Source organism: Streptomyces xiamenensis (genome assembly GCF_000993785.3).
In the GTDB taxonomy this organism is placed as follows: domain Bacteria; phylum Actinomycetota; class Actinomycetes; order Streptomycetales; family Streptomycetaceae; genus Streptomyces; species Streptomyces xiamenensis.
Genome location: NZ_CP009922.3, coordinates 2219199 through 2273326, shown reverse-complemented (window position 1 = coordinate 2273326; position 54128 = coordinate 2219199). Strand labels below are relative to the sequence as shown.

The following is a 54128-nucleotide window of genomic DNA, read 5'->3' as shown; positions in this document are numbered from 1 at the left end:
CCGGTGTTCGACGGTGCCCGCGAGGACGAGATGGCCGGGCTCTTCGAGTCCACCATCCCCAACCGCGACGGTGACCGCCTGGTGCTGCCCACCGGCAAGGCCCGGATGTTCGACGGCCGCTCCGGCGAGCCGTTCCCGGACCCGATCTCGGTCGGCTACATGTACATCCTCAAGCTCCACCACCTGGTCGACGACAAGCTGCACGCGCGCTCGACCGGTCCGTACTCCATGATCACCCAGCAGCCGCTCGGCGGTAAGGCCCAGTTCGGTGGCCAGCGCTTCGGTGAGATGGAGGTGTGGGCCCTGGAGGCGTACGGCGCCGCCTACGCCCTGCAGGAGCTGCTGACGATCAAGTCCGACGACGTGACCGGCCGCGTGAAGGTCTACGAGGCCATCGTCAAGGGCGAGAACATCCCCGAGCCCGGCATTCCCGAGTCCTTCAAGGTGCTCATCAAGGAAATGCAGTCGCTCTGCCTCAATGTGGAGGTGCTGTCCTCGGACGGCATGTCCATCGAGATGCGTGACACCGATGAGGACGTCTTCCGCGCGGCGGAGGAGCTTGGCATCGACCTGTCCCGGCGCGAGCCGAGCAGCGTCGAAGAGGTCTGACGGGCCCGACCGGAAGGGTCGCACCACGTGTGCCCCTTCCGGTCCCCCCACCCGGACCCCGACAGACCATTGACTCACGACACTGAGAGGGATTGACGAGAGTGCTCGACGTCAACTTCTTCGACGAACTGCGGATCGGCCTGGCCACCGCTGACGACATCCGTCAGTGGTCACACGGCGAGGTCAAGAAGCCGGAGACCATCAACTACCGCACGCTCAAGCCCGAGAAGGACGGACTCTTCTGCGAGAAGATCTTCGGCCCCACCCGGGACTGGGAGTGCTACTGCGGCAAGTACAAGCGCGTCCGCTTCAAGGGCATCATCTGTGAGCGCTGCGGCGTCGAGGTGACCCGCGCCAAGGTGCGCCGTGAGCGGATGGGCCACATCGAGCTGGCCGCTCCCGTCACCCACATCTGGTACTTCAAGGGCGTGCCCTCGCGGCTCGGCTACCTGCTGGACCTGGCGCCGAAGGACCTGGAGAAGGTCATCTACTTCGCCGCGTACATGATCACGTACGTGGACGAGGAGCGCCGCACCCGCGATCTGTCCTCGCTGGAGGCCCACGTCTCCGTCGAGCGCCAGCAGATCGAGCAGCGGCGTGACGCCGACCTGGAGGCCCGCGCCAAGAAGCAGGAGACGGACCTCGCGGAACTGGAGGCCGAGGGCGCCAAGGCGGATGTCCGCCGCAAGGTGCGCGAAGGCGCCGAGCGCGAGATGAAGCAGCTGCGCGACCGCGCCCAGCGGGAGATCGACCGCCTGGACGAGGTGTGGAACCGCTTCAAGAACCTCAAGGTCCAGGACCTGGAGGGCGACGAGCTCCTCTACCGTGAGCTGCGCGACCGCTTCGGCACCTACTTCGACGGCTCGATGGGCGCCGCGGCGCTGCAGAAGCGCCTGGAGACCTTCGACCTCAACGAGGAGGCCGCCCGGCTGCGGGAGATCATCCGCACCGGCAAGGGCCAGAAGAAGACCCGTGCCCTCAAGCGGCTCAAGGTCGTCTCCGCGTTCCTGCAGACCTCCAACAGCCCCAAGGGCATGGTCCTGGACTGCGTTCCGGTGATCCCGCCGGACCTGCGTCCGATGGTGCAGCTGGACGGTGGCCGCTTCGCGACCTCCGACCTGAACGACCTGTACCGCCGTGTCATCAACCGCAACAACCGCCTCAAGCGCCTTCTCGACCTCGGTGCCCCCGAGATCATCGTGAACAACGAGAAGCGGATGCTGCAGGAGGCCGTCGACGCGCTGTTCGACAACGGCCGCCGCGGCCGGCCGGTCACCGGCCCGGGCAACCGCCCGCTGAAGTCGCTGTCCGACATGCTCAAGGGCAAGCAGGGCCGCTTCCGTCAGAACCTGCTGGGCAAGCGCGTCGACTACTCGGCCCGTTCCGTGATCGTCGTCGGCCCGCAGCTGAAGCTGCACCAGTGCGGTCTGCCCAAGGCGATGGCGCTGGAGCTCTTCAAGCCGTTCGTGATGAAGCGCCTGGTGGACCTGAACCACGCGCAGAACATCAAGTCGGCCAAGCGCATGGTCGAGCGCCAGCGCACCGTGGTGTACGACGTCCTCGAAGAGGTCATCGCCGAGCACCCGGTGCTGCTGAACCGCGCCCCGACCCTGCACCGTCTGGGCATCCAGGCCTTCGAGCCGCAGCTGGTCGAGGGCAAGGCCATCCAGATCCACCCGCTGGTGTGCACCGCGTTCAACGCGGACTTCGACGGTGACCAGATGGCCGTCCATCTGCCGCTGTCGGCCGAGGCGCAGGCCGAGGCCCGCATCCTGATGCTGTCCTCGAACAACATCCTCAAGCCGGCCGACGGCCGGCCGGTGACCATGCCCACCCAGGACATGGTGCTGGGCCTGTTCTTCCTCACCACCGATGAGGAAGAGCGCGAGGTGCGCGGCGAGGGCCGGTCCTTCTCCTCCACCGCCGAAGCGATCATGGCGTTCGACTCCGGGGAGCTCTCGCTCCAGGCGAAGATCGACATCCGCTTCCCGATCGGCTCGGTGCCGCCCCGGGGCTGGACCCCGCCGGTTCCGGCCGAGGGCGAGGGCGAGTGGCAGCAGGGTGACAGCTTCCGGATGCGGACGACCCTGGGTCGTGCGCTCTTCAACGAGCTGCTGCCCGAGGACTACCCGTTCGTCGACGGCTCGGTGGGCAAGAAGCAGCTCTCCCAGATCGTGAACGACCTGGCCGAGCGCTACCCCAAGGTCGTCGTCGCCGCCACCCTGGATAACCTCAAGTCCGCCGGTTACTTCTGGGCCACCCGGTCCGGTGTCACCGTCGCGGTCTCCGACATCGTCGTTCCCGAGGCCAAGAAGCAGATCCTCGAGAACTACGAGGCGCAGGACGAGAAGGTCCAGAAGCAGTACGAGCGCGGTCTGATCACCAAGGACGAGCGCACGCAGGAGCTCATCGCGATCTGGACCAAGGCGACCAACGAGGTCGCCGAGACCATGAACGACAACTTCCCGAAGACCAACCCCATCTTCATGATGGTGGACTCCGGGGCCCGCGGAAACATGATGCAGATGCGTCAGATCGCGGGTATGCGTGGTCTGGTGTCCAACGCGAAGAACGAGACCATCCCGCGTCCGATCAAGGCGTCCTTCCGCGAGGGCCTGACCGTGCTGGAGTACTTCATCTCCACCCACGGTGCCCGTAAGGGTCTGGCCGACACCGCCCTGCGTACCGCCGACTCCGGGTACCTCACCCGTCGTCTGGTGGACGTCTCGCAGGACGTCATCATCCGCGAGGAGGACTGCGGCACCGAGCGCGGCCTCAAGCTGGACATCGCGGCCAAGGGTGCCGACGGTGTGCTGCGCAAGGCGGACAACGTCGAGTCCAGCGTGTACGCGCGCTGCCTCGCCGAGGAGATCGTCGTCGACGGCAAGGTGCTGGCCCCGGCCGGTACCGACCTGGGCGACGTGCTCATCGACGAGCTCGTGCGGCACGGTGTGCAGACGGTCAAGACCCGTTCCGTGCTCACCTGTGAGTCGGCGGTCGGCACCTGCGCCATGTGCTACGGGCGTTCGCTGGCCACCGGCAAGCTGGTGGACATCGGTGAGGCGGTCGGCATCATCGCCGCCCAGTCCATCGGTGAGCCCGGTACCCAGCTGACGATGCGGACCTTCCACACCGGTGGTGTGGCCGGTGAGGACATCACCCAGGGTCTGCCCCGTGTGGTCGAGCTCTTCGAGGCCCGGCAGCCCAAGGGTGTCGCGCCGATCTCCGAGTCGGCCGGCCGGGTGCGGATCGATGAGACCGAGAAGACCAAGAAGGTCATCGTCACCCCGGACGACGGCACCGAGGAGACCTCCTACCCGGTCTCCAAGCGTGCCCGGCTGCTGGTCACCGAGGGCGACCACGTCGTCGTCGGCCAGCCGCTGACCGTGGGTGCCGCCAACCCGCACGAGGTGCTGCGGATCCTGGGCCAGCGCGCTGTCCAGATCTACCTGGTCGGCGAGGTCCAGAAGGTCTACAACTCGCAGGGTGTGGCCATCCACGACAAGCACATCGAGATCATCGTCCGGCAGATGCTGCGCCGGGTGACGATCATCGAGTCGGGCGACGCGGAGCTGCTGCCCGGTGAGCTGGTCGAGCGCTCGAAGTTCGAGGGCGAGAACCGCCGCGTGGTGTCCGAGGGCGGTCAGCCGGCCTCCGGCCGTCCGCAGCTGATGGGTATCACCAAGGCGTCGCTGGCCACCGAGTCGTGGCTGTCGGCGGCGTCCTTCCAGGAGACGACCCGGGTGCTCACCGACGCGGCGATCAACGCCAAGTCGGACTCCCTGATCGGCCTCAAGGAGAACGTGATCATCGGTAAGCTCATCCCGGCCGGTACGGGTCTGGCCCGTTACCGCAACATCCGGGTGGAGCCGACCGAGGAGGCGAAGGCGGCGATGTACTCGGCTGTCGGCTACGACGACATCGACTACTCCCCCTTCGGCACGGGCTCCGGCCAGGCGGTCCCGCTGGAGGACTACGACTACGGTCCGTACCAGGGCTGATCCGGTCGTACGCTGTCCCGCCGGGCGGCTCCCCCTTCACGGGGGAGCCGCCCGGCGGCGTTCGCGGGGTGCTCAGCGCACGGTCTCGCCCAGGGTGTCCGGGGCCCGGTCGGTGGCGAGGAAGGCGGCCATCGTGTCCTCGCGCATCGCCTGCCACAGGGGGGCCGCGGCCTCCTCGTCCAGGAAGACCACGGACTGGCCGCCGGCCGTGCCGGTGCCGGCGACCGGCGCGTTCATGAAGGCGATGTCGGAGGCCCGGACCGAGCGCAGCTCCCAGGCGAGGTCGCGCAGGTCGCCGTTGGAGAGCTGGTCGTCGACGCTGATCACGTCGCCGAGGGTGTCCAGCAGTGCGGTGAGCCGGCCGGGGTCGGTGAGGGTGCCGGCGGACAGGGTCTGGGAGAGCAGGGCGCGCAGGAAGTTCTGCTGACGGCGGGTGCGGTCGAGGTCGCCCTCGGGGAGCGACTTCCGTTCGCGCACGTACTCCAGGGCGGCTTCGCCGTCCAGCCGTTCGCCGTCCAGAGTGACGCCGCCGACGGCGTCGGTAAGGGCCCGGAAGCCGGTCCAGTCGATGACGGCGAGGTGGTCGACGCGGATGCCGGTGAGGTTCTGGACAGTCTCCACCATGAGGGAGGGGCCGCCCCAGGAGTAGGCGGCGTTCAGCTTGGCCTCGCCGTGGCCCGGGACCTCGGTCCAGGTGTCGCGGGGGAGGGAGACCAGCGAGGCGGAGTTCCGGTCGGCGGCGATCTGGAGCAGCATCATGGTGTCGCTGCGGGCGGCACCGGCCTGCCACACGGGGGTGCCGTCGGGGCTCTCACCGGACGCGGGGGTGTCCTTGGCGTCCAGGCCCACCAGCAGATAGACCTGGGCGTCGGCGGCCTCGGGGGCGCGTACCGGCTGTTCCTCCTCGGGCAGGGTGGGCAGGGCGTCCGGGATCCGGTCAATGCCGGACAGCGCCTGGTCGGTGCGGTGGTAGAGCCAGCCGGCGCCGGCGAGGACGGCGAGCAGGAAGGCGGCGAGAACGGCGAGGATGACGCGTGGCCAGCGGCGGCGTTTCCCGGGGACGGGCGCGGTGTCCTCGGGTATCGGTCTGGCCGGCTCCGTACTGGTGTCCATGGAGTAAGTGTGCGGTACCTCACAGCGGTTGCCCGGGGTGGCGGGGGCCGGAGATAGTTGTTTTGACCGTTGGCCGTGGGGTAGGTACGCTCGGTTCTTGTGCCTGGGGTGTTCCCTGCGCTCTTTTTGTGAGGCGTCAGCTGGAACTCCGGGATCTGCGTTCTCTTCCCGATGCTTGTCGGGGGTTCATGCAGTCTTCGACACGCCCGACCGCGTGGGTCGGTCGCCGTGTTCCGGGTTAGCTTCACAGTCGGCACACAGAACTGGAGAAATGGTGCCAACGATCCAGCAGCTGGTCCGAAAGGGCCGGCAGGACAAGGTCGAGAAGAACAAGACGCCCGCGCTGAATGGGTCTCCCCAGCGCCGTGGCGTCTGCACGCGTGTGTTCACCACCACCCCGAAGAAGCCGAACTCGGCGCTGCGCAAGGTGGCCCGTGTGAAGCTCAGCAGTGGGATCGAGGTCACGGCCTACATCCCGGGTGAGAACCACAACCTTCAGGAGCACTCCATCGTGCTGGTGCGCGGTGGCCGTGTGAAGGACCTGCCGGGTGTCCGTTACAAGATCATCCGCGGTTCTCTCGACACGCAGGGCGTGCGGAACCGCAAGCAGGCCCGCAGCCGCTACGGCGCCAAGAAGGAGAAGTAAGCAATGCCTCGTAAGGGCCCTGCCCCGAAGCGCCCGGTCCACGTCGACCCGGTCTACGGTTCTCCTCTGGTGACCTCGCTGATCAACAAGGTGCTGCTGAACGGCAAGCGCTCCACCGCCGAGCGCATCGTCTACGGCGCCATGGAGGGTCTGCGGGAGAAGTCCGGCAACGACCCGGTCATCACCCTGAAGCGCGCTCTGGAGAACGTGAAGCCGACCCTCGAGGTCCGCTCCCGCCGTGTCGGTGGCGCCACCTACCAGGTGCCGGTCGAGGTTCGCCCCGGCCGTTCCTCCACCCTCGCGCTGCGCTGGCTGGTCGGTTACTCGCGGGCTCGCCGTGAGAAGACCATGACCGAGCGCCTGATGAACGAACTGCTCGACGCCTCCAACGGCCTCGGCGCGTCCGTCAAGAAGCGCGAGGACACCCACAAGATGGCCGAGTCCAACAAGGCCTTCGCGCACTACCGCTGGTAGTCGCTACCCCATCGAGACCGAGAGAACTGAAGCCTTATGGCTACCACTTCACTTGACCTGACCACGGTCCGCAACATCGGGATCATGGCTCACATCGACGCGGGCAAGACGACGACCACCGAGCGCATCCTGTACTACACCGGTGTGAGCTACAAGATCGGCGAAGTTCACGACGGTGCCGCCACCATGGACTGGATGGCGCAGGAGCAGGAACGCGGCATCACGATCACGTCTGCCGCGACCACCTGTCACTGGCCGCTCGAAGGCGTCGACCACACCATCAACATCATCGACACCCCGGGTCACGTCGACTTCACGATCGAGGTGGAGCGTTCGCTGCGCGTGCTCGACGGCGCGGTCACGGTCTTCGATGGTGTCGCGGGTGTGGAGCCCCAGTCCGAGACCGTGTGGCGTCAGGCGGACCGCTACGGCGTGCCGCGGATCTGCTTCGTCAACAAGCTCGACCGCACCGGCGCGGACTTCTTCCGCTGCGTCGACATGATCGAGGAGCGGCTCGGCGCCGTTCCGCTGGTCATGCAGCTCCCCATCGGGGCCGAGGCGGGCTTCCAGGGCGTCATCGACCTGGTCCGCAACAAGGCCCTGGTGTGGTCCGAGGAGACCAAGCTGGGCGAGATGTACGACACCGTCGACATCCCGGCCGACCTCGTGGAGCAGGCGGAGGAGTACCGCGCCAAGCTCATCGAGGCCGTCGCGGAGAACGACGAGGAGGTCATGGAGCTGTACCTGGAGGGCACTGAGCCCACCGAGGAGCAGCTGTACGCCGCCATCCGTCGCATCACCCTGGCCTCCACCGGTGGCGAGACGACCACCGTCACCCCGGTGTTCTGCGGTACCGCGTTCAAGAACAAGGGCGTGCAGCCCCTCCTGGACGCCGTGGTGCGTTACCTGCCCACGCCGCTGGACGTCGAGGGCGTCGAGGGTCACTCCCCGAAGGACCCCGAAGAGGTCGTCGTCCGGAAGCCTTCGGAGGACGAGCCGCTGGCCGCCCTGGCGTTCAAGATCGCCAGCGACCCGCACCTCGGGAAGCTCACCTTCATCCGGGTGTACTCCGGTGTCCTCACCGCCGGCACGCAGGTGCTGAACTCGGTGAAGGGCCGCAAGGAGCGCATCGGCAAGATCTACCGCATGCACGCCAACAAGCGTGAGGAGATCGAGCGGGTGGGCGCCGGCGACATCGTCGCGGTGATGGGCCTGAAGCAGACCACCACCGGTGAGACGCTGTCGGACGCCACCCACCAGGTCATCCTGGAGTCGATGGACTTCCCGGCCCCGGTCATCGAGGTCGCGATCGAGCCCAAGACCAAGGGTGACCAGGAGAAGCTGGGTGTCGCCATCCAGCGGCTGGCCGAGGAGGACCCGTCCTTCCAGGTCGCCACCAACGAGGACACCGGGCAGACCATCATCAAGGGGATGGGCGAGCTCCACCTCGATGTGCTGGTCGACCGGATGCGTCGCGAGTTCAAGGTCGAGGCCAACGTCGGCAAGCCGCAGGTCGCCTACCGGGAGACCCTGCGGAAGATCGTCGCGAAGCACGACTACACGCACAAGAAGCAGACCGGTGGCTCCGGCCAGTTCGCCAAGGTCCAGATCTCTCTGGAGCCGCTTGAGGGCGACGGCTACGAGTTCGAGAACAAGGTCACCGGTGGCCGCATCCCCAAGGAGTACATCCCCTCGGTGGACGCGGGCGCCCAGGAAGCGATGCAGTTCGGCGTTCTCGCCGGCTACCCGCTGACGGGTGTCAAGATGATCCTGCTCGACGGTGCGTACCACGACGTGGACTCCTCCGAGATGGCCTTCAAGACCGCCGGTATCCAGGCGTTCAAGGAAGCCGCGCGGATGGCCGGTCCCGTTCTGCTGGAGCCCCTCATGGCCGTCGAGGTCACCACGCCCGAGGACTACATGGGCGATGTGATCGGCGACCTGAACTCCCGCCGTGGCCAGATCCAGGCCATGGAGGACCGTAGTGGTGCCAAGGTCGTCAAGGCCCTGGTCCCGCTGTCGGAGATGTTCGGGTACGTCGGCGACCTGCGGAGCAAGACCTCGGGTCGCGCGAGCTACAGCATGCAGTTCGATTCCTATGGTGAGGTTCCGCGGAACGTCGCCGAGGAGATCATCGCGAAGGCCAAGGGCGAGTAACCCTTAAGCTGGAGCAAAACGGCATAGGGGCGATTTCGCCCCTGTGTCTGCCCTTTAAGCGAACCGGTCCAGGGCATCCCCCTAGGGGTCCCCGCCGGTTCGGTACGACCACCTGGAACCTCCGCAGAATGCGGGGGCGTACAGCATCAGTCCACAGGAGGACCCCGTGGCGAAGGCGAAGTTCGAGCGGACTAAGCCGCACGTCAACATCGGCACCATCGGTCACATCGACCACGGTAAGACCACTCTTACCGCGGCGATCACCAAGGTGCTGCACGACGCGTACCCCGACCTGAACGAGGCCTCGGCCTTCGACCAGATCGACAAGGCTCCCGAGGAGCGTCAGCGCGGTATCACCATCTCCATCGCGCACGTCGAGTACCAGACGGAGAGCCGCCACTACGCTCACGTCGACTGCCCGGGTCACGCCGACTACATCAAGAACATGATCACCGGTGCCGCCCAGATGGACGGCGCGATCCTGGTCGTGGCCGCCACCGACGGCCCGATGCCGCAGACCAAGGAGCACGTGCTCCTGGCCCGCCAGGTTGGTGTGCCCTACATCGTTGTCGCCCTGAACAAGGCCGACATGGTGGACGACGAGGAGATCCTGGAGCTCGTCGAGCTCGAGGTCCGCGAGCTGCTCACCGAGTACGAGTTCCCGGGCGACGACACCCCGGTCGTCAAGGTCTCCGCGCTGAAGGCGCTGGAGGGCGACGCCGAGTGGGGCAAGTCCGTTCTCGAGCTGATGAAGGCCGTCGACGAGGCCATCCCGCAGCCCGAGCGTGACGTGGACAAGCCGTTCCTGATGCCGATCGAGGACGTCTTCACGATCACCGGTCGCGGTACGGTCGTCACCGGCCGTATCGAGCGTGGTGTCCTGAAGGTCAACGAGACCGTCGACATCATCGGCATCAAGGACGAGAAGACCACCACCACGGTCACCGGCATCGAGATGTTCCGGAAGCTGCTGGACGAGGGTCAGGCCGGTGAGAACGTCGGTCTGCTGCTCCGCGGTGTCAAGCGCGAGGACGTCGAGCGCGGCCAGGTCATCATCAAGCCGGGCTCGGTCACCCCGCACACGGAGTTCGAGGCGACGGCGTACATCCTGTCGAAGGACGAGGGTGGCCGCCACACCCCGTTCTTCAACAACTACCGTCCGCAGTTCTACTTCCGTACCACCGACGTGACCGGTGTGGTGACCCTCCCCGAGGGCACCGAGATGGTCATGCCGGGCGACAACACCGAGATGAGCGTTCAGCTGATTCAGCCGATCGCCATGGAGGAGGGCCTGAAGTTCGCCATCCGTGAGGGTGGCCGGACCGTCGGCGCCGGCCAGGTCACCAAGATCAACAAGTGACCTGAGTTCTTTCCCGTACCGGGGCCCGTTTCCACCTGTGGGTGGGGACGGGCCCCGGTCGCGTGTGCGACGGGTGGTGCGGGTAAGCCGTTCGGCGCGTATTTCGACCGTTCGCCGAGTCGCCGGGTCGGGGTCGCTGTGGGGTGAGTGTGACCCTCCTTACATTTGCGGGGCTCTACCCCCGACCGACCCACAGGAGCCCGTCGATGACGACGACGCAACCCGTTCCCGACGCAGGCGAGCCCCCGGGCGATGATCTGGAGACCCGCTCGGCCGCGATGCACGACGACCCCCGGTTCCAGGAGTTGCGCGGGCGGTTGCTGCGCTTTGTGGTCCCGGCGAGCCTGGCGTTCTTCACCTGGTACCTGCTCTATGTCCTGATGACCGGCTACGCGCGTGGCGTGATGTCCACCAAGGTGATCGGCAGCCTCAATGTGGCGCTGGTCTTCGCACTGCTCCAGTTCGTGATGACCTTCACCATCGCCGTTCTCTATTCCCGGTACGCCAATCGCCGGCTCGATCCGCTGGCGGACGAGCTGCGTGCGGAACTGGACGGGGAGGGCCGCTCATGATCACCCTTGCCAATGAGGCGTCGGCCGAGGGCCGGATCATCACCATCATTCTTTTCACCGTGATGACCGCCGCCACTCTCTGGGTCACCGTGTGGGCCCGCAAGTACACGAGATCGGCGGCCGACTTCCACTCAGGTGGACGGTCGTTCACCGGATTGCAGAACGGTCTGGCGATCGGCAGCGACTACATGTCGGCCGCCTCCTTCCTCGGCATCGCCGGCATGATCGCGCTGTTCGGCTACGACGGTTTTCTCTACTCCATCGGCTTCCTGGTGGCGTGGCTGGTGGCCCTGCTGCTGGTGGCCGAACTGCTGCGGAACTCCGGCCGGTTCACGATGGCGGACGTCCTGTCGTACCGGATGCGGCAGCGCCCGGTACGGACCGCCGCCTCGGTCTCCACCCTCACGGTCTCGATCTTCTATCTGCTGGCCCAGATGGTCGGGGCCGGCGCCCTGGTGGCGCTGCTGCTGGGGATCTCGCCGGGCGAGACCTATTTGGGGATGAGCGCGGACACCGCCAAGATCGTCGGCATTGTGACGGTCGGCCTGCTGATGATCTCCTATGTGACCTTCGGCGGGATGAAGGGCACCACCTACGTGCAGATCATCCAGGCCGTCGTGCTGATGTCCGGTGCGGCGCTGCTGTGTCTGCTGGTGCTGGCGATGTACGACTTCAATCCGGGCGCGCTGATGAGTGACGCGGCCAAGGCGAGCGGGGTCGGCGACGCGTTCCTGGAACCCGGGCAGCGGTACGGGGTGGAGGTCGCCGGGGACGCCTGGCAGACCATGGTCAACAAGCTGGACCTGATCAGCCTGGGCCTCGCGCTGGTGCTGGGCACGGCCGGTCTGCCGCACGTACTGATCCGCTTCTACACGGTGCCGGACTCCAAGGCGGCGCGTAAGTCCGTCAACTGGGGCATCGGGCTGATCGGCACCTTCTACCTGTTCACCCTGATCCTGGGGTTCGGCGCGGCCGCCGTGGTGGGCCGCGACGCGATCATCGGGCAGGACGCGGCCGGCAACGCGGCGGCGCCCCAACTCGCGGAGTCGGTCGGCCTCCACTTCGGTGGTGACTTCCTGGGTGCCGTGCTGCTGGCGGTGATCGCGGCGGCGGCCTTCGCCGCCATTCTCTCCACGGTGGCCGGTCTGACCATCGCCTCCTCGTCCTCGCTGGCGCACGACTTCTACAACAGCGTGCTGCGGCGCGGGAAAGCGACCGAGAAGGAGGAGGTGCGGGTCGCGCGGTACGCGGCGGTCGGCGTCGGCGTGATCTCCGTGGTGCTGGCGATCTTCGCGCAGAGCCTGAACGTGGCGTTCCTGGTGGGTCTTGCCTTCGCCATCGCGGCCTCGGCCAATCTGCCGACCATTCTGCTGAGCCTGTTCTGGAAGCGGTTCAACACGACGGGCGCGCTGGCCGGCATCTACGGCGGGTTGATCAGCGCCGTGGGTCTGGTGTTCTTCTCACCGGTGGTGTCGGGGAAGGTCGACGCGAACGGGGAGAGCACCTCGCTGTTGCCGACGGGCGTGGACTTCGCCTGGTTCCCGCTGGAGAACCCGGCTCTGGTGTCGATTCCGCTGGGGCTGCTGTGCGCGATCGTCGGCACGTTGCTCTCCAAGGAGCGGGACGACGCGAAGTTCGCCCGGCTCCAGGTGCGGGCCCTGACCGGGGCCGGCGCGGAGAAGGCGGAGCAGCACTGAGCCGGCCGCCGGCCGTGCGGGCACTCCGCTTCTGCTGACGTGTACCTGACTTTCCGCAGATAGCCGGGCACTTCCCCACAAGCCCGGCACCCTGATGCCCGGGGGCCCGAGTTAATCCTCGGACCCCCGGGCATCTTTCATCCGATCCAGTGAACGAATTGAACTCCCGTTACTCCTGAGGTGCTGATGGCGTCACCTTCCGGGACCACGCTGCCTCGCGTGTCCACTTCCACCACCAAGGACGGCAGATCCGGCGGGGCCCCGCCCCGGGACAGACCGCCGCGCACCCTGCTGCGCGAGCGCCGCAAGGAGACGCTGCTGGCCTGGGGCTTTCTCGCCCCTTCGCTGGTCGTCTTCGCGCTCTTCCTGATCTATCCGCTGGGCCGCACCGTGTATCTGTCGATGCACGGCAACGACATCATCGGCCGGCCCACCCGCTTTGTCGGCTTCGATCACTTCGCCGAGCTCTTCACCGCCGACTTCGGCAAAGTGCTCGTCACCACGCTGCTGTTCACCTTGCTGGTGGTGGTGCCCGGGGTGCTCGGCGCCCTGGCGGTGGTGCTGCTGCTGGAGTCCGGCATCAGGGGGCAGCGGTTCTTCCGCTCCGCCTTCGCGCTGCCGTTCGCCTTCTCGGTGGCCAGCGCCTCGGTCATCTTCGCCGTCTTCTACAACCCGGCGTCCGGGGTGCTCAACGGCATTCTGTACGAGCTGGGCCTGGGCCAGGTGAAGTGGCTCAACTCCACCGAGTGGTCGCTGATCTCGGTCAGCCTCACCACGGTGTGGATGAACCTCGGATACGGCGTACTGGTGCTGGCCGCGGGGGTCGGCTCCATTCCGCGCGAGGTGAACGAGGCCGCGCTGCTGGACGGCGCGACCGGTGGCCGGCGGGCCTGGCACATCACGGTGCCGCTGCTGGGGCCGCAGCTGTTCTTCCTCGCGGTGATCTCCACGATCAACGCGCTGCAGAGCTTCGGCCAGATCCACATCCTCACCCAGGGCGGCCCGGTCGGCTCGACGACCACCCTGGTCTATTCGATCTACCAGTACGCCTTCGCGTACGGCACCAGCGATTTCGGGAGAGCGAGCGCACAGGCGCTGGTGCTGCTGCTGATGGTGCTGTGCTGCACGGCGCTCCAGTTCGGGGTCATCGAGCGGAAGGTGCACTACTCATGAGCGCGCGAGTGGTGGCGGGGCGGATCGCCCTGTACGCGGTGCTGCTGCTGGCCCTGATCCCGGTGCTCTTCCCGGTGTACTACGTGTTCGCCGGAACGTTCATGCAACCCAGGGAACTGGCGACCTTCCCGCCCCAGCTGGTGCCCACCGGGTTCCACCTGGAGAACATCCAGCGGGTGCTGGACGCCGTGCCGCTGACCCGGATGTACGGCAACTCGCTGCTGATGGCCGGGATCATCACGGTGGCGCAGCTGGTCACCTCGGCGCTGGCGGCGTACGCGTTCGTCTTCCTGCGCTTCCGGTTCAGCGCCGTGGTGTTCGCGCTGTTCCTGTCCACGCTGATGGTGCCGTCCGAGTCGACGATCATCCCCAACTATCTGACGCTCTCGGACTGGGGCCTGCACAACACCTTCGCGGGGCTGGTGCTGCCGTTCCTGGCGTACGCCTTCGGCACCTTCCTGCTGCGGCAGAGCTTCCGGCAGTTCCCCACCGAGCTGCGGGACGCGGCCCGGGTGGACGGCATGGGGCATCTGCGCTTCATCTGGACGGTGCTGCTGCCGTTGTCCAAGCCCACCCTCAGCGCGGTGGGCGTCTACGTGTTCATCACCTCCTGGAACATGTACTTCTGGCCGCTGATCATGACGCGCACCACCGAGATGCAGACGCTTCAGATCGGCCTCAACTCCCTGCGCAACGCCGAGTCCGCGAACCCCGGACTCTGGCTGGCCGGCGCCGCCCTGTCGGTGCTCCCCACCCTGGCGCTGGTGCTTTTCGGGCAGCGCTTCATCGTTCGCGGACTCACCGCGGGCGCAGTCAAGTGATGATGGGAACTGGACGGATCATGAGAAGAACCCGTACCCGTACGGCGCTGGTGGCCGGCGCCGCGGCGCTGTGTCTGGGCATCACCTCCTGCGGCAGTGACGACGCGGGGGCCGGCGGCTCCCTGGAGGCGCCCGGGCCCGAGGCGCTGGAGGGCCAGGACGGCCCGGTGCAGGTGGAGTTCTGGCACAGCATGGACAGCACCAACGGTCAGGTGCTGAACGGGCTGATCGACGCGTTCAACGCGGAGCACCAGGGCGAGATCAAGGTCACCGGCTCCTTCCAGGGCGACTACGACACCACGCTGGCGCAGCACCGGGCAGCGATCCAGCAGGGCAACACCGCCAACATCGTGCAGATATTCGACCTGGGCACCCAGTTCATGATCGATTCCGGTCAGACGGTGCCCGCCCAGTCATTCGTCGACAAGGACAGCTACGACACGGGCCCGATCGAGGACGCCCTGCTCAACTACTTCACGGTGGACGGGCAGCTGCGGTCCTTCCCGTTCAACAACTCCACCCCGCTCATGTACATCAACAAGGACGCCTTCGAGGAGGCGGGCCTGGACCCGGAGCAGCCGCCGAAGGACCTCGCCGAGATCCGCGAGTACGCCGAGGCGCTGACCGTCAAGGGCCCCGGCGGCCAGGTGGAGCGGTACGGCTTCGGCGCCGCCGTCTACGGCTGGTTCATCGAGCAGTTCATGGCCCGCGCCGCCGTGCCGTACTGCGACAACGGCAACGGCCGCGAGGGCCGAGCCGAGGAGGTGCTCTTCGACGACCCGAACGTGGTGGAGCTCGTCGAGTGGTGGCAGGGCATGATCGACGACGGCCTCGCCGCGCCGCTGGGGCGCAACCTGGACGACGCGCAGTCCTCCTTCACCTCCGGCCGCGCGGCGATGACCCTGGAGTCCACCGGTGCCATGGGCGGCTTCCTGGAGCAGTCCTCCTTCGAGGTGGGCGCCGGATACTTCCCCCTCATCCACGCCGATGACCCGGCCGGCTCGATCATCGGCGGCGCCTCGCTGTGGATCAACGGCCAGGGCCACTCGGACGCCGAGACCCGCGCCTCCTGGGAGTTCGTGCAGTTCCTGCTGACCGCGCAGTCGCAGTCGGTGTGGCACGCCGGCACCGGCTACCTCTCGGTCAACACCGAGGGCTACGACGGCCCCGAGGCCAGCGAGCGGGCCGCCGAGTTCCCGCAGTTCTCGGTGGCCGCCGACCAGCTGGCCAACTCCGAGACCAACATCAACACCGCCGGCTGCATGATGGGCGTCATGTCCGAGGCCCGGATGACCGCCGAGGAAGCCTGGGAAGAGGCCCTGGTCACCGACACCCCCGCGGCCGACGCCCTGACGGCGGCCACGGAGAAGCTGGCCCGGAAGATCGACGAGTACAACGCTTCGGTCGGCTGACCCCGAGCCCGGCAGTGCTCAGCGGTGGCCCGCCCCGGACGGTACGGGGGCGGGCCGCTCGCCGTGCTCGCGCGGCACCCGGCGCAGGCACGGGGCGTCGGTGAGCGGGCGGTCGGTGAAGAAGCGGGCCGCCAGGTCGGCGGTGTCCCGGGCGCGTTCCAGCACCACCCAGTGATCGGCGTCCGGGATGGTGAGGAAGCGGCGGGCGCCGATCCGCTCGGCGAAGGCCCGCTGCCGCTCCGCCGAGGTGACCGTGTCGTGCTCACCGCTGAAGACCAGCGTCGGGACGCCGGTGGGGCCGCCGGAGAAGTCGGCCGGCTCGGTCAGGGCGCGCCGCAGCGAGTCCCCCAGATGCGGGGAGTGCCGGGCGGTGTGCAGCAGGGACCGCCGTACGTAGCGGTAGGCCAGCGCGCGCCGCGTCACGTGCCGGCTCTCGTCCAGGCACAGCATCACGGCCGCGGTCTGCTCGGCGAACGACTCCGCGTCCCCCCGCGCCAGGGACCACTGGGCCCGCCGCACCGCCCGCACCAGCGCGTCACCGATGTGCGCCGGGACACCGCCCAGCATCATGCGCGCCACCCGGTGCGGAAAGCGCCGCGCGCAGCCGTGGGCCAGGCCCGCCCCGTAGGAGAAGCCGAAGACGTTGACCCGCTCATAGCGCAGATCGTCCAGGATGCCCTCCAGTGCCCGGCACAGCAGGTCGTGGCTGGGCCCGGGCGGCAGCGGTGCCGCGCCGCCCATGCCGGGCAGGTCCGCGGTCACCACGTCTGCCACCGGCCCCAGGACGTTCTCCAACTGCTGCCAGCCGCCCATCCCCTGCAGCGCCCCGCCGATGACCAGGACGGGCTGGGTACGGGGGCCGGAGCCGTGGCCGGAACGCCGCAGCAGCCGGTAGGTGTACGGGACGCCGCTCACCGTCAGGGAGCGGATCACCTCGTCGGGCATGGGTGCTCCCGGTCAGTCACGGGTCAGGACGAGCGCGGCGTTGTGGCCCCCGAAGCCGAGCGAGGTCTTCACCGCGCACCGCAGATGGGCCCGGCGGGCGGAGCCGCGGACCAGGTCGAGGCCGGGCGGGAGGCCGGGGTCGGGCGTCGTGAGATTGACGGTCGGGGGAACCGTCTGCTCCTCCAGGGCCAGGACGGTCAGCGCGGTCTCGATGCCGCCCGCGGCGCCCAGGGTGTGCCCGGTGACGGCCTTGGTGGAGGTCACCAGCGGCCGGTCACCCAGCACCCGGGACAGGGCGTGGCCCTCGATGAGGTCGTTCAGCACCGTCGAGGTGCCGTGCGCGTTCACATGGTCCACGTCGGAGCCCGCCAGGTCCGCGTCCGCCAGCGCGGTGCGCAGGGCCCGCTCGATGCCCGCGCCCTCCGGGTCGGGAGCCACCACCGAGCAGGCGTCGGAGGAGGCGCCGTAGCCCCGTACCACGGCGCGTACGGCGGCCCCGCGCGCCCGCGCGTGCTCCGGGCGCTCCAGCACCAGCAGCCCCGCCCCCTCGCCCACCACGAACCCGTCCCGGTCCGCGTCGAAGGGGCGGCAGGCCGTGGCCGGGTCCGAGCGCCGGGTGGAGACCGCCCTCAGCCGGCAGGCGCTGGCGATCAGCAGCCGGGAGAGCACCGACTCGGCGCCGCCGGCGACGACGATGTCGCAGGCGCCCGAGCGCAGCATCTGGTGCGCGGTGCCCAGCGCCACGGTGCCCGAGGAGCAGGCGGTGGACACGGCCAGGCTGGGGCCCAGCGCCCCCAGGTCCGCGACCACGCCGGAGGCCGCGCCGTTGACCACGGTCAGCGGCGCCAGCTTGGGCGACACCCGCCGGGTTCCCCGGGAGGCCAGGACGGTGTGCTGCTCGTCGTAGAACGGCAGACCGCCGTGCGCGGAGCCGATGACCACGGCCACCCGGGCCCCGTCCCACGCGGCCGGGTCCAGGCCGGCGTCGGCCACCGCCTCGCGGGCGGCGATCACCGCCAGCTGCGTGAAGCGGTCCATCAGCCGCAGCGCCGCCGTCCCGAGCACCGCGGCCGGGTCCAGGCCGGTGTTCAGGTACATGAAGTCGCAGGGCAGCTCGGCCAGCTCGGCAGGCCGGTGAACACCCTCCGGAGGCGCCCCGCCGGCGACCGCGTGCCACGTCGCCTTCGCCCCCGCACCGGCCGCGGTCACCAGGCCGAGCCCCGTGACCGCCGCCTCGAACGGCGGCTGCCGGCCCGGCATCAGGCGACGGCTTCCTGCCCGACGACGGCGACCAGTCTCCCCACGGTGTCGCGCGGCGTCAGCTCCACCGTCTCCAGATCGATGTCCAGCCGGTCCTCGATCAGCAGGCGCAGCTCCTCCAGGGCGAGGGAATCCAGGCCGAGCGCGGCGAGCGGCGTCTCGTCGCCGATTCTGGCCGCGGCGACCCCGAATCGCTGAACCAGCAGCTGGCTCACCACATCTGTTGCGATCAAGAAACTCTCCCGCGTCCGCCGAGGGTGCTGCATACGACCGTTCAACGAGCGGGCCGCGACATGGAAACGGATGAGGGGGGCGCACGAGCCTTCAGCAGGCGTACGGGGCTGGGTTAGCGTGCCAGCCATGGTGCGATGGCGCAGGTGGGGCCGGGGGGTGGCGGGGGGCGATGTGGTGCGGGTGCTGGAGGGCGTACGGGGGGTCGACTCCGGGCTGCGCGACGGCCTGTACGGGCGGGGGACCGGGCGCGCCGTGCGCCGGCTGCGCGGGCTGCTGGGCGCCGAGGTGGTGGTGCTCGCCGACCTCGACGGACCGGTGGCCTCCGCCGGGACGGCGGGGGAGGGGGTGCGGGAGGTCCTCGCGCTCGCGTACGAGCAGGGCGGCGCCGTCCAGCGCGGTCCGTGGGCGGCGGTGCCCCTGCTGGTGGCCGGGGAACTGTCGGGGGCGCTGGTGATGCGCGGCGGCGCGGAGGAAGCACTCGCCCCGGTGGGCGCGCTGGTGGCGCGCTCCCTCGACCACGCCGCGCTGCGCCGCGCCCGGGGCCGGATAGCCCAGGCCGATCTGCGCACGCTGCGCGCCCAGATCTCGCCGCACTTCCTGCACAACGCGCTGGCCGTCATCGGGGCCCGGATCCGCACCGAGCCGGAACGGGCCAGGGAGTTGCTGCACGACTTCGCCGACTACCTGCGCTACAGCTTCGCGGTCCGGGGCGACTACGCCACCGTCGCCGACGAGTTGCAGGCCGTACAGACCTATCTCGAACTCCAGCGCGCCCGGTTCGACGACCGGATGGAACTCATGGTGCGGATGGCCCCCGACATCCTCGCCGTCGCCATCCCCTTCCTGGTGATCCAGCCGCTGGTCGAGAACGCCGTACGGCACGGCCTGGAACCCAAGACCGGCACCGGCGGCATATCGGTCTCCGGATTCGCCGAGGGACCGCTGTGCGTCATCGAGGTGGAGGACGACGGGGTGGGGATGGATCCGGAGTTCGCCCAGGGGGTACTGGCCGGGACCGGCCCGCCCAGCCGCAGCGTCGGGCTCGCCAACGTCGACCAGCGGCTGCGGGCCGTCTACGGCGCCGAGTACGGCCTCGTCATCGAGACCGCCCCCGGCAACGGCACCAAGGTCGTGGTCCGGGTGCCCCGGTTCCGCCGCGGGGTGGTGACCGGATGACCGGGCGGCAGGGGCTGCGGGTGCTGGTCGTGGAGGACGAGGGCGCCACCCGGCGCGAGCTGGTCCAGGTGCTGCACGCCGTCGAGGGGGTCGACGGCGTCCTGGCCGCGGACAGCGGGGAGACCGCCGTCCGGCTGCTGGGCACCGAGGGGTTCGACGCGGTCTTCCTCGACGTCTCCATGCCGGGGCTCAGCGGCGTCGAGGTGGGCCGGGTGCTCAACATGCTCTCCGAGCCGCCCGTCCTCGTCTTCGTCACCGCCTCCGAGGCGCACCGCGAAGAGGCCGGGGAGATGGGCGCCGTCGACTATCTGCTCAAGCCGGTGCGCGACGAGCGGCTGGCCGAGGCCGTCGCCCGGGTCCGCGCCGCCCGGCGGCCCGAGCCGGCCGCCGACGAGCTGGCGGTGGTGCGGATCGACACCGGGCGGCACATCTTCTTCGTGCGGCGCGACGACGTCTACTTCGTGGAGGCGCACGGCGACTACGTACGGCTGCACACCGGCGGCGGAGTGCATCTGATCCGGCTGGCGCTCTCCCACCTGGAGTCCGTGTGGGGCCCGGCCGGCTTCGTACGGGTGCACCGGGGGTACCTCGTCGCGATCCACTGGGTGCGCGACCTGCGGGCCGGTTCCTCCTCCGGGCTGCTGGCGCACACCCCGGCCGGGGACGTACCGGTGAGCCGCCGGCACGCCCGCGCGCTCAAGGAACGGCTGCTGTCGGCCGTGCGTGAGGGTTCGTGAGCGCGGAGGCGAACGGGGCCGGCCGGTGAGCGGCGGTGGCCGGGTGCGGGTCACCAGTCCGCAGACCCGGGTCGCCCTGGCACGCAGGCACCGGCCCGCCCAGCATCTGCTGCCGCTGCCCTCCCCGGACTCCGGGGCGGACACCGAGGCCGCCCGCGCCCTGTTCCGGCGGCAGCGGCGGCTCGCCCTGCGGACCGTGCTCCTGCTCGGCGGCCTGCTGTCCGGGCTCTCCGGGCTGCTGTGGCTGCTGCCCGCCCCACTGTCCTGGGTGGTGCTCATGGGCGGCAGCTACCCGCTGCTGCTGGTGATCGCCGTGCTGCACGTACGGGCCGCCGAGCGCATCGAGGACCGCGCGCCGTGATCTCGCTGCTCGCCATCCTGCTGCTCTTCCTGAGCAGTGTGGTCATCGGGGTGTACGGGGTGCGGGCGGCCCGCAGCACCCCGGACTTCCTCGTCGCCTCCCAGCAGATCAGCCCCGGCTGGAACGCCATGGCGATCGCCGGTGAGTACGTCTCGGCCGCCTCCGTGCTGGGCCTTGCCGGGCTGATGCTGAAGAACGGCGTCGGCTCGCTGTGGTGGGCGGTCGGCTTCACCGCCGGGTACGTCGCGGTCGCCGCCCTGGTGGCCGGGCCGATGCGGCGCTCGGGCGCGTACACGGTGCCCGACTTCGCCGACTACCGGCTGGGCTCGCGGGCGATCCGCAAACTGTGCGCCCTGATCGTGCTGGTGATCATGTGGCTGTATCTGATCCCGCAGTTCAAGGGCGCCGGGGTGGTGCTGCACCTGGTGAGCGGGACGCCGTACTGGGTGGGGGTGGTGCTCGCCGGGGTGGTCGTCAGCTCCTCCATCGCGGTGGGCGGGATGCGGGCGGCCACCTATGTGCAGGCGTTCCACTACGTGGTGAAACTCGTCTTCATCGCGGTGCCCGCGCTGGTGCTGCTGGTACGCGCGGGGGAGCCGGGGCGCGAGCTGGCGCTGCGGGTGGACGCCGGCGCCTGGTCCCGGCCGCTGCTGGACATCCACAACTCGGGCCAGCCGCTGCTCGCCACCTGGTCGGTGCTGCTGGCGACCACGCTGGGCGCGGTCGGACTACCGCATGTGATCATGCGGTTCCACACCAGCGCCACCGCCCGGATCGCCCGCCGGGTGGCGGTGGGGGTCATCGTCCTGCTGGGGCTCTTCTATCTCTTCCCCGCCGTGTACGGGCTGCTGGGCCGGGTGTTCGCGGCCGAGTTGATCACCGAGGGGCACACCGACCAGGTCACCGTCGTGCTGCCGGGCGCCATGGTGCCCGGCCAGTGGGGCGCGGTGCTCACCGCGCTGGTGGCGGCGGGGGCGTTCGCCGCCGTCCTGTCCACCTCGTCGGGGCTGCTGATGGCCCTGGCCGGCGGGCTCTCGCACGATCTGTCGCGCTCCTCGGTGCCCCGGCTGCGGCTGGCGGTGGCGGCGGGGGCGCTGGTCGCGGTGGGCCTGTCGCTGCCCGCCGAGAGGGTCGACATCAATGTGCTGGTCGGCTGGGCGTTCGCGGTGGCGGCCTCCACCTTCTGCCCGCTGCTGGTGCTGGGGATATGGTGGCGCGGGCTGACCGTGCCCGGTGCCGCCGCCGGTCTGGTGGCCGGGGTGTGCGCCGCGACCGGCGCCGCGCTGGCCTCCGTGCTCACCGGGCCGCACCCCGGCTGGCTGACCGTGCTGCTGGCACAGCCGGCCGCCTGGACCGTACCGCTGGCGTTCGCGGTCATGGCGGGTGTGTCGCTGCTGACGAAGCCGCCCGAGTGGGCCGAACGCGCCGTGCTGCGGCTGCACATACCACAGCGGGCCCCCGGGGACGGTTGAGCGACCCCGCGCGATTGGCGAGGGGAGTGTCCGGTATGGCACACTGAGCAGGTTGCTCGGCCCGGAGCCGATGCCGCGCGCCTCCCGCCGGGAGGACCGGAAGCGAGTCCCACTGTATTCGTCGCGCCCGTTGAGGTGCGGAAATACCGGGATCTTCCGGGAAGCGTGGGCGGGGGTCCGGCCAGGCACCTGGTGGAAGTCATCCCCACCCTCCTCCCCGGAGAAACCTTCGTGGTTGATTCACGCGAGGAGCGCGACACACCCGACCGCGTGGGTCGGGGCGGGGGAGCGCGGAAGCCAGGTTCCAGGGCGTTAAACGATAGAGACAGGACTACGAAGTAGCCATGGCGGGACAGAAGATCCGCATCCGGCTCAAGGCCTACGACCACGAGGTCATCGACAACTCGGCGAAGAAGATCGTCGAGACGGTGACCCGCACTGGTGCGTCGGTCGCGGGCCCGGTGCCGCTGCCCACTGAGAAGAACGTGTACTGCGTCATCAAGTCGCCGCACAAGTACAAGGACTCGCGCGAGCACTTCGAGATGCGCACCCACAAGCGTCTGATCGACATCCTCGACCCGACCCCCAAGACCGTTGACTCGCTGATGCGCCTGGACCTTCCGGCCGGCGTCGACATCGAGATCAAGCTCTGAGAGGCGCGGGAGAGATGACCAAGCAGATCAAGGGTGTCCTGGGCGAGAAGCTCGGCATGACCCAGGTCTGGGACGAGAACAACCGTGTCGTCCCGGTGACCGTCGTCAAGGCCGGACCCTGCATCGTCACCCAGGTGCGCACCAACGACAGGGACGGCTATGAGGCCGTCCAGATCGCGTTCGGCGAGATCGACCCGCGCAAGGTGAACCGCCCCCTCAAGGGCCACTTCGCCAAGGCCGATGTCACCCCGCGCCGCCACCTGGTCGAGCTGCGGACCGCTGACGCCGCCGAGTACACCCTGGGCCAGGAGATCACGGCCGAGGCGTTCGACTCCGGCGTCAAGGTCGATGTGACCGGCAAGAGCAAGGGCAAGGGCTTCGCCGGCGTCATGAAGCGCCACGGCTTCGCCGGTCTCGGCGCCTCGCACGGCACGCAGCGCAAGCACCGCTCGCCCGGCTCCATCGGTGGCTGCGCCACCCCGGGTCGTGTCTTCAAGGGCCTGCGCATGGCGGGCCGGATGGGCAACGAGCGGGTCACCACCCAGAACCTGACCGTCCACGCCGTTGACGCGGAGAAGGGGCTGCTGCTCATCAAGGGCGCGGTTCCCGGTCCGAACGGCGGCCTCGTCCTGGTCCGCACCGCGGCCAAGGGGGCCTGAGGGTAACCAATGAGCACCGTTGACATTCTTTCGCCCGCCGGCGAGAAGACCGGTACCGTCGAGCTCCCCGCGGAGATCTTCGACGCCAAGGTCAGCATTCCGCTGATCCACCAGGTCGTCATCGCCCAGCAGGCCGCGGCCCGACAGGGTACGCACAAGACCAAGACGCGCGGCGAAGTCCGCGGCGGTGGCAAGAAGCCTTACCGCCAGAAGGGCACCGGCCGCGCCCGCCAGGGTTCGACCCGTGCGCCGCAGTTCGCCGGCGGTGGCGTCGTCCACGGCCCCGTGCCGCGCGACTACAGCCAGCGGACCCCGAAGAAGATGAAGGCCGCCGCCCTGCGCGGTGCCCTCTCGGACCGGGCCCGCCACGAGCGCATTCACGTCGTGACCGGCGTGATCGCCGAGGGTCTGATCTCCACCAAGGCGGTCAAGACCCTGCTCGGCAAGATCAGCGACCGCAAGAAGGTCCTGCTGGTCATCGAGCGCTCGGACGAGGCCGGCTGGCTGGCCGCCCGCAACCTGCCCCAGGTGCACATCCTGGACCCGGGTCAGCTGAACACATACGACGTGGTCGACTCCGACGATGTCGTCTTCACCAAGGCCGCCTTCGACCGTTTCGTGGCCGGCGAGGCCAAGGTGACGTTCGACAAGCAGCTCGAAGGGAGCGACGCCTGATGAGCGACGCGATCGCCACCCCGGTCAGCAGCAAGGAGTTCTCGGACCCCCGCGATCTTCTGATCAAGCCGGTGGTGTCGGAGAAGAGCTACGCGCTCCTCGATGAGAACAAGTACACGTTCATCGTCGACCCGCGCGCCAACAAGACCCAGATCAAGCAGGCCGTCGAAGAGGTCTTCTCGGTCAAGGTCACCGGGGTCAACACGATCAACCGGCAGGGCAAGCGCAAGCGCACCCGCACCGGTTACGGCAAGCGCGCGAACACCAAGCGCGCCATCGTGACCCTCGCCGAGGGCGACAGCATCGACATCTTCGGCGGCCCGGTCTCCTAGCGGAGGCCGAGTCGTCCGATATCGGACGAGGACTGAGAAATGGGAATCCGCAAGTACAAGCCGACGACTCCGGGCCGTCGTGGCGCCAGTGTCGCCGACTTCGTCGAGATCACGCGGTCCACGCCGGAGAAGTCGCTGGTCCGCCCGCTGCACAGCAAGGGCGGCCGTAACAACGCCGGTCGTGTGACCGTCCGCCACCAGGGTGGCGGCCACAAGCGTGCCTACCGCCTGATCGACTTCCGTCGGCACGACAAGGACGGTGTGCCGGCCAAGGTCGCGCACATCGAGTACGACCCCAACCGCACCGCCCGTATCGCCCTCCTGCACTACGCGGACGGCGAGAAGCGGTACATCATCGCCCCCGCGCACCTCAAGCAGGGTGACCGGATTGAGAACGGCCCCGGTGCCGACATCAAGCCCGGCAACAACCTGCCGCTGCGCAACATCCCGGTCGGTACGGTCATCCACGCCATCGAGCTGCAGCCCGGTGGCGGTGCGAAGTTCGCCCGCTCCGCCGGTGCCTCCGTGCAGCTGCTGGCGAAGGAGGGGCGCATGGCGCACCTCCGGATGCCCTCCGGTGAGATCCGGCTGGTCGACATCCGCTGCCGCGCCACTGTTGGTGAGGTCGGCAACGCCGAGCAGTCGAACATCAACTGGGGCAAGGCCGGCCGTATGCGCTGGAAGGGCGTTCGCCCGACCGTCCGCGGTGTGGTGATGAACCCCGTTGACCACCCCCACGGTGGTGGCGAGGGCCGGACCTCGGGTGGTCGCCACCCGGTTTCGCCCTGGGGCAAGAAGGAAGGTCGTACGCGCTCGCCGAAGAAGGCCAGCAACAAGTACATCGTCCGCCGCCGCAAGACGAACAAGAAGCGCTAGGAGCTGGCGAGAACATGCCGCGCAGTCTCAAGAAGGGGCCCTTCGTCGACGACCACCTGATCAAGAAGGTGGACACGCAGAACGAAGCAGGCACCAAGAACGTCATCAAGACCTGGTCTCGCCGCTCGATGATCATCCCGGCCATGCTGGGGCACACCATCGCGGTGCACGACGGCCGCAAGCACGTCCCGGTGTTCGTCACCGAGTCGATGGTCGGCCACAAGCTCGGCGAGTTCGCGCCGACGCGCACCTTCCGGGGCCACGTCAAGGACGACCGGAAGTCGCGCCGCCGCTGAGGCGGGCGTGAATGACCATGACCGACACCGAAGGGACAACCATGGACGCCATGGCCCGTGCGCGGCACATCCGCGTCACGCCCATGAAGGCCCGCCGGGTGGTGGACCTCATCCGTGGGCTCAATGCCGCGGAGGCTCAGGCGATCCTGCGCTTTGCGCCGCAGGCCGCGAGCGTGCCGGTGGGGAAGGTGCTCGACAGCGCCATCGCCAACGCCGCGCACAACTACGACCACACGGACATCGACAGCCTCTACATCAGTGAGGCGTACGTCGACGAGGGTCCGACCCTGAAGCGGTTCCAGCCGCGCGCTCAGGGCCGGGCCTACCGGATCCGTAAGCGGACCAGCCACATCACCGTGGTCGTCAGCAGCAAGGAAGGGACCCGGTAATGGGCCAGAAGGTAAACCCGCATGGGTTCCGCCTCGGCATCACAACCGACTTCAAGTCGCGCTGGTACGCCGACAAGCTTTACAAGGACTACGTCAAGGAAGACGTCGCCATCCGCCGCATGCTCACCCAGGGCATGGAGCGGGCCGGCATCTCCAAGGTGGAGATCGAGCGCACCCGTGACCGGGTCCGCGTCGACGTCCACACCGCCCGCCCGGGCATCGTCATCGGCCGCCGCGGCGCCGAGGCCGACCGCCTGCGGGGCAACCTGGAGAAGCTGACCGGCAAGCAGATCCAGTTCAACATCCTCGAGGTCAAGAACCCCGAGCTGGACGCCCAGCTGGTGGCCCAGGCGGTCGCCGAGCAGCTGTCCTCCCGTGTCTCCTTCCGCCGTGCGATGCGCAAGTCGATGCAGAGCACGATGAAGGCCGGCGCCAAGGGCATCAAGATCCAGTGCGGTGGCCGTCTCGGCGGCGCCGAGATGTCCCGCTCCGAGTTCTACCGCGAGGGCCGGGTTCCCCTGCACACCCTGCGCGCGAACGTGGACTACGGCTTCTTCGAGGCCCGTACCACCTTCGGCCGCATCGGTGTGAAGGTCTGGATCTACAAGGGCGACGTCAAGAACATCGCCGAGGTCCGCGCGGAGAACGCCGCCGCCCGGGCGGGCAACCGCCCGTCGCGCGGTGGTGGCGCCGGCGACCGTCCCGCGCGGGGTGGTCGTGGCGAGCGTGGTGGCCGCGGCCGCAAGCCGCAGCAGCAGAGCGCCGGTGCCGAGGCTCCCAAGGCCGAGGCTCCCGCCGCTGCCGCTCCGGCTGCCGAGAGCACCGGAACGGAGGGCTGACCGTCATGCTGATCCCCCGCAGGGTCAAGCACCGCAAGCAGCACCACCCGAAGCGCTCGGGTATGGCCAAGGGTGGCACCGAGGTGGCATTCGGCGAGTACGGCATCCAGGCCGTCACCGCCGCGTACGTCACCAACCGGCAGATCGAGGCCGCACGTATCTCGATGACCCGGCACATCAAGCGTGGCGGAAAGGTGTGGATCAACATCTACCCCGACCGCCCGCTGACCAAGAAGCCCGCCGAGACCCGCATGGGTTCCGGTAAGGGTTCGCCGGAGTGGTGGGTCGCGAACGTCAAGCCCGGACGGGTGATGTTCGAGCTGTCCTACCCCAACGAGAAGATTGCTCGTGAGGCGCTGATCCGCGCTGCTCACAAGCTTCCGATGAAGTGCCGGATCGTTCGGCGCGAGGCAGGTGAGGCGTGATGGCGACCGGAACCAAGGTTTCGGAGCTGCGCGAGCTGAACAGCGAGGAACTCGTTGGGAAGCTGCGTGAGGCCAAGGAGGAGCTGTTCCGGCTCCGCTTCCAGTCGGCGACCGGACAGCTGGAGAACAACAGCCGGCTCAAGGCCGTCCGCAAGGACATCGCCCGGATCTACACGCTGATGCGCGAGCGCGAGCTCGGCATCGAGGCCTCGGTGGAGACGGTGGAGAGCGCCTGATGAGTGAGAAGAATGTGACTGAGACGACCCCGACCTCCGAGGCGGAGCGCGGCCGGCGGAAGACCCGTGAGGGTCTGGTCGTCAGCGACAAGATGGACAAGACCGTCGTTGTCGCTGTTGAGGACCGCGTCAAGCACGCGCTCTACGGCAAGATCATCCGCCGGACCAACAAGCTCAAGGCGCACGACGAGCAGAATGCCGCAGGCATCGGTGACCGCGTGCTCCTGATGGAGACCCGGCCGCTGTCCGCCACCAAGCGGTGGCGCGTCGTCGAGATCCTAGAGAAGGCGAAGTAACCATGATCCAGCAGGAGTCGCGACTGCGCGTCGCCGACAACACGGGGGCGAAGGAAATCCTTTGCATCCGTGTGCTCGGTGGTTCGGGTCGCCGCTACGCGGGCATCGGGGACGTCATTGTCGCCACCGTCAAGGACGCGATCCCCGGTGGCAACGTGAAGAAGGGTGACGTCGTCAAGGCCGTCATCGTGCGCGCCGTCAAGGAGCGCCGGCGTCCGGATGGCTCGTACATCCGCTTCGACGAGAACGCCGCCGTCATTCTGAAGAACGACGGTGACCCCCGCGGCACCCGTATCTTCGGCCCGGTCGGCCGTGAGCTGCGCGAGAAGAAGTTCATGAAGATCATCTCCCTCGCGCCGGAGGTGCTGTAACCGATGAAGATCAAGAAGGGCGACCTGGTCCAGGTCATCACCGGAAAGGACAAGGGCAAGCAGGGCAAGGTCATCGTGGCCTTCCCCCGCGAGGACCGGGTCCTGGTCGAGGGTGTCAACCGGGTCAAGAAGCACACGAAGGCCGGTCAGACGGCTCGTGGGTCGAAGACCGGCGGCATCGTGACGACCGAAGCCCCGATTCACGTGAGCAACGTTCAGCTCATCGTGGAGAAGGACGGCAAGAAGGTCGTCACCCGTGTCGGCTACCGCTTCGACGACGAGGGCAACAAGATCCGCGTTGCCCGGCGAACCGGTGAGGACATCTGATGACTGCCACTGCCACCACCGCGATCCCGCGTCTGAAGACGCGCTACCGCGAAGAGATCGCCGGCAAGCTGCACGAGCAGTTCTCCTACGAGAACGTCATGCAGATCCCGGGCCTGACCAAGATCGTGGTCAACATGGGTGTGGGCGACGCCGCCCGCGACTCCAAGCTGATCGAGGGCGCCATCCGCGACCTCGCCACGATCACCGGCCAGAAGCCTTCCGTCACCAAGGCCCGCAAGTCCATCGCGCAGTTCAAGCTGCGTGAGGGCCAGCCGATCGGCGCGCACACCACGCTGCGCGGTGACCGGATGTGGGAGTTCCTGGACCGTCTGCTGTCGCTGGCGCTGCCGCGCATCCGCGACTTCCGGGGCCTGTCCCCGAAGCAGTTCGACGGCCGGGGCAACTACACCTTCGGTCTGACCGAGCAGGTCATGTTCCACGAGATCGACCCGGACAAGATCGACCGGGTCCGGGGCATGGACATCACCGTGGTGACCACGGCGACCACCGACGAGGAGGGCCGCGCCCTGCTGCGTCACCTCGGTTTCCCGTTCAAGGAGGCGTGAGCCATGGCGAAGAAGGCCCTGATCCAGAAGGCCGGGCGCAAGCCGAAGTTCGCGGTGCGCGGTTACACCCGCTGCCAGCGCTGCGGACGGCCGCACTCCGTGTACCGCAAGTTCGGCCTGTGCCGCGTGTGCCTTCGCGAGATGGCGCACCGCGGCGAACTGCCGGGCGTCACCAAGAGCTCCTGGTAATCACTACTACGCCGTAGGTCTTTGGGGCCGGCCCCGTACACATCCGTACGGGGCGGCCCCGGAGAAACCCCGGTGAGAGAGGCCGAAGGCCGTCTCATGACCATGACCGACCCCATCGCAGACATGCTGACTCGTCTGCGGAACGCCAACTCGGCGTACCACGACACCGTCGTGATGCCGCACAGCAAGATCAAGACCCACATCGCGGAGATCCTCCAGCAGGAGGGCTACATCACCGGCTGGAAGACCGAGGAGGCCCCCGTGGGCCAGGCCCTCGTGCTCGAGCTGAAGTACGGCCCGAACCGCGAGCGTTCGATCGCCGGCATCAAGCGGATCTCGAAGCCGGGCCTGCGGGTCTACGCGAAGTCCACCAACCTGCCCCGCGTGCTGGGTGGCCTGGGCGTGGCGATCATCTCCACGTCCAACGGTCTCCTGACCGGTCAGCAGGCTCAGAAGAAGGGCGTGGGTGGGGAAGTCCTCGCCTACGTCTGGTAACGGAAGGGAACGGATAGCCATGTCGCGTATCGGCAAGCTCCCCATCCAGGTTCCCGCCGGTGTGGACGTCACCATCGACGGCCGTACGGTTGCGGTGAAGGGCCCCAAGGGCTCCCTCTCGCACACGGTCGCCGCGCCTATCGATGTCGAGCGGAGCGAGGACGGCACCATCGTCGTCTCCCGCCCGAACGACGAGAACCGGAACAAGTCCCTGCACGGCCTGTCCCGCACGCTGGTGGCGAACCTGATCATCGGCGTGACCGATGGGTACAGCAAGGACCTCGAAATCAGCGGTGTCGGTTACCGCGTGGCCGCGAAGGGCTCCAACCTGGAGTTCTCCCTCGGCTACAGCCACCCGATCCTGGTCGAGGCTCCCGAGGGCATCACCTTCAAGGTGGACTCGCCCACGAAGCTCAGTGTTCAGGGGATCGACAAGCAGAAGGTCGGCGAGGTCGCCGCGAAGATCCGCAAGCTGCGCAAGCCCGACCCGTACAAGGCCAAGGGCGTCAAGTACGCGGGCGAGGTCATCCGCCGCAAGGTCGGAAAGGCTGGTAAGTAAGCCATGGCATACGGCATCAAGATCGCCAAGGGCGATGCCCGTAAGCGTACGGCGAACAAGCGGCGTCACCTGCGGATCCGCAAGAAGGTCTCCGGCACCGCCGCGCGTCCGCGCCTGGTCGTGACCCGCTCGAACCGTCACATGGTGGCCCAGGTCATCGACGACATCGAGGGTCACACGCTGGCGTCGGCCTCCTCCCTGGATGTCTCCATCCGCGGGAACGAGGGCGACAAGAGCGACAAGGCCAAGAAGGTCGGTGCGCTGGTCGCCGAGCGGGCCAAGGCCGCGGGCATCGACGCCGTGGTCTTCGACCGTGGCGGCAACAGGTACGCCGGGCGCGTGGCCGCGCTCGCGGACGCCGCCCGTGAGGCGGGGCTCAAGTTCTGAGCCGGTTCCGTCGACTGATTCGAGAGAGGTAATTCCAATGGCTGGACCCCAGCGCCGCGGTGGCGGCGCCGGTGGCGGCGAGCGACGGGACCGTAAGGGTCGGGACGGTGGCGCTGCCGCCGAGAAGACCGCGTACGTCGAGCGTGTCGTCGCGATCAACCGCGTCGCCAAGGTTGTGAAGGGTGGTCGTCGCTTCAGCTTCACCGCGCTGGTCGTGGTGGGCGACGGTGACGGCACCGTGGGTGTCGGTTACGGCAAGGCCAAGGAGGTGCCGGCCGCCATCGCCAAGGGTGTGGAGGAGGCCAAGAAGCACTTCTTCAAGGTCCCCCGTATCCAGGGCACCATTCCGCACCCGATCCAGGGTGAGGAGGCCGCGGGTGTCGTACTGCTCAAGCCGGCGTCCCCCGGTACCGGTGTGATCGCCGGTGGCCCGGTGCGCGCCGTGCTGGAGTGCGCGGGCATCCACGACGTGCTGAGCAAGTCGCTCGGTTCGTCGAACCCGATCAACATCGTGCACGCCACGGTGGCCGCTCTGCGGGGCCTGCAGCGCCCCGAGGAGATCGCCGCCCGCCGTGGTCTGCCGCTGGAGGACGTGGCTCCCGCCGCTCTGCTGCGGGCCCGTGCCGGGGTGAGTGCGTAATGGCGCAGCTGAAGATCACCCAGGTCAAGTCCTACATCGGCAGCAAGCAGAACCACCGGGACACGCTGCGCTCGCTGGGCCTGAAGCGGATCAACGACGTGGTCGTCAAGGACGACCGCCCGGAGTTCCGCGGCATGCTCCGCTCGGTGCGTCACCTGGTGACGGTCGAGGAGGTCAACTGACATGGCGCAGGAAGAGAACAGCGGCACGCCGCTGAAGCTGCACCACCTGCGGCCCGCGCCGGGCGCCAAGACCACCAAGATCCGCGTGGGTCGTGGTGAGGCGTCCAAGGGCAAGACCGCCGGTCGCGGTACCAAGGGCACCAAGGCCCGGTACCAGGTCCGGCCGGGCTTCGAGGGCGGGCAGCTGCCGCTGTACATGCGGCTGCCCAAGCTCAAGGGCTTCAACAACCCGAACCACAAGCAGTTCCAGGTCGTCAACCTGGAGAAGCTGGCGCAGTTGTACCCCGAGGGTGGCGACGTGACCGTCGCCGACCTCGTGGCCAAGGGCGCGGTGCGGAAGAACGAGCTGGTGAAGGTCCTCGGCTCCGGTGACATCTCGGTGGCGCTGACGGTGACGGTCGACGCCGTTTCCGGCTCCGCCAAGGAGAAGATCACCGCGGCCGGCGGCACCGTGACCGAGCTTCTCTGAGCCGCATGAAGTGCGAGTGACCGGGGATGCCTGAACGAGGCATCCCCGGTCAGTCGTTCCGGCCTGGCGCATCCGCCGGTAAGGTGGCGTGCGTTGCCGTCAACCGGGGCCGACCGCTGCCCGGCGGGCAGCGGAGTTTGTGCCCAGTTTCTATCCGTTGACCTTCAAGACCATCCCTCTCGCGCGCGCCGCGGGGGGCGCAGGAGGAACCGTGCTCACCGCGTTCGCCCGGGCGTTCCGGACGCCTGACCTGCGCAAGAAGCTGCTCTTCACGCTCGGCATCGTGGTGCTGTTCCGGTTCGGACAGCACGTTCCGGTTCCCGGCGTCAGTTTCCAGAACGTCCAGCAGTGTGTGGACGAGGCCCAGGCCGGCGGGGCCGGTTCCGGGCTGTTCGGTCTGGTGAACATGTTCAGTGGTGGCGCTCTGCTCCAGCTGACCATCTTTGCGCTCGGCATCATGCCGTACATCACCGCGAGCATCATTCTGCAGCTGCTTGTCGTCGTGATCCCCCGCCTCGAGGCCCTGAAGAAGGAGGGGCAGTCGGGGCAGGCCAAGATCACCCAGTACACGCGTTATCTGACGATGGCCCTGGCGGTGCTCCAGGCGACCGGTCTGGTCGCCACCGCCCGCTCCGGCACCCTCTTCCCCAACTGCTCGGTCGCGGGTGACATCATCCCCTCCGACTCCATCTTCACCACGGTGATCATGGTGATCGCCCTCACCTCCGCCACCGCGCTGATCATGTGGATGGGTGAGCTGATCACCGACCGCGGTATCGGCAACGGCATGTCGATGCTGATGTTCGTCTCCATCGCGGCCGGCTTCCCGTCGGCGCTGTGGCAGATCAAGCTCTCCGGCACGCTGGCGGACGGCTGGATCGAGTTCGGTGTCGTGGTGGCCTGTGGTCTGGCCATGGTCGGCCTGGTCGTCTTCGTCGAGCTGGCCCAGCGCCGGATCCCGGTGCAGTACGCGAAGCGCATGATCGGCCGCCGCTCGTACGGCGGCACCTCCACGTACATCCCGCTCAAGGTCAACCAGGCCGGTGTCATCCCGGTGATCTTCGCGTCCTCGCTGCTGTACATCCCGCAGCTGCTGGTGCAGTTCGCCGGTACGGACGCCGGGGGCTGGGCGGACTGGGTGCAGCGGTACTTCACCGGTGGTGACCACCCGTACTACATCGTCACCTACTTCCTGCTGATCGTCTTCTTCGCGTTCTTCTACGTGGCCATCACCTTCAACCCCGAAGACGTGGCCGAAAACATGAAGAAGTATGGTGGTTTCATCCCGGGTATCCGGGCTGGCCGGCCCACGGTCGAATACCTGAGCTATGTGCTGAACCGCATCACGTGGCCCGGGGCGATGTACCTGGGTCTGATCGCGCTCGTGCCGACGGTGGCACTGGTGATGTTCAACGCCCAGCAGGACTTCCCCTTCGGTGGCACATCCATCCTGATCATCGTGGGTGTCGGCCTGGAAACGGTGCGGCAGATCGAGAGCCAGCTCCACCAGCGCAATTACGAAGGGTTCCTCCGCTGATGCGAATCGTCCTCGTCGGACCGCCGGGCGCGGGCAAGGGCACGCAGGCCGCGCTCCTCGCCGAACGTCTTGGCATTCCGCACGTCTCGACCGGAAACCTGTTCAGGGACAACATCAGCCAGGGCACGGAGCTGGGCCGCGAGGTCCAGCAGATCCTGCGCGAGGGTGGTCTGGTCCCGGACGAGGTGACCATCGCGATGGCGGCGGACCGGCTGGCTCAGCCGGACGCCGGGGACGGTTTTCTGCTGGACGGCTTCCCCCGCAACATCGCCCAGGCGCAGGCGCTGGACGAGCTGCTGGGCGAGGGCGGGCACAAGCTCACCGCGGTGCTCGACCTGGAGGTCCCCGAGGACGAGGTGGTCAAGCGGATCGCCGGGCGCCGGATGTGCCGCAAGAACAGCGGGCACGTCTTCCACGTGGAGTACGCGCCGCCGGCCGTCCCCGGTGTCTGCGACGTGTGCGGCGGCGAGCTGTACCAGCGCGACGACGACCAGGAGGACACGGTCCGGCACCGCCTGGAGCTGTACCACCAGGAGACCGAGCCGATCATCGGCTACTACCGGGAGCAGGGGCTCGTGGTGACCATCGCGGCCCTGGGCCCGGTGCCGGAGATCACGCAGCGCGCGCTGGCCGCGCTGCCGGAAGCGGACGCCGCGTAGCGCGGCGCGTGCGGGGCGTGTCCCCGCTGTTGTGACGGCCGCAGTGACCGCCTTGGGGCGGGCGCTGCGGCCGTACTGTGGGAGGGGCCCGGTGTGGGCCGCCCCGACCCGCCCGAAGCGAAGATGAGGGAAACCCCGATGGTGGAGATCAAGACCCCCGAGCAGATCGCCAAGATGCGCGCGGCCGGGCTGGTGGTGGCGGAGATCCACCGCAGGTGCGCGGCGGCGGCGGTGCCCGGGGCCTCCACGGCCGAGTTGGACGAGATCGCGGCGGCCACGCTGCGCGAGCACGGCGCCAAGCCGAACTTCCTGGGGTACGGGGGCTTCACCGGCAACATCTGCACCTCGGTGAACGATGTCGTGGTGCACGGGATCCCGGGGCCCGGGACGGTGCTGGCGTCCGGCGACATCATCTCCATCGACGCCGGCGCGGTGGTCGACGGCTGGCACGGGGACGCGGCGCTGACCGTGTTCGTGGGCGAGGGCCACTCCGCCGAGGTGCGGGAGCTGGACCGGGTGACCGAGGCGTCCCTGTGGGCGGGCATCGCGGCGGTGCGCAAGGGCGGCAGGCTGGTCGACATCTCCAAGGCGATCGAGGGGTACATCCGGCGGCAGCCGCGTCCCTCCTCGGGCAAGTACGGGATCGTCGAGGAGTACGGCGGGCACGGCATCGGCTCCGAGATGCACATGGACCCGCATGTGCTCAACTACGTGGAGCGACGGCGCGGGCGCGGGCCGAAGCTGGTGCCCGGGATGTGCCTGGCGATCGAGCCGATGATCTCCCTGGGGACCGCGAAGACGCATGTGCTGGACGACGAGTGGACCGTCAAGACGAACGACGGCAGCTGGGCGGCGCACTGGGAGCACTCGGTGGCGCTCACCGAGGAGGGGCCGCTGGTGCTGACGGCGCCGGACGGTGGCCGGGCGCGACTGGCCGAGCTGGGCGTTCAGGCCGCTCCTGACCCATTGGCGTGATCCGGCGGCGTAATGATCTCCGATCCGGGGAAAAGATCATGGATTCGTCTTTTCGGGTGGGGTGCCGTAGAGTGATAGGTCGGTCCTGGTGCACCCATGCGTTCAGGGCTGTCCAGGTAGCCGATCCCGGAAGGTGAAGCGCTCAAGTATGGCCAAAAAACAAGGGGCCATCGAGATCGAGGGCACTGTTGTCGAGTCCCTGCCGAACGCGATGTTCAAGGTAGAGCTCCAGAACGGGCATCAGGTCCTCGCGCACATCAGCGGCAAGATGCGGATGCACTACATCCGTATTCTTCCCGACGACCGGGTCGTGGTGGAGCTTTCTCCCTACGACCTGACCCGCGGGCGGATCGTCTACCGCTACAAGTAAATCCAGATCGTTCGTACCGACTCGGAGAACCTCACTCTCATGAAGGTCAAGCCGAGCGTCAAGAAGATCTGCGACAAGTGCAAGGTGATCCGCCGTCACGGGCGGGTCATGGTCATTTGCGAGAACCTGCGCCACAAGCAGCGCCAGGGCTGACGCAGACCGCCACCGCCTCGTACTCGTAGCAGTTCTTCGCGCGACGCCGCGACACGCATATATGTAGATACGCAGACACCCGACCCCTCGCCATTCAGCGCGGGGACGACACCCCCGGTCGGAGGCCGGGGACCCGGCTCGTAAAACTTCGTGAGTCTTACGGGAACGGTGCTGCGGAAGACCTCCGAAGAGCCCATCAGGAGCCACATTCATGGCACGCCTCGCAGGCGTCGACCTCCCGCGTGAAAAGCGCGTCGAGGTTGCCCTCACCTACGTCTTCGGCATCGGGCGCACCCGTGCTCAGGAGACCCTTGCCAGCACCGGGGTGAACCCCGACACCCGCGTGCGCGACCTTGCCGAGGAAGACCTCGTCAAGCTCCGCGAGTACGTGGACGCCAACCTCAAGACCGAGGGTGACCTCCGTCGCGAGATCCAGGCCGACATCCGCCGCAAGGTCGAGATCGGCTGCTACGAGGGTCTGCGTCACCGCCGCGGCCTGCCGGTCCACGGTCAGCGCACCAAGACCAACGCGCGTACCCGCAAGGGCCCGCGTCGCGCGATCGCCGGCAAGAAGAAGCCGGGCAAGAAGTAGTCCGCACCGGACGCTGTTCCAGCGGTCCGTGTTGTAGGACCGACCACCTCCACAGGAGTACGTGTATATGCCTCCGAAGGGCCGTACGGCTGGCGCCAAGAAGGTGCGCCGCAAGGAAAAGAAGAACGTTGCCCACGGGCACGCTCACATCAAGAGCACGTTCAACAACACCATCGTCTCGATCACGGACCCGTCCGGGAACGTGATCTCGTGGGCCTCCGCCGGCCATGTCGGCTTCAAGGGCTCGCGCAAGTCCACCCCCTTCGCCGCACAGATGGCCGCCGAGAACGCGGCCCGGCGGGCGCAGGAGCACGGCATGCGCAAGGTTGACGTCTTCGTGAAGGGCCCCGGCTCCGGCCGTGAGACCGCGATCCGCTCGCTCCAGGCGACCGGGCTCGAGGTCGGCTCCATCCAGGACGTCACCCCCACCCCGCACAACGGATGCCGCCCGCCCAAGCGCCGCCGCGTCTGACCAGGCCGAAGTAGGAGACAGATAGACAATGGCGCGTTACACCGGGGCCGACTGCAAGCGATGCCGTCGGGAGAAGCAGAAGCTCTTCCTCAAGGGGAGCAAGTGCGAGAGCGCGAAGTGCCCGATCGAAATCCGTCCTTACCCCCCGGGTGAGCACGGACGCGGGCGCACCAAGGACAGCGAGTACCTGCTTCAGATGCGTGAGAAGCAGAAGTGCGCGCGGATCTACGGTGTTCTGGAGAAGCAGTTCCGCGGCTACTACACCGAGGCCAACCGGCAGCAGGGCAAGACCGGCGAGAACCTGCTGCGGATCCTCGAGTCGCGACTGGACAACGTCGTCTACCGGGCCGGCTTCGCCAAGTCCCGGGACCACGCCCGTCAGCTGGTGCGGCACGGCCACATCCTGCTGAACGGCCGGAAGAACGACATCCCCTCGGCGCGGGTGTCCCCGAGCGACATCGTCGAGGTGCGGGAGTCCTCCCGTAACCTGACGCCGTTCGAGGTCGCCAAGGCCGAGGCGGGCGACAAGACCGTGCCGGCGTGGCTGGAGTCCATTCCGTCGCGTCTGCGGGTGCTGGTGCACGCGCTGCCCGAGCGCCAGGTGATCGACACCCAGGTGCAGGAGCAGCTGATCGTGGAGCTGTACTCCAAGTAGTGGTGTGGGCGGAGTCACCCGGGGAGACCGGGGGCTCCGCCCGTACTCTTGAAACACATCGTGCGGTGTTCCGGCTGTCGGACACCGCTGTCGGGCTCGGCATCAAATAGTGGGTGCCGAAGACTGGAGTTCTTTTCATGCTGATCGCTCAGCGTCCCTCTTTGACCGAAGAGGTCGTCGACGAGTTCCGCTCCCGGTTCGTGATCGAGCCGCTGGAGCCCGGCTTCGGGTACACGCTCGGTAACTCCCTGCGGCGTACGCTGCTGTCCTCCATCCCGGGCGCGGCCGTCACCAGCATCCGTATCGACGGCGTGCTGCACGAGTTCTCCACCGTGCCGGGCGTCAAGGAGGATGTGACCGACCTCATCCTCAACATCAAGCAGCTGGTCGTCTCCTCGGAGCACGACGAGCCCGTGGTGATGTACCTGCGCAAGCAGGGTCCCGGCCTGGTGACCGCGGCCGACATCGCCCCGCCGGCCGGGGTCGAGGTCCACAACCCCGACCTGGTGCTGGCCACCCTGAACAACAAGGGCAAGCTGGAGATGGAGCTGACCGTCGAGCGCGGTCGCGGCTACGTCTCCGCCGTCCAGAACAAGGCGGCGGGCCAGGAGATCGGCCGGATCCCGGTCGACTCGATCTACAGCCCGGTGCTGAAGGTGACCTACAAGGTCGAGGCCACCCGTGTGGAGCAGCGCACCGACTTCGACAAGCTGGTCGTCGACGTCGAGACCAAGGAGGCCATGCGTCCGCGCGACGCCATGGCGTCCGCCGGCAAGACCCTGGTCGAGCTGTTCGGCCTGGCGCGTGAGCTGAACGTCGACGCCGAGGGCATCGACATGGGCCCCTCGCCGACCGACGCGGCGCTCGCCGCCGACCTGGCGCTGCCGATCGAGGAGCTGGAGCTGACCGTCCGCTCCTACAACTGCCTCAAGCGTGAGGGCATCCACTCGGTGGGCGAGCTGGTGGCCCGCTCCGAGGCCGATCTGCTGGACATCCGGAACTTCGGTGCCAAGTCGATCGACGAGGTCAAGGCGAAGCTGGCCGGCATGGGCCTGGCCCTCAAGGACAGCCCGCCCGGATTCGACCCGACCACCGCCGCCGACGCCTTCGGGGCCGAGGACGACGGGGACACGGGCTTCGCGGAGACCGAGCAGTACTGACGAAGCGGTACTGAGCGGCCCCCGCGGCTGACAGTGGCCACTGCTGACCAGTGGCGCCCTGACACCGGTACCTGACACGGCCGGTGCAGACAGATGAAGGAGACAGACCATGCCGAAGCCCACGAAGGGCACCCGGCTCGGTGGCGGCCCCGCCCACGAGCGGCTCATGCTGGCGAACCTCGCCACCGCGCTGTTCGAGCACGGCCGGATCACCACCACGGTCGCCAAGGCCCGCCGGCTCCGTCCGGTCGCCGAGCGGCTGATCACCAAGGCGAAGAAGGGCGACCTGCACAACCGTCGTCAGGTGATGCGCACCGTCACCGACAAGAGCGTCGTGCACACCCTCTTCACCGAGATCGGTCCGCAGTTCGCGAACCGTCCGGGCGGCTACACCCGGATCACCAAGATCGGCAACCGCCGCGGGGACAACGCCCCCATGGCCGTGATCGAGCTGGTGGAGGCCCTCACCGTGCAGCAGGAGGCGGTCGGCGAGGCCGAGGCCGCCACCAAGCGTTCGGTGAAGGAGACCGAGGCGCCGAAGGCCGCCGAGGCGACCGAGGCTCCGGCCGAGGCCAAGGCCGAGGAGAAGAAGGACGAGACCGAGGCCTGATTCCGGTCCTGGTTGGTCTGTGCCGCTGGGCCTGTCACCCTTTCGGGGGAGACAGGCCCAGCGCCATGTGGGGCGTGCGGAGGAGAGGAAGAAGCGGGTGTCCGAGACGGTTCGGGTACGTCTTGACGTGTCCTACGACGGCGCGGCGTTCTCCGGCTGGGCGCGCCAGCGGGGGCGGCGCACCGTGCAGGAGGAGCTGGAGGAGGCGCTGCGGGTCGTCACCCGCTCGGCGCGGGGGTACGAGCTGACGGTGGCCGGCCGAACCGACGCCGGGGTGCACGCGCGCGGCCAGGTGGCCCACGTGGACCTGCCGGCGGAGGTGTGGGAGGAGCAGCGGGAGAACCTGCACCGCCGCCTGACCGGCCGGCTGCCGCAGGACGTACGGGTGCGCCGGGTCTCCCGCGCCCCGGCGGATTTCGACGCGCGCTTCTCGGCGATCTGGCGCCGGTACGTCTACCGGGTGAGCGACCATCCGGGCGGGGTGGACCCGCTGCGGCGCGGCCATGTGCTGTGGCACAACTGGCCGCTGGACGTGGCGGCGATGAACGCGGCCTCCCAGCGGCTGCTGGGCGAACACGACTTCGCGGCGTACTGCAAGCGGCGCGAGGGCGCGACGACGATCCGTACGCTGCGCCGGCTCAGCTGGGAGCGGGGCGCGGACGGGGTGCTGGAGGGCACCGTGGAGGCGGACGCGTTCTGCCACAACATGGTGCGCTCGCTGGTGGGGGCGCTGCTGTTCGTGGGGGACGGGCACCGGGACCCCGACTGGCCGGGGAAGGTGCTGGCGGCCGGGGTGCGCGACTCGGCGGTGCACGTGGTGCGCCCGCACGGGCTGACCCTGGAGGAGGTCGGCTACCCGGCGGACGAGCTGCTGGCGGCCCGCAGCCGGGAGGCGCGCAACGTCCGCACCCTCCCGGCGTCGGCGGGCTGCTGCTAGACGCGGCGGCTAGCTGTTGTTGCGGCGCTCCTCGACGAGGGCGGAGGCCGAGGCGGATGCCTGGGTCTCGCCGCGCAGGATGATGCGGGAGAAGGCGTGGTCGTTGCCGTCCCGGGCCGCCTGCTGGGCCACGGTGCCGTCGCCGCTGTCGGGGGTGCCGTCGCTGTTGCCCGCGATGGTGAAGTAGGCGTAGCGGCCCACCTGGTTGGTGGTGGTACGGCAGCCGCCGCGCTGGCAGAACTCGGGGCTGTCGCCCGCGGTGAGCGGCAGCAGATTGCGGGTGTAGGCGGCGTTCGCCGCCACGGCGTCGTCCTCGGAGGGGAACTGGGCGACGCCGACCGTCACGGCGGCCCCCGAGCCGGTGAAGGTGGCGCGCAGCAGGGCGACGCAGCCGTGTTCGGTGAGCACGGCACCCAGCTCGGCGCTGACGCCCTCGGTGCAGTCCTCGGTGGCGTCGGTGCCGGTCTTGGTGTACTCGCGGCCCTCGACGGTCATGGTCTCGCCCGCGTAGAACTCGTCGGCAGTGAAGGGCGCGAGGTCCTTGTCGGCGTCCGCTATGAACTCGCGCGGCTTGGGCAGCGGGGGAAGACGCGTCTCCTCGAACGAGGGATCGGCGGTGGGGCTGGCGGTGGCGTCGGTGCTGGTGTCGGCGGTCTGCCCGCCGCTGTCCCCGCCCGCCTGCCCGTCGGACCCGCCGTCCTGCTGCACGATGGCGAGCGCGACGACGGTCCCGACGGCCAGCGCGGCGAGCACGCCGCCCCCGACGACGAACATCCGCTTGCGCCGCCGCTTCCGCTCCGCCTCAACGGCGAGCGCGCCCCAGTCCGGAGCTCCCTGCTGACCCCACCCGGGTGCCCCCTGCCCAAAACTCATGCACGAATCCTAGCGGCGGAGACGCGTCGTGGGTTCCTGTGGACATTGTGAGGTTGCCGTGATCTTTGTGAAGTTCAATGGGGCGCAACGGAGTTGGTTGTAGAGGCCAACGACTGGCCGTGGTGGCGGCGTTGAACTCGGATGACGGGGGTTGTGGTGGACATTCCTGCCCTTGGCGCGCACGGGACGGCCTCGGCACTGGAGCGGAAGCGCGCACGGGCCTGGGTGTGGGTGTACCTCGGCCTCGCGGGAGTGGTGACGGAAGGCGCGCTCGGGATCCTGCGGTCGGACTGGCCGGGCTACCCGGTTCCCGGGCCGCTGTGGTGGCCGCTGGTGCTCGCAGTGGTGCTGGTGGCGGTCGGTGTGCGGCAACTGGTCGCGTACGGCCGGATGTGCCGGACAGCGGCCACGTATGTCTGGTGTGCGTGTGCGGCCGTCGTGCTGCCCGGCGAACGGCGGTGGCGGAGCGTCCTGGTGATCCGTCCGGACGACGGAGGAACGGGTGTGGGCCGTCCGCGTCACCCGGCTGCCGTGGCGACCCTGGCCGCGGACGGAACAGGATGCCTTTCCGCTGTGGTGGGCCGGTGCGCCGGGCGCGGCCGGGATCGTCGCTCTGGAGGACCGCCGGGAGCTGATCCGGGCGGTGCCGCTCGCAGCCGTGCGACCCTCGCTGCGAGAGGCCGTCGACCGGGCCGGTGCGGCACTGCTGGCCGAGGAGAATCCCGGGCGGCCCGCGCCCGAGGCGGTGCGGCCCGTGCGTAACCGGATCCGGTGGCCGTGGTGCGCGGTGCTGGGCCTGCTGCTTCTGGGGCTCGGCGAAGCGGGCCAGTGGTCCTGGCGGGAGCGGGACGTGCTGGTGGAGGCCACCGTGACGGCCGCCGAGTACGGCACCAGGGCCCAGGGCGACTGGTGCGAGGTCCGGTGGGAGGACCCCTTCGACGGCGGAGAACGCCGCGCCGGCCGGGTCTCCTGCCCGCCGGACAACGTCTACGGGCGATGGCAGGTGGATGATCCGCTGTACCTGTGGATCGTCGCCGACGGTCCGTGGCGGGGCGCGTACTACCACCACCCGGTCGCGGACACCGTCGGTCCCGGCGGGGCCGCCATGGTCACCTACCGGGGGCTGTCGCAGGCCGGCGGGGCCCTGTTGACCGGTTGTCTGCTGGTGCTGGTCACAGGTTCGGCGGGGCGCGAGCGGCTGCGGTATGCCCAGGACATCGCCGAGCGCGGCCGGCGCGCGCCGCGCGCGCCCTGGCCGGTGGGCACGAACCTCCCGGTCCAGGGTCGGGCCGCGGCCGCACCGGCGGGTGCGCCCGGTGCACCCGGCGCGCCGGGCGGGGAGCGGCTGGGCGCGGGCGCCGATCGCGCCGCACCCCGAGGTGCGGCTGAGCGGCTGGTGGCGGGTTCCGGTGCTGTGGTGGCGGTCCGGGATACCGGCCGCCGCGATCATGCTGGGCGCCTGGCAGACGGCCGCGGTGCTCTTCGCGTTCCTCGTGCTGGCCGGACCGTCACTCCCCACGGCGTTGCGGGTGGTTCTCCTCCTTTTGCCCCTGGTGCCGTTCCTCTCCCTCGTGGTGATGGGCATCCGGGCGTTGATCGGGATCGGGCGGGTACGGGCGCTGGTCCGGGTCGCGAGGCAGCCGCAGGGCGTGCCCCACCGGTACGAGCTGCGCTACCCGGAGGGCGGGGAGCCGTGGCTGGCGCTGTTCCCGGTGGACCATGACCCGGAGACGGACACGGACGCGCAGCCTGTCGGACTCGTCGCGCTGGAGCCGCCGACCCGGCGGTGCCCCTGGCCGCACCGTCCCGAGCCGACGGGCATCGCGTTCGTTCAGGGATACGGGCCGGTGGTCCCGCGCATCAAGGGTGAGGTGTTCTGGCCCCGTGGCTGACGTCGGACCCGTGGTGACGGGCTGGGGAAGGGCGGACCGATGGCGATCGTGCTGATGGCGATCCTGAGCGCGGCGGGGGTGTGGCCGTGTGTCCTGGTGTGGCGCGATGCCTGGATCAGGGGCACAAGAGCGTCGGATGCCATGGAGGTAGGTCTGACCGCCATGTCCACCAACCCGCGTAGCCGCCGCGCAATGGTGCGCACCATGGTGTCGACGGAGGGCTTCCTGGTCTGTCTGACCGTGTCTCTGTGGCTCTTCGAGCTGTACGGCGACCTCGTCGCCCTGCATGCGCCGCTCCTGCTGCTGATGCTCTTCTTCGCCCTCGCCCATCTGTCGATCGCGCTGTTCAACAGGCCCAGATTCCTGGTGCCGCCGCACCTGCGTCAGGACCGCGGAAGGTGGACGAGGAGATGAGCGGCATGTCCGAAGCCCCGTGGCACGAGTTCGTGTTGCCGGTGCTGGTGGGAGCAGCCTTTGTCGTCGGCGGAATCTGCACCGCCCTGAACGTCTCCGGCCACGCGGACCGGCTTGAGGAGCAGCGGCCGTGGCGGATCGGCGACCTGCACGTGCCCCAGCGAGTCGTGGGGGTGCTGGGTGCGGTCGTCGGTGTGGTCATCCTGGTGTACACGGTGTGCGTGATGCTCGGCGCGGTCGAGGTCGGGCGGGACGGTGACAGAAACCCGGTTGGGTCGGCCTCTCCCGGCTGGGAGCATGGGGGGCATGGGGCATGTTGAGGTGGCGCATCTGGAGTACGTGCTGGCCGATGGGCGGGTGCTGCTCGACGATGTGTCGTTCCGGGTGGGGGAAGGGGCCGCCGTCGCCCTCGTCGGGGGGAACGGGGCCGGCAAGACCACCCTGCTGCGGCTGATCGGCGGCGAGCTGACCCCGCAGGCCGGCGGCGTCACCGTCAGTGGCGGCCTGGCCGTCATGCCGCAGTTCGTCGGCAGCGTGCGGGACGAGCGGACCGTACGGGACCTGCTGGTGTCCGTCTCCCCGGCGCCGCTGCGCGCGGCGGCCGGGGCCGTGGACGAGGCCGAGCTGGCCGTCATGACGCGGGACGACGAGGACGCGCAGATGGCGTACGCGCAGGCGCTCGCCGACTGGGGCGAGGCGCGCGGGTACGAGGCCGAGACCCTGTGGGACATCTGCACCACGGCCGCGCTCGGCGTGCCGTACGAGCGGGCCCAGTGGCGGCAGGTGCGCACCCTGTCCGGCGGCGAGCAGAAGCGGCTGGTCCTGGAGGCGCTGCTGCGCGGCCCCGAGCAGGTGCTGCTGCTGGACGAGCCGGACAACTATCTGGACGTGCCGGGCAAGCGCTGGCTGGAGGAGCGGCTGCGGGAGACCCGCAAGACCGTGCTGTTCGTCTCCCACGACCGTGAGCTGCTCGCCCGGGCCGCCGAGAAGATCATCAGTGTGGAGCCGGGGCCCGCCGGGTCGGACGTGTGGGTGCACGGCGGCGGCTTCGCGACGTACCACGAGGCCCGCGAGAAGCGGTTCGAGCGGTTCGAGGAGCTGCGGCGGCGCTGGGACGAGAAGCGGGCCCAGCTGAAGAAGCTGGTCGTGGACATGCGGCAGTACGCCTCGCGCAGCGATGAGATGGCGAGCCGGTACAAGGCGGCGCAGACCCGGCTGCGGAAGTTCGAGGAGGCCGGCCCGCCGCAGGAGCCGCCGCGCCGCCAGGACATCCGGATGCGGCTGCGCGGCGGCCGTACCGGGCTGCGGGCCGTCACCTGTCAGGGCCTGGAGCTGACCGGGCTGATGCGGCCGTTCGATCTTGAGGTGTTCTACGGGGAGCGGGTGGCGGTCCTCGGCTCGAACGGGTCCGGGAAGTCGCACTTCCTGCGGCTGCTGGGCGGGGACGAGGTCACTCACAGCGGGGCCTGGAAGCTGGGGGCACGGGTGGTGCCGGGCCACTTCGCCCAGACCCACGCCCACCCCGAGCTGCTCGGGCGGACCCTGCTGGACATCCTGTGGACCGAGCACGCCAAGGCGCGCGGCCCGGCCATGTCCGCGCTGCGCCGCTACGAGCTGGACCGGCAGGCCGAGCAGCGCTTCGAGCGCCTGTCGGGCGGCCAGCAGGCGCGCTTCCAGATCCTGCTGCTGGAGCTGGAGGGCAGCACGGCGCTGCTGCTGGACGAGCCGACCGACAACCTGGACCTGGAGAGCGCCGAGGCCCTCCAGGCCGGCCTGGAGGCGTACGAGGGGACGGTGCTGGCCGTCACGCACGACCGGTGGTTCGCGCGGTCCTTCGACCGCTATCTCGTCTTCGGCTCGGACGGTGTGGTAAGGGAGACGTCGGAGCCGGTGTGGGACGAGCGACGGGTCGTGTGGGAGCGGTAGCCGGGGAGCCCGCGTTTTGACCGGTGCGGTGCGGTGACGGTAATCTGCCTGGCTGAATGCGTTTGGCTTGCTCGTTCTCACGTGAGGGGCCTTGCGCCGGTCTATCTGGTCGGTTTCCAGCGGTCCCGCTTCCGGTATGCGTCACCGGGTGCGGGCGGTGCTGTGATCACCGGGTGGCCTTGTCAGGACCCATTCACTGAAGAAGCGAAGGCTACGACCGTGCGTACGTACAGCCCCAAGCCCGGAGACGTGCAGCGTCAGTGGCACGTCATCGACGCCACCGACGTCGTCCTGGGCCGCCTGGCCTCACAGGCCGCCACCCTTCTGCGGGGCAAGCACAAGCCGGTGTACGCCCCTCACGTTGACACGGGTGACTTCGTCATCATCATCAACGCCGAGAAGGTGCACCTGTCCGGCAACAAGCGGACCCAGAAGCTGGCCTACCGCCACTCCGGTTACCCGGGTGGTCTGCGGTCCATCCGCTACGACGAGCTGCTGGAGAAGAGCCCGGAGAAGGCCGTCGAGAAGGCCATCAAGGGCATGCTCCCGAAGAACTCGCTCGGCCGTCAGGTTTTCTCGAAGCTGAAGGTCTACGCGGGCGACCAGCACCCGCACGCTGCTCAGCAGCCGGTCCCGTTCGAGATCACCCAGGTCGCGCAGTAGTCCCGGCCACCCCCTAAGACGAAAAGAATCTGAGGAGCATCGTGGCCGAGCCCACCACTGACGAGACCATCGACACCGAGGTGCCCGAGGTCCAGGAGTACACCACCGAGAGCGCGCCGGAGGAGTTCGCGACCTCCGACGAGGAGTTCGCCGAGCGCTTCGGCGAGCCGCTCCCGGGCGCCGGCACCGGCCGGCGCAAGAACGCCATCGCCCGCGTGCGCATTCTGCCGGGCACCGGCAAGTGGAAGATCAACGGTCGCACCCTGGAGGGGTACTTCCCCAACAAGGTGCACCAGCAGGAAGTCAACGAGCCGTTCAAGGTGCTCGAGCTGGACGAGCGCTACGACGTGGTCGCGCGCATCTCCGGTGGCGGCATCTCCGGCCAGGCCGGTGCGCTGCGTCTGGGTGTCGCCCGGGCGCTGAACGAGGCCGACGTGGAGAACAACCGCGCCGCGCTGAAGAAGGCCGGCTTCCTGACCCGTGACGCCCGCGCCGTCGAGCGCAAGAAGGCCGGTCTGAAGAAGGCCCGTAAGGGTACCCAGTACAGCAAGCGCTAACCCGATTGCTGCTGACGCCCCGACAGTGCTTACGCGCTGTCGGGGCGTTCTTTTATAAGGTTAACGACGCGGGTCAGCCTTGTGAACGTGGAGGAATGACAGTGGGACGACTCTTCGGTACCGACGGGGTACGCGGAATCGCCAACGCGGATCTGACGGCCGAGATGGCCCTCGGGCTGTCCGTGGCGGCGGCGGGCGTGCTCAGCGGGGATAGTGCCGGTGACGGTCGGCCCACGGCGGTGGTCGGGCGCGACCCACGGGCATCCGGGGAGTTTCTCGAGGCGGCGGTGGTGGCCGGGCTGGCCAGCGCCGGGGTGAACGTGGTGCGGGTGGGCATCCTGCCGACCCCGGCCGTCGCGTACCTGACCGGCGCGCTGGACGCCGCCTTCGGCGTGATGCTGTCGGCGAGCCACAACCCGATGCCGGACAACGGCATCAAGTTCTTCGCGCGCGGCGGGCACAAGCTCGCCGACGCCCTGGAGGACCGGATCGAGGCCGCCTACCACGCGCACGCGGCGGGCGAGCCGTGGGACCGGCCGGTGGGGGCCGGGGTCGGCCGGGTCACCGAGTACGGGGCCGGGGCCGACGACTATGTGACGCACCTGGTGGGCGCGCTCCCCAACCGGCTCGACGGGCTGAAGATCGTGATCGACACGGCGCACGGGGCGGCCGCCCTGGTGGCGCCGGGCGCGTTCGCGCGCGCCGGGGCCGAGGTGGTGGCGATCGGCGCGGACCCGGACGGGCTCAACATCAACGAGGGCTGCGGCTCCACCCACCTGGAGCCGCTGCGGGCGGCCGTGGTGGAGCACGGCGCGGATCTCGGCATCGCGGTGGACGGGGACGCCGACCGCTGCCTGGCCGTGGACGCGGCGGGGCGGGACATCGACGGCGACCAGATCCTCGCTGTGCTCGGGGTGGCGATGCGGGAAGCCGGCACGCTGCGCGAGGACACGGTGGTCGCCACGGTGATGTCGAACCTCGGTCTGTCCCTGGCGATGGAGCGCGAGGGGCTGCGGCTGCTCCAGACCTCGGTGGGGGACCGCTACGTGCTGGAGGAGATGCGGCGCGGCGGGTACGCGCTGGGCGGCGAGCAGTCCGGGCACGTCATCGTCACGGACCACGCGACGACCGGGGACGGCACGCTGACCGGGCTGCTGCTGGCGGCGCGGGTGGCGGACACCGGACGGACCCTGGCCGATCTGGGCACCGTGATGGAGCGCCTGCCGCAGGTGCTGATCAATGTGCCGGACGTGGACAAGGCGCGGGTGGGGCGTTCCCCCGAGCTGGCGGACGCGGTGACGGACGCGGAGCGCCAGCTCGGGGCGACCGGGCGGGTCCTGCTGCGGCCCTCGGGGACGGAGCCGCTGGTACGGGTGATGGTGGAGGCGGCGGACGCGGCGCAGGCGCGGGCGGTCGCGTCGGGCCTCGCGGACGCGGTGAAGTCGGCGCTGGGGTAGGCGGGGACAGGGCGGGTCGCGGGTGGGGCGAAGGGCTCTCCGTCCTCGTCGCTGCCCCTGTTCCCTCTTCCCTCTTCCCTCTTCAGCTCCTCAGATCTTGCGCAGGCGGAGGCGGCGGACCGAGTGGTCCGCCGCCTTCTGCAGCACCAGGGTGGCGCGGCCGCGGGTGGGGGCGATGTTCTCGCGGAGGTTCGGCTCGTTGATGGTGCGCCAGGTGGTGAGCGCGTACTCCATGGCCTCGTCCTCGGGGAGTGCGGCGTGCCGGTGGAAGTGCGAGGCCGGGTTCTGGAAGGCGGTGGCACGCAGCTGGCGGAAGCGCTCCAGGTACCAGGTCTCGATGTCGGCGGGGCGGGCGTCCACGTACACCGAGAAGTCGAAGTAGTCGGCCAGACCCACCTGGCCGGGGGCGGCGGGCTGCAGGACGTTGAGGCCCTCGATGATCAGTATGTCGGGGCGGCGTACGGTCAGCCGCTCGCCGGGGACGATGTCGTAGCTCAGGTGCGAGTACACGGGTGCGCTGACCTCGGCGCGGCCGGCCTTCACGTCGGCGACGAAGCGGGTGAGGGCGCGGCGGTCGTAGGACTCGGGGAAGCCCTTGCGGGACATCAGGCCGCGGCGTTCCAGTTCCGCCTTGGGCAGCAGGAAGCCGTCGGTGGTCACGCGGGCGACGTGCGGGTGCTCGGGCCAGCGGGCGAGGAGAGCCTGCAGGAGGCGGGAGACGGTGGACTTGCCCACGGCGACGCTGCCGGCCACGCCGATGACGAAGGGGGTGGCGGGCTGAGGGCCGCCGAGGAAGGTGCTGACGGCGTTGCGCAGCTGGTGGGTGGCGGCGACGTGGAGGTTGAGGAGACGGGAGAGGGGGAGGTAGATCTCCCGTACCTCGTCGAGGTCGATGACGTCACCGAGGCCGCGCAGGGCGTCGAGTTCGGGTGCGGTGAGGGGCAGGGGCGTACGGTCGCGCAGCGCGCTCCACTCGGCGCGGCTGAGGTCGATGTACGGGCTGGCCTGCGGGGCGGGGGAGCCAGGGGGGACGTCTGGGGGCGAAGTGGTCACGGGGAACATTGTGCGGGGGCGGGCCATGCCGGGCGTGGCGGGGGCGCGGGGGCGGGCTACTCTGCCCGCATGTGCGGCATCGTCGGGTACGCGGGGGCAGGGGGCCAGTCGGCCGAGGGTGTACTGCTGAGGGGTCTTGAGCGGTTGGGACGGTGCGGGGAGCCGGTGGGGGCGGAGGGTCCGGCGCGCTCGGCGGGGGTCGTGGTGTCGGCGGACGGAGGGCTCGGCGCGACGTGGGGCGGGCCTGGTGGGCCGGGTGGGCCGTCACCTGCGGTGGAGAGGCTGCGGGAGGAGCTGGAGCGGCGGCCGTTGCCGGCGGGGATGTGCGGGATCGGCGGGTTGGGGGGTGTGCCGGGTCTTGACGGTGCCGGGCGGGTGGCCGTGGTGCTGGCGGGGGCGGTGGACGCGGGGGCGCTCGCCGGGGCGCGGGAGGAACTGTGGGGGCGCTCAGGCGCGCCGGGTGCGGTGGCGGGAGTGACGCCGGGGCCGGTGGCGGATGCCGAGGTGGTGGCGCGGCTGGTGGCCGAGGCGTTCTCCTCGTGCGGTGAGCTGGTGGAGGCGGTACGGCAGGTGCGGGGGGTGCTGGCGGGCGGGTTCGCGGCGCTGGTGGTGCACGCCGATGAGCCGGACACGGTGGTCGGCGCGGCGGCCGGGGTGCCGCTGGTGGTCGGGGCCGCGGACGGTGCGGTGCGGCTGGCCTCGGACGCCGGGGCGTGGGAGGACGGGGCGGTGGAGAGCGTTGTGGTGAAGGGCGATCAGGTGGTTTCGGTGCGGCGGGAGTTCGACGAGGTGCGGTGGGAGATCACCGACGGGTGGGGTGTGGTGGTGGCGCCGTGATCGTCGGGGTGGGGATCGATGTGGCGGAGATCGCGCGGTTCGGGGAGTCGCTGGAGCGTACGCCGCAGCTGGCCGACCGGCTGTTCGTGACGGCGGAGTTGTGGTTGCCGAGCGGGGAACGGCGGGGGGTCGCCTCGCTGGCGGCGCGCTTCGCGGCGAAGGAGGCGCTGGCGAAGGCGCTGGGGGCGCCGGGCGGGCTGCGGTGGACGGACGCGGAGATCTGCCAGGAGGACTCGGGGCGGCCGTGGTTGCGGGTGCGGGGGACGGTGGCGGAGCGGGCCGAGGCGCTGGGCGTGCGCTCGTGGCATGTGTCGCTGAGTCACGACGCGGGCGTGGCCTCGGCGGTGGTCATCGCGGAGGGATGATCACCAGTTCGAGTGAAAAGAGCTGGTGAGGGGTGTGCCGGGCGGGTGGGCTGGGGCAGTCTTGGGCCATGGCGGCCAAGGGGGCGGTCACGGAGGGGAGTCGGGGATCGGCTGGCTGGGGCCGATGACCGGCGATCCGTGCGGGATCAGGGGAGGGGGAATGCGGATGGAGAGGGCGAGGCCGTGCCGTGGGTGCCGGTGCCGGTGCCGGTGCCGGTGACGCGGGCCCAGGCCTGGGGGAGGGCGGCGGCGACGGTGGTGGCGCTGGGCGGGGTGGGCGCCAGGGAGCCGGCGAGGCCGTGGAGATGGGCCGCTGCCGAGGCGGCGTCCAGGGCGGGGAGCCCCGAGGCGAGGAGGGAGCCCGCCAGGCCGGACAGCACATCGCCGCTCCCGGCGGTGGCCAGCCAGGGGGTGCCGGTGGGGTTCGCACGCACCGGGCCCCGGGGATCGGGGTCGGCGATCAAGGTGGTGGACCCCTTCAGCAGCACGGTCGCCCCGTAGCGCTGGGACAGCTCGCGCACGGCCGCCAGCCGTGCGGACTCCACCCGCTCCCGGGTGGTGCCCAGCAGCGCCGCCGCCTCACCCGCGTGCGGGGTGAGGAGGGTGGGTGCCTCGCGGGTCCGCAGCCGGTCGGGGTCCAGCCCGCGCAGCCCGTCCGCGTCCACCAGCACCGGCACCTCGGTGGCCAGCACCTCGGCCACGAGCTCCCGGGCGGCCGGCTCCTCGCCCAGCCCTGGGCCCACCACCCAGGACTGCACCCGGCCGGCGTGGTGGGGGGACCCGGAGGAGACCAGCGTCTCCGGGTACCGGGCGAGCACGTGATCGCCCGCCGGTCCTGCGTAGCGGACCGCGCCCGCCCCGCCGTGCAGGGCCCCGGCCACGCACAGCACGGCGGCCCCGGGGTAGCGGGCGGAGCCGGCGGCGATTCCCACCACGCCGCGCCGGTACTTGTCGCTCTCGGCCGAGGGCCGGGGCAGCAGGGCGGCCACGTCGGCGCTCTCCAGGGCGGCCAGCTCCGGCACGGCCGGCAGCTGGGGGGTGAGACCGATGTCGACGAGGTGCACCTCGCCGGCGTGGGTCCGGGCCGGGTCCACCAGCAGACCCGGCTTGAGGGTGCCGAAGGTGACGGTGAGCGCGGCGCGCACGGCCGGACCGTTCACCTCGCCGCTGTCCGGGTCGACGCCGCTGGGCAGGTCGACCGCCACCACCGGGGCTCCCGCGTCGGCCACCCGCTGGGCCAGATGGGCGGCGTCGGGGCGCAGCCCGCCCCGGCCGCCGATGCCGACGATGCCGTCCACCACCAGGTCGGCCGAGCGCAGCAGAGAGGAGACGGACGAGGTGTCCGCAGGGGTGAGAACCCTGCCGCCGACACGGACCAGGGCGGCCAGACCGGCCGGGTGGGCCCGCTCGGGCGACAGCAGTACGGCGGTGACGGCCGCACCGCGGCGTGCCAGCCGGGCGCCGGCGTACAGGGCGTCGCCGCCGTTGTCCCCGCTGCCCACCAGCAGGGCCACCCTGGCGCCGTACAGCCGGGCGGTGCGGGTGGGCCGGTCCCGGGTCGGCCGCCCGGCGGCGCTCGCCAGCAAGGTGGCGCAGGCGGCGGCCAGCCCGGCGGCCGCGCGGGTCATCAGGGTGCCTTCGGGCAGCCGGGCCATCAGGGCGCTCTCGGCGGCGCGTACGGTCTCCACACGGTAAGCGGTCCTCATGGGCCCAGTCTGCGGCAGAGCGGGCGTTCTCTCCTGCGACACTTGAGCCTATGAGCGACCAATTGCCGCCGGAAAGTGCCCGGCTGCGTGCCGAGATCGATCTGGCCGCGCTGCGGTCCAACGTCCGCGTGCTGCGCGAGCGGGCGGTCGGCGGCGCGCAGGTGATGGCCGTGGTCAAGGCCGACGCCTATGGGCACGGTCTGCTGCCCTGCGCCCGCGCGGCACGCGAGGCCGGAGCCGCCTGGCTGGGGACCGCCACCCCGCAGGAGGCGCTGGCGCTGCGGGCGGCCGGGGACCGCGGCAGGCTGCTGTGCTGGCTGTGGACGCCCGGCGGGCCGTGGCGTGAGGCCATCGAGGCGGACATCGACGTCTCGGCGAGCGCGCGCTGGGCGCTCACCGAGATCATCGCGGCGGCACGGGCCTGCGGTCGCACCGCCCGGGTGCACCTCAAGGCGGACACCGGCCTGGGGCGCAACGGCTGCCAGCCCGCCGACTGGCCTGACCTGGTCGCCGCCGCCCGCGAGGCGGAGGCCGAGGGCACCGTCGTGATCACCGGCTTGTGGTCGCACTTCGCGTGCGCCGACGAACCGGGGCACCCCTCCATCGCCGCTCAGCAGGAGGCGTTCCGGACGGCACTCGATGTCGCCGAGCGGGCCGGGATCAGGCCCGAGGTGCGGCACTTCGCGAACTCGCCCGCCACCCTCACCCTGCCCGGCACCCACTACGACCTGGTCCGGCCCGGCATCGCCGTCTACGGCCTGTCACCCTCCCCCGAGGTGGGCACGCCGCACGACCTCGGGCTGCGGCCCGTGATGACGCTGCGCGCCCAGCTCGCGCTGGTGAAGCGGGTGCCGGGCGGCCACGGCGTCAGCTACGGCCACCAGTACGTCACCCCCGGGGCGACCACCCTGGCCCTGGTGCCGGCCGGGTACGCGGACGGCATCCCCCGGCACGCGTCCGGCAGCGGCCCCGTGCTGGTCGCCGGGAAGTGGCGGACGGTGGCCGGACGGGTCGCGATGGACCAGTTCGTGGTCGATCTCGGTGGCGACCTGGCCGAGGCCGGGGACGAGGCCGTCCTGTTCGGGCCCGGGGACAGCGGCGAGCCCACCGCCGAGGACTGGGCGCGGGCGACCGGCACGATCGGTTATGAGATCGTCACCCGGATCGGGGCGCGGGTACCGCGCGTCCATCTGTCCGCCGGCGCGTAGCATCCACAGCATGACGACGTCTGCCGGAGAGGGCACCCGGATCACCGTTCACGGTCCCGAGCGGATGACGGCGCTGGGCCGCCGGCTCGGGGCCCTGCTGCGCGCGGGGGATCTGCTGGTGCTCAGCGGCGATCTCGGTGCCGGGAAGACCACGCTCACCCGCGGCATCGGCGAGGCCCTGGGCGTGCGCGGGGCGGTCACCTCGCCGACCTTTGTCATCGCCCGGGTCCACCCCCCGCTGGGGGACGGGCCCGCCCTGGTGCACGTGGACGCCTACCGGCTGGGCGGCGGGCTCGAGGAGATGGAGGACCTCGACCTCGACGTCTCGCTCCCCGAGTCCGTGATCGTGGTCGAGTGGGGCGAGGGCAAGGTCGAGGAATTGTCGGGCGACCGGCTGCACATCGCCATCGCCCAGGACGGCGAGGACGCCAGGACCGTCACCCTCACCCCGGTCGGGGAGCGGTGGGCCGGGGTCGGGCTGACCGGGCCGGAGCCCGGGGCCTGACGCGTCCGGCCCCCGAACCATGCGTCCGGTCCCCGCTTACGGGACCACGATCACCGGGGTACCGACCTCCGCGAACTCCCACAGCTGCGGGCTGTCCTCGGGGGACTGGCGGATGCCGCCGGTGCGGGCCTGTGCCGAGGGGTCGGGCAGCGACCCGTCCACGGCGGCCGAGAAGCCGAAGACGATCCCCTCGTCGTCGGAGTGGAAGACCACCACGTGCTGGATCGGCACCCCGTCCGAGCCGGGGATCGCCTCGTCGCGGCGGGTGACCTGGTACGCGCCGGGCTCCGGGTCCACGGTGCTGCGGTGCGCCGGATAGGTGTGCAGCACCTCCTCGCCCAGCCCGTCGGGGGCCTCGGCCACCAGCCACAGGCGCTGCGCGGACAGCGAGTAGACCACCCGCACCCCGTCGCCCGAATCGGGCGGCAGCGCGGGGTTCTCGTCGTCGGCCCCGTCCGTCTCGGACGGCTT

66 protein-coding genes (2 of these 66 cut by a window edge) are annotated in these 54128 nt (G+C 69.7%); 58 read left to right on the top strand and 8 right to left on the bottom strand.

Annotated elements, in window-relative coordinates; all coding sequences use genetic code 11:
- On the top strand, window positions 1–609 hold the 3' portion of the coding sequence (gene rpoB / locus SXIM_RS10370; protein WP_046723722.1) for a DNA-directed RNA polymerase subunit beta. 2877 nt of this gene lie to the left of the window's left edge; 609 of the gene's 3486 nt are visible here — the last part of the coding sequence; the start codon falls outside the window, past its left edge; it ends in the stop codon at window positions 607–609.
- 101 nt (window positions 610–710) lie between these two features.
- A complete protein-coding gene (locus tag SXIM_RS10365; protein ID WP_030736346.1) occupies window positions 711–4610 on the top strand; it encodes a DNA-directed RNA polymerase subunit beta' in 3900 nt (1299 codons plus the stop codon).
- A gap of 72 nt (window positions 4611–4682) precedes the next feature.
- Here SXIM_RS10365 and SXIM_RS10360 read toward each other — a convergent pair whose 3' ends face one another.
- Complete coding sequence (locus SXIM_RS10360) at window positions 4683–5723, bottom strand: LCP family protein (protein WP_078846884.1); 1041 nt, start codon at window positions 5721–5723, stop codon at window positions 4683–4685.
- Window positions 5724–5997: 274 nt separating this feature from the next.
- Here SXIM_RS10360 and rpsL point away from each other — a divergent pair, with 274 nt between their 5' ends.
- The 9 genes from rpsL to SXIM_RS10315 all read left to right on the top strand — a co-directional run bounded on the left by rpsL (window position 5998) and on the right by SXIM_RS10315 (window position 16035).
- Window positions 5998–6369 (top strand): 30S ribosomal protein S12, encoded by a 372-nt coding sequence (rpsL, locus tag SXIM_RS10355; RefSeq protein ID WP_026047363.1) that lies wholly within the window; start codon window positions 5998–6000, stop codon window positions 6367–6369.
- A gap of 3 nt (window positions 6370–6372) precedes the next feature.
- A complete protein-coding gene (rpsG, locus tag SXIM_RS10350; RefSeq protein ID WP_030736338.1) occupies window positions 6373–6843 on the top strand; it encodes a 30S ribosomal protein S7 in 471 nt (156 codons plus the stop codon).
- Between the two features lie 36 nt (window positions 6844–6879).
- Window positions 6880–9000 carry an elongation factor G gene (fusA, locus tag SXIM_RS10345; RefSeq protein ID WP_030736335.1) on the top strand — a complete coding sequence of 707 codons (2121 nt, stop codon included), beginning with the start codon at window positions 6880–6882 and terminating at the stop codon, window positions 8998–9000.
- 166 nt (window positions 9001–9166) lie between these two features.
- Window positions 9167–10360 carry an elongation factor Tu gene (gene tuf / locus SXIM_RS10340; protein WP_030736332.1) on the top strand — a complete coding sequence of 398 codons (1194 nt, stop codon included), beginning with the start codon at window positions 9167–9169 and terminating at the stop codon, window positions 10358–10360.
- A 206-nt stretch (window positions 10361–10566) separates the two neighbouring features.
- Window positions 10567–10932, top strand: coding sequence for a DUF485 domain-containing protein (locus SXIM_RS10335; RefSeq protein ID WP_046723720.1), 366 nt, complete (start codon window positions 10567–10569; stop codon window positions 10930–10932).
- Complete coding sequence (locus SXIM_RS10330; protein ID WP_174864314.1) at window positions 10929–12629, top strand: solute symporter family protein; 1701 nt, start codon at window positions 10929–10931, stop codon at window positions 12627–12629. Before SXIM_RS10335 ends, SXIM_RS10330 begins: the two co-directional genes overlap by 4 nt.
- Window positions 12630–12848: 219 nt before the next feature.
- Window positions 12849–13802, top strand: coding sequence for a carbohydrate ABC transporter permease (locus SXIM_RS10325; protein ID WP_030736326.1), 954 nt, complete (start codon window positions 12849–12851; stop codon window positions 13800–13802).
- Window positions 13799–14623 carry a carbohydrate ABC transporter permease gene (locus SXIM_RS10320; RefSeq protein ID WP_030736324.1) on the top strand — a complete coding sequence of 275 codons (825 nt, stop codon included), beginning with the start codon at window positions 13799–13801 and terminating at the stop codon, window positions 14621–14623. Before SXIM_RS10325 ends, SXIM_RS10320 begins: the two co-directional genes overlap by 4 nt.
- Before the next feature lie 20 nt (window positions 14624–14643).
- Entirely contained in the window at window positions 14644–16035 is a 1392-nt protein-coding gene (locus tag SXIM_RS10315; RefSeq protein ID WP_030736322.1) for an ABC transporter substrate-binding protein, read from the top strand.
- 18 nt (window positions 16036–16053) lie between these two features.
- Here SXIM_RS10315 and SXIM_RS10310 read toward each other — a convergent pair whose 3' ends face one another.
- The 3 genes from SXIM_RS10310 to SXIM_RS10300 are packed head-to-tail and all read right to left on the bottom strand — an operon-like array spanning window position 16054 to window position 18473.
- The gene (locus tag SXIM_RS10310) at window positions 16054–16980 is read right to left on the bottom strand and encodes an alpha/beta fold hydrolase (protein WP_030736320.1); all 927 of its coding nucleotides are present in this window, start codon (window positions 16978–16980) and stop codon (window positions 16054–16056) included.
- Window positions 16981–16992: 12 nt separating this feature from the next.
- Window positions 16993–18240 (bottom strand): beta-ketoacyl-[acyl-carrier-protein] synthase family protein, encoded by a 1248-nt coding sequence (locus tag SXIM_RS10305; protein ID WP_046723718.1) that lies wholly within the window; start codon window positions 18238–18240, stop codon window positions 16993–16995.
- Window positions 18240–18473: an acyl carrier protein gene (locus SXIM_RS10300; RefSeq protein WP_030736316.1), complete on the bottom strand. Its 234-nt coding sequence runs from the start codon at window positions 18471–18473 to the stop codon at window positions 18240–18242. The genes SXIM_RS10305 and SXIM_RS10300 overlap by 1 nt, the downstream gene beginning before the upstream one ends.
- Window positions 18474–18600: 127 nt before the next feature.
- On the opposite strand from SXIM_RS10300, the gene SXIM_RS10295 reads away from it, so the two are divergent.
- The 36 genes from SXIM_RS10295 (at window position 18601) to truA (ending at window position 40201) form a co-directional block, all read left to right on the top strand.
- Window positions 18601–19650, top strand: a complete 1050-nt coding sequence (locus tag SXIM_RS10295; protein ID WP_234306951.1) for a sensor histidine kinase — start codon at window positions 18601–18603, stop codon at window positions 19648–19650.
- Window positions 19647–20387, top strand: coding sequence for a LytR/AlgR family response regulator transcription factor (locus SXIM_RS10290; RefSeq protein ID WP_030736312.1), 741 nt, complete (start codon window positions 19647–19649; stop codon window positions 20385–20387). Before SXIM_RS10295 ends, SXIM_RS10290 begins: the two co-directional genes overlap by 4 nt.
- A gap of 25 nt (window positions 20388–20412) precedes the next feature.
- On the top strand, window positions 20413–20748 hold the full coding sequence (locus SXIM_RS10285) for a hypothetical protein (RefSeq protein ID WP_030736310.1): 336 nt from the start codon (window positions 20413–20415) through the stop codon (window positions 20746–20748).
- Window positions 20745–22220, top strand: coding sequence for a sodium/solute symporter (locus tag SXIM_RS10280; RefSeq protein ID WP_030736308.1), 1476 nt, complete (start codon window positions 20745–20747; stop codon window positions 22218–22220). Before SXIM_RS10285 ends, SXIM_RS10280 begins: the two co-directional genes overlap by 4 nt.
- 344 nt (window positions 22221–22564) lie before the next feature.
- A complete protein-coding gene (gene rpsJ / locus SXIM_RS10275) occupies window positions 22565–22873 on the top strand; it encodes a 30S ribosomal protein S10 (RefSeq protein WP_016473429.1) in 309 nt (102 codons plus the stop codon).
- A gap of 14 nt (window positions 22874–22887) precedes the next feature.
- Window positions 22888–23532: a 50S ribosomal protein L3 gene (rplC, locus tag SXIM_RS10270; protein WP_030736306.1), complete on the top strand. Its 645-nt coding sequence runs from the start codon at window positions 22888–22890 to the stop codon at window positions 23530–23532.
- Between the two features lie 9 nt (window positions 23533–23541).
- Window positions 23542–24207, top strand: coding sequence for a 50S ribosomal protein L4 (gene rplD / locus SXIM_RS10265; RefSeq protein ID WP_030736304.1), 666 nt, complete (start codon window positions 23542–23544; stop codon window positions 24205–24207).
- Complete coding sequence (gene rplW, locus SXIM_RS10260; RefSeq protein WP_030736301.1) at window positions 24207–24539, top strand: 50S ribosomal protein L23; 333 nt, start codon at window positions 24207–24209, stop codon at window positions 24537–24539. Before rplD ends, rplW begins: the two co-directional genes overlap by 1 nt.
- Before the next feature lie 39 nt (window positions 24540–24578).
- Complete coding sequence (rplB, locus tag SXIM_RS10255; protein WP_030736298.1) at window positions 24579–25415, top strand: 50S ribosomal protein L2; 837 nt, start codon at window positions 24579–24581, stop codon at window positions 25413–25415.
- Between the two features lie 14 nt (window positions 25416–25429).
- Window positions 25430–25711 (top strand): 30S ribosomal protein S19, encoded by a 282-nt coding sequence (gene rpsS, locus SXIM_RS10250; RefSeq protein WP_030736295.1) that lies wholly within the window; start codon window positions 25430–25432, stop codon window positions 25709–25711.
- A gap of 41 nt (window positions 25712–25752) precedes the next feature.
- Entirely contained in the window at window positions 25753–26100 is a 348-nt protein-coding gene (rplV, locus tag SXIM_RS10245) for a 50S ribosomal protein L22 (RefSeq protein ID WP_030736292.1), read from the top strand.
- Window positions 26100–26939 carry a 30S ribosomal protein S3 gene (rpsC, locus tag SXIM_RS10240; protein ID WP_030736289.1) on the top strand — a complete coding sequence of 280 codons (840 nt, stop codon included), beginning with the start codon at window positions 26100–26102 and terminating at the stop codon, window positions 26937–26939. The genes rplV and rpsC overlap by 1 nt, the downstream gene beginning before the upstream one ends.
- A 5-nt stretch (window positions 26940–26944) precedes the next feature.
- Entirely contained in the window at window positions 26945–27364 is a 420-nt protein-coding gene (gene rplP / locus SXIM_RS10235; RefSeq protein ID WP_030736286.1) for a 50S ribosomal protein L16, read from the top strand.
- On the top strand, window positions 27364–27600 hold the full coding sequence (gene rpmC, locus SXIM_RS10230; protein ID WP_030736283.1) for a 50S ribosomal protein L29: 237 nt from the start codon (window positions 27364–27366) through the stop codon (window positions 27598–27600). The genes rplP and rpmC overlap by 1 nt, the downstream gene beginning before the upstream one ends.
- Window positions 27600–27896, top strand: a complete 297-nt coding sequence (gene rpsQ, locus SXIM_RS10225; RefSeq protein ID WP_019433423.1) for a 30S ribosomal protein S17 — start codon at window positions 27600–27602, stop codon at window positions 27894–27896. Before rpmC ends, rpsQ begins: the two co-directional genes overlap by 1 nt.
- 2 nt (window positions 27897–27898) lie before the next feature.
- Window positions 27899–28267: a 50S ribosomal protein L14 gene (gene rplN, locus SXIM_RS10220; RefSeq protein ID WP_019433424.1), complete on the top strand. Its 369-nt coding sequence runs from the start codon at window positions 27899–27901 to the stop codon at window positions 28265–28267.
- 3 nt (window positions 28268–28270) lie between these two features.
- Window positions 28271–28594, top strand: a complete 324-nt coding sequence (rplX, locus tag SXIM_RS10215; RefSeq protein WP_030736281.1) for a 50S ribosomal protein L24 — start codon at window positions 28271–28273, stop codon at window positions 28592–28594.
- Window positions 28594–29160 carry a 50S ribosomal protein L5 gene (gene rplE / locus SXIM_RS10210; protein WP_030736278.1) on the top strand — a complete coding sequence of 189 codons (567 nt, stop codon included), beginning with the start codon at window positions 28594–28596 and terminating at the stop codon, window positions 29158–29160. The genes rplX and rplE overlap by 1 nt, the downstream gene beginning before the upstream one ends.
- 3 nt (window positions 29161–29163) lie before the next feature.
- Window positions 29164–29349 (top strand): type Z 30S ribosomal protein S14, encoded by a 186-nt coding sequence (locus tag SXIM_RS10205; protein ID WP_030736275.1) that lies wholly within the window; start codon window positions 29164–29166, stop codon window positions 29347–29349.
- Between the two features lie 96 nt (window positions 29350–29445).
- On the top strand, window positions 29446–29844 hold the full coding sequence (rpsH, locus tag SXIM_RS10200) for a 30S ribosomal protein S8 (RefSeq protein WP_030736273.1): 399 nt from the start codon (window positions 29446–29448) through the stop codon (window positions 29842–29844).
- 19 nt (window positions 29845–29863) lie between these two features.
- Window positions 29864–30403 carry a 50S ribosomal protein L6 gene (rplF, locus tag SXIM_RS10195; protein WP_030736271.1) on the top strand — a complete coding sequence of 180 codons (540 nt, stop codon included), beginning with the start codon at window positions 29864–29866 and terminating at the stop codon, window positions 30401–30403.
- 3 nt (window positions 30404–30406) lie between these two features.
- Window positions 30407–30790 (top strand): 50S ribosomal protein L18, encoded by a 384-nt coding sequence (gene rplR / locus SXIM_RS10190; RefSeq protein ID WP_030736269.1) that lies wholly within the window; start codon window positions 30407–30409, stop codon window positions 30788–30790.
- A gap of 37 nt (window positions 30791–30827) precedes the next feature.
- Window positions 30828–31430 (top strand): 30S ribosomal protein S5, encoded by a 603-nt coding sequence (gene rpsE / locus SXIM_RS10185; RefSeq protein ID WP_016473411.1) that lies wholly within the window; start codon window positions 30828–30830, stop codon window positions 31428–31430.
- The gene (gene rpmD, locus SXIM_RS10180; protein ID WP_030736265.1) at window positions 31430–31612 is read left to right on the top strand and encodes a 50S ribosomal protein L30; all 183 of its coding nucleotides are present in this window, start codon (window positions 31430–31432) and stop codon (window positions 31610–31612) included. The genes rpsE and rpmD overlap by 1 nt, the downstream gene beginning before the upstream one ends.
- Before the next feature lies 1 nt (window position 31613).
- Window positions 31614–32081, top strand: coding sequence for a 50S ribosomal protein L15 (gene rplO / locus SXIM_RS10175; protein WP_030736262.1), 468 nt, complete (start codon window positions 31614–31616; stop codon window positions 32079–32081).
- Window positions 32082–32292: 211 nt separating this feature from the next.
- Window positions 32293–33618: a preprotein translocase subunit SecY gene (gene secY, locus SXIM_RS10170; RefSeq protein WP_030736259.1), complete on the top strand. Its 1326-nt coding sequence runs from the start codon at window positions 32293–32295 to the stop codon at window positions 33616–33618.
- Window positions 33618–34277, top strand: a complete 660-nt coding sequence (locus SXIM_RS10165; RefSeq protein WP_030736256.1) for an adenylate kinase — start codon at window positions 33618–33620, stop codon at window positions 34275–34277. Before secY ends, SXIM_RS10165 begins: the two co-directional genes overlap by 1 nt.
- A gap of 138 nt (window positions 34278–34415) precedes the next feature.
- Window positions 34416–35252: a type I methionyl aminopeptidase gene (gene map, locus SXIM_RS10160; RefSeq protein WP_030736253.1), complete on the top strand. Its 837-nt coding sequence runs from the start codon at window positions 34416–34418 to the stop codon at window positions 35250–35252.
- 148 nt (window positions 35253–35400) lie between these two features.
- Window positions 35401–35622, top strand: a complete 222-nt coding sequence (infA, locus tag SXIM_RS10155) for a translation initiation factor IF-1 (RefSeq protein WP_003948620.1) — start codon at window positions 35401–35403, stop codon at window positions 35620–35622.
- Window positions 35623–35661: 39 nt separating this feature from the next.
- A complete protein-coding gene (gene rpmJ / locus SXIM_RS10150; RefSeq protein WP_009740505.1) occupies window positions 35662–35775 on the top strand; it encodes a 50S ribosomal protein L36 in 114 nt (37 codons plus the stop codon).
- 211 nt (window positions 35776–35986) lie between these two features.
- A complete protein-coding gene (rpsM, locus tag SXIM_RS10145) occupies window positions 35987–36367 on the top strand; it encodes a 30S ribosomal protein S13 (RefSeq protein WP_030736247.1) in 381 nt (126 codons plus the stop codon).
- 67 nt (window positions 36368–36434) lie between these two features.
- Window positions 36435–36839, top strand: a complete 405-nt coding sequence (rpsK, locus tag SXIM_RS10140; protein WP_019433438.1) for a 30S ribosomal protein S11 — start codon at window positions 36435–36437, stop codon at window positions 36837–36839.
- A gap of 28 nt (window positions 36840–36867) precedes the next feature.
- Window positions 36868–37494, top strand: coding sequence for a 30S ribosomal protein S4 (rpsD, locus tag SXIM_RS10135; RefSeq protein ID WP_030736244.1), 627 nt, complete (start codon window positions 36868–36870; stop codon window positions 37492–37494).
- Window positions 37495–37631: 137 nt separating this feature from the next.
- Window positions 37632–38654 carry a DNA-directed RNA polymerase subunit alpha gene (locus SXIM_RS10125; protein ID WP_030736242.1) on the top strand — a complete coding sequence of 341 codons (1023 nt, stop codon included), beginning with the start codon at window positions 37632–37634 and terminating at the stop codon, window positions 38652–38654.
- A gap of 109 nt (window positions 38655–38763) precedes the next feature.
- Window positions 38764–39264 (top strand): 50S ribosomal protein L17, encoded by a 501-nt coding sequence (rplQ, locus tag SXIM_RS10120; protein ID WP_030736239.1) that lies wholly within the window; start codon window positions 38764–38766, stop codon window positions 39262–39264.
- Window positions 39265–39361: 97 nt separating this feature from the next.
- Window positions 39362–40201, top strand: a complete 840-nt coding sequence (gene truA, locus SXIM_RS10115; protein WP_046723711.1) for a tRNA pseudouridine(38-40) synthase TruA — start codon at window positions 39362–39364, stop codon at window positions 40199–40201.
- A gap of 9 nt (window positions 40202–40210) precedes the next feature.
- Here the strand turns inward: truA and SXIM_RS10110 are convergent, their stop codons facing one another.
- A complete protein-coding gene (locus tag SXIM_RS10110) occupies window positions 40211–41074 on the bottom strand; it encodes a hypothetical protein (RefSeq protein ID WP_148236091.1) in 864 nt (287 codons plus the stop codon).
- A 1316-nt stretch (window positions 41075–42390) separates the two neighbouring features.
- On the opposite strand from SXIM_RS10110, the gene SXIM_RS10105 reads away from it, so the two are divergent.
- The 7 genes from SXIM_RS10105 to glmM all read left to right on the top strand — a co-directional run bounded on the left by SXIM_RS10105 (window position 42391) and on the right by glmM (window position 47983).
- The gene (locus SXIM_RS10105; RefSeq protein WP_046723705.1) at window positions 42391–42966 is read left to right on the top strand and encodes a hypothetical protein; all 576 of its coding nucleotides are present in this window, start codon (window positions 42391–42393) and stop codon (window positions 42964–42966) included.
- Between the two features lie 39 nt (window positions 42967–43005).
- Window positions 43006–43380, top strand: a complete 375-nt coding sequence (locus SXIM_RS10100) for a hypothetical protein (protein WP_046723704.1) — start codon at window positions 43006–43008, stop codon at window positions 43378–43380.
- Window positions 43365–43700, top strand: a complete 336-nt coding sequence (locus SXIM_RS10095) for a hypothetical protein (protein ID WP_046723703.1) — start codon at window positions 43365–43367, stop codon at window positions 43698–43700. The genes SXIM_RS10100 and SXIM_RS10095 overlap by 16 nt, the downstream gene beginning before the upstream one ends.
- A complete protein-coding gene (locus tag SXIM_RS10090; protein WP_046725566.1) occupies window positions 43687–45306 on the top strand; it encodes an ABC-F family ATP-binding cassette domain-containing protein in 1620 nt (539 codons plus the stop codon). The genes SXIM_RS10095 and SXIM_RS10090 overlap by 14 nt, the downstream gene beginning before the upstream one ends.
- Before the next feature lie 219 nt (window positions 45307–45525).
- Entirely contained in the window at window positions 45526–45969 is a 444-nt protein-coding gene (rplM, locus tag SXIM_RS10085; protein ID WP_030736222.1) for a 50S ribosomal protein L13, read from the top strand.
- A gap of 41 nt (window positions 45970–46010) precedes the next feature.
- Window positions 46011–46526 (top strand): 30S ribosomal protein S9, encoded by a 516-nt coding sequence (gene rpsI, locus SXIM_RS10080; protein WP_030736219.1) that lies wholly within the window; start codon window positions 46011–46013, stop codon window positions 46524–46526.
- A gap of 101 nt (window positions 46527–46627) precedes the next feature.
- The gene (gene glmM, locus SXIM_RS10075; protein WP_046723702.1) at window positions 46628–47983 is read left to right on the top strand and encodes a phosphoglucosamine mutase; all 1356 of its coding nucleotides are present in this window, start codon (window positions 46628–46630) and stop codon (window positions 47981–47983) included.
- Window positions 47984–48073: 90 nt separating this feature from the next.
- Here glmM and coaA read toward each other — a convergent pair whose 3' ends face one another.
- Window positions 48074–49045, bottom strand: coding sequence for a type I pantothenate kinase (gene coaA, locus SXIM_RS10070; RefSeq protein ID WP_046723701.1), 972 nt, complete (start codon window positions 49043–49045; stop codon window positions 48074–48076).
- 339 nt (window positions 49046–49384) lie between these two features.
- On the opposite strand from coaA, the gene SXIM_RS27360 reads away from it, so the two are divergent.
- Entirely contained in the window at window positions 49385–49873 is a 489-nt protein-coding gene (locus tag SXIM_RS27360; protein ID WP_168222758.1) for a hypothetical protein, read from the top strand.
- On the top strand, window positions 49870–50238 hold the full coding sequence (locus SXIM_RS10060; protein WP_046723698.1) for a holo-ACP synthase: 369 nt from the start codon (window positions 49870–49872) through the stop codon (window positions 50236–50238). The genes SXIM_RS27360 and SXIM_RS10060 overlap by 4 nt, the downstream gene beginning before the upstream one ends.
- A 146-nt stretch (window positions 50239–50384) precedes the next feature.
- Here the strand turns inward: SXIM_RS10060 and SXIM_RS10055 are convergent, their stop codons facing one another.
- Window positions 50385–51944, bottom strand: a complete 1560-nt coding sequence (locus SXIM_RS10055; protein WP_078846883.1) for an NAD(P)H-hydrate dehydratase — start codon at window positions 51942–51944, stop codon at window positions 50385–50387.
- Window positions 51945–51994: 50 nt separating this feature from the next.
- Here SXIM_RS10055 and alr point away from each other — a divergent pair, with 50 nt between their 5' ends.
- Both alr and tsaE read left to right on the top strand, forming a co-directional pair.
- On the top strand, window positions 51995–53152 hold the full coding sequence (alr, locus tag SXIM_RS10050) for an alanine racemase (protein ID WP_030736200.1): 1158 nt from the start codon (window positions 51995–51997) through the stop codon (window positions 53150–53152).
- A gap of 10 nt (window positions 53153–53162) precedes the next feature.
- The gene (tsaE, locus tag SXIM_RS10045) at window positions 53163–53657 is read left to right on the top strand and encodes a tRNA (adenosine(37)-N6)-threonylcarbamoyltransferase complex ATPase subunit type 1 TsaE (protein ID WP_030736197.1); all 495 of its coding nucleotides are present in this window, start codon (window positions 53163–53165) and stop codon (window positions 53655–53657) included.
- A 36-nt stretch (window positions 53658–53693) separates the two neighbouring features.
- On the opposite strand, the gene SXIM_RS10040 is transcribed toward tsaE, so the two are convergent.
- Window positions 53694–54128 carry the 3' portion of a L,D-transpeptidase gene (locus SXIM_RS10040; RefSeq protein WP_046723696.1) on the bottom strand. 129 nt of this gene lie beyond the right edge of the window, so the window shows 435 of its 564 coding nt (coding positions 130–564); its start codon lies beyond the right edge, outside the window; its stop codon occupies window positions 53694–53696.

Coding starts and splice junctions, on each gene's coding strand:
- SXIM_RS10360 (WP_078846884.1), bottom strand. CDS start 5,723: ATGGACACCAGTACGGAGCCGGCCAGACCGATACCCGAGGACACCGCG.
- rpsG (WP_030736338.1), top strand. CDS start 6,373: ATGCCTCGTAAGGGCCCTGCCCCGAAGCGCCCGGTCCACGTCGACCCG.
- fusA (WP_030736335.1), top strand. CDS start 6,880: ATGGCTACCACTTCACTTGACCTGACCACGGTCCGCAACATCGGGATC.
- SXIM_RS10335 (WP_046723720.1), top strand. CDS start 10,567: ATGACGACGACGCAACCCGTTCCCGACGCAGGCGAGCCCCCGGGCGAT.
- SXIM_RS10330 (WP_174864314.1), top strand. CDS start 10,929: ATGATCACCCTTGCCAATGAGGCGTCGGCCGAGGGCCGGATCATCACC.
- SXIM_RS10320 (WP_030736324.1), top strand. CDS start 13,799: ATGAGCGCGCGAGTGGTGGCGGGGCGGATCGCCCTGTACGCGGTGCTG.
- SXIM_RS10315 (WP_030736322.1), top strand. CDS start 14,644: ATGAGAAGAACCCGTACCCGTACGGCGCTGGTGGCCGGCGCCGCGGCG.
- SXIM_RS10310 (WP_030736320.1), bottom strand. CDS start 16,980: ATGCCCGACGAGGTGATCCGCTCCCTGACGGTGAGCGGCGTCCCGTAC.
- SXIM_RS10305 (WP_046723718.1), bottom strand. CDS start 18,240: ATGCCGGGCCGGCAGCCGCCGTTCGAGGCGGCGGTCACGGGGCTCGGC.
- SXIM_RS10295 (WP_234306951.1), top strand. CDS start 18,601: ATGGTGCGATGGCGCAGGTGGGGCCGGGGGGTGGCGGGGGGCGATGTG.
- SXIM_RS10290 (WP_030736312.1), top strand. CDS start 19,647: ATGACCGGGCGGCAGGGGCTGCGGGTGCTGGTCGTGGAGGACGAGGGC.
- rpsJ (WP_016473429.1), top strand. CDS start 22,565: ATGGCGGGACAGAAGATCCGCATCCGGCTCAAGGCCTACGACCACGAG.
- rplC (WP_030736306.1), top strand. CDS start 22,888: ATGACCAAGCAGATCAAGGGTGTCCTGGGCGAGAAGCTCGGCATGACC.
- rplD (WP_030736304.1), top strand. CDS start 23,542: ATGAGCACCGTTGACATTCTTTCGCCCGCCGGCGAGAAGACCGGTACC.
- rplW (WP_030736301.1), top strand. CDS start 24,207: ATGAGCGACGCGATCGCCACCCCGGTCAGCAGCAAGGAGTTCTCGGAC.
- rplB (WP_030736298.1), top strand. CDS start 24,579: ATGGGAATCCGCAAGTACAAGCCGACGACTCCGGGCCGTCGTGGCGCC.
- rpsS (WP_030736295.1), top strand. CDS start 25,430: ATGCCGCGCAGTCTCAAGAAGGGGCCCTTCGTCGACGACCACCTGATC.
- rplV (WP_030736292.1), top strand. CDS start 25,753: ATGGACGCCATGGCCCGTGCGCGGCACATCCGCGTCACGCCCATGAAG.
- rpsC (WP_030736289.1), top strand. CDS start 26,100: ATGGGCCAGAAGGTAAACCCGCATGGGTTCCGCCTCGGCATCACAACC.
- rplP (WP_030736286.1), top strand. CDS start 26,945: ATGCTGATCCCCCGCAGGGTCAAGCACCGCAAGCAGCACCACCCGAAG.
- rpmC (WP_030736283.1), top strand. CDS start 27,364: ATGGCGACCGGAACCAAGGTTTCGGAGCTGCGCGAGCTGAACAGCGAG.
- rpsQ (WP_019433423.1), top strand. CDS start 27,600: ATGAGTGAGAAGAATGTGACTGAGACGACCCCGACCTCCGAGGCGGAG.
- rplN (WP_019433424.1), top strand. CDS start 27,899: ATGATCCAGCAGGAGTCGCGACTGCGCGTCGCCGACAACACGGGGGCG.
- rplX (WP_030736281.1), top strand. CDS start 28,271: ATGAAGATCAAGAAGGGCGACCTGGTCCAGGTCATCACCGGAAAGGAC.
- rplE (WP_030736278.1), top strand. CDS start 28,594: ATGACTGCCACTGCCACCACCGCGATCCCGCGTCTGAAGACGCGCTAC.
- SXIM_RS10205 (WP_030736275.1), top strand. CDS start 29,164: ATGGCGAAGAAGGCCCTGATCCAGAAGGCCGGGCGCAAGCCGAAGTTC.
- rpsH (WP_030736273.1), top strand. CDS start 29,446: ATGACCATGACCGACCCCATCGCAGACATGCTGACTCGTCTGCGGAAC.
- rplF (WP_030736271.1), top strand. CDS start 29,864: ATGTCGCGTATCGGCAAGCTCCCCATCCAGGTTCCCGCCGGTGTGGAC.
- rplR (WP_030736269.1), top strand. CDS start 30,407: ATGGCATACGGCATCAAGATCGCCAAGGGCGATGCCCGTAAGCGTACG.
- rpsE (WP_016473411.1), top strand. CDS start 30,828: ATGGCTGGACCCCAGCGCCGCGGTGGCGGCGCCGGTGGCGGCGAGCGA.
- rpmD (WP_030736265.1), top strand. CDS start 31,430: ATGGCGCAGCTGAAGATCACCCAGGTCAAGTCCTACATCGGCAGCAAG.
- rplO (WP_030736262.1), top strand. CDS start 31,614: ATGGCGCAGGAAGAGAACAGCGGCACGCCGCTGAAGCTGCACCACCTG.
- SXIM_RS10165 (WP_030736256.1), top strand. CDS start 33,618: ATGCGAATCGTCCTCGTCGGACCGCCGGGCGCGGGCAAGGGCACGCAG.
- map (WP_030736253.1), top strand. CDS start 34,416: ATGGTGGAGATCAAGACCCCCGAGCAGATCGCCAAGATGCGCGCGGCC.
- infA (WP_003948620.1), top strand. CDS start 35,401: ATGGCCAAAAAACAAGGGGCCATCGAGATCGAGGGCACTGTTGTCGAG.
- rpmJ (WP_009740505.1), top strand. CDS start 35,662: ATGAAGGTCAAGCCGAGCGTCAAGAAGATCTGCGACAAGTGCAAGGTG.
- rpsM (WP_030736247.1), top strand. CDS start 35,987: ATGGCACGCCTCGCAGGCGTCGACCTCCCGCGTGAAAAGCGCGTCGAG.
- rpsK (WP_019433438.1), top strand. CDS start 36,435: ATGCCTCCGAAGGGCCGTACGGCTGGCGCCAAGAAGGTGCGCCGCAAG.
- rpsD (WP_030736244.1), top strand. CDS start 36,868: ATGGCGCGTTACACCGGGGCCGACTGCAAGCGATGCCGTCGGGAGAAG.
- SXIM_RS10125 (WP_030736242.1), top strand. CDS start 37,632: ATGCTGATCGCTCAGCGTCCCTCTTTGACCGAAGAGGTCGTCGACGAG.
- rplQ (WP_030736239.1), top strand. CDS start 38,764: ATGCCGAAGCCCACGAAGGGCACCCGGCTCGGTGGCGGCCCCGCCCAC.
- SXIM_RS10110 (WP_148236091.1), bottom strand. CDS start 41,074: ATGAGTTTTGGGCAGGGGGCACCCGGGTGGGGTCAGCAGGGAGCTCCG.
- SXIM_RS10100 (WP_046723704.1), top strand. CDS start 43,006: ATGGCGATCGTGCTGATGGCGATCCTGAGCGCGGCGGGGGTGTGGCCG.
- SXIM_RS10090 (WP_046725566.1), top strand. CDS start 43,687: ATGGGGCATGTTGAGGTGGCGCATCTGGAGTACGTGCTGGCCGATGGG.
- coaA (WP_046723701.1), bottom strand. CDS start 49,045: ATGTTCCCCGTGACCACTTCGCCCCCAGACGTCCCCCCTGGCTCCCCC.
- SXIM_RS10055 (WP_078846883.1), bottom strand. CDS start 51,944: ATGAGGACCGCTTACCGTGTGGAGACCGTACGCGCCGCCGAGAGCGCC.
- alr (WP_030736200.1), top strand. CDS start 51,995: ATGAGCGACCAATTGCCGCCGGAAAGTGCCCGGCTGCGTGCCGAGATC.
- tsaE (WP_030736197.1), top strand. CDS start 53,163: ATGACGACGTCTGCCGGAGAGGGCACCCGGATCACCGTTCACGGTCCC.